Below are 56,367 nucleotides of genomic sequence, written 5' to 3' on the forward strand. Positions count from 1 at the left end.
TCGAGCCGAGTGACCTCACCACCCGGTTCGAGGCCCTCGACCCGTCCGTGGAACTGGCGCTGCGGCCGTTCCTCACCGCCGCGCAGCGGGCCGTCGAGCGTTCCGGGTGCGAGGTGGTCATCCGGGCGTACGACCCGGTCTCGCTGCCCGCGCTCTACCTGGTCAGCCGGTCGGCGGCGTTCAACGACCAGCTCGCCGCCAGCCGGGACCGGGCCGACGAGCTGTGGGGTGGGGTGCTCGACGCGCTCGCCGCCACCGCCCCACCGGACCGCCCGCAACTGGTGCTCAACCACCGCAACCCGCTGGTGCGGCGGGTCACGATGCTGGGCGACCCGGAGCTGGTCGGGCTCGCCGTCGAGGCGCTGTACGGGCAGGCGCTGCTGCTCGGGCACCATCCGATCCGCGCGGCCGACGCCGCGCTGCTGAACGATTCCTTCCTCGGCCTGCTCGGCCGGGCCGTGCCGGGACGGGAGCAGGAATGAGTGACGAGGACCTGTGGCGGGTGCTGCGGGGCATCGCCGACATGCCGTACGGGGCGGGGCAGATCGCCGCGCTGGAGCAGTTGTTGCGCCGGGTGGACGCCGCCGACGACCGGCACCTCGCCTTCGTCACCCGCATGCAGGCGACGACCGGGTACGTCTACGGGGGCGAGCCGGCGAAGTCGTTCGTGACGTTCTCCTGGTGCCTGTCCGAGTTCGACCGTGACCCGCAGCCTTACCACCAGCAGCACCTGCACCAGTTGCTGTGGCACTTCAAGTACATGGTGTCGGGTCTGCTGAAGTTCCCCGAGGTGCCACTGGACCGCACGTACGCCGTGCTCGACGACATGGAGCGGCGCTACCGGGCCGGCGGGCACAGCCTGCAGACCGTCCACAAGCACCGGTTCCGGGTCGCCGATCACGTGGGCGACGCCGAGGCTGCCGCGCACTGGTACCGGCTGTGGCAGACGACGCCCCGTGACGAACTGTCCGACTGTGCGGGGTGTGATCCGACGAGCCAGGTGGGCTACCTCGCCGACACCGGTCGGGACGCCGAGGCGGTGGCCCTCGCCGAGCCGGTGCTCGCCGGTCGGCTCACGTGCACCGAGCAGCCGCAGGCGATCCTCACGGCGCTTCTGCTGCCGTACCTGCGTACCGGTCGGGGTGAGTCGGCCCGCGACGCGCACCGTGAGGCGTACCGCAAACTGCGCGGCAGCCTCGCCGACCTGTGGGACATCGGCGACCACATCGAGTTCTGCACGCTCACCGGCAACGAGGCACGGGCGGTCGAGCTGGTCGAGCGGCACCTGGACTGGCTGGACCGAGCGCCGTCGCCGGCCGCCGCCATGCACTTCGCGGCGACCGCCGCCGCCGCGCTGCGCCAGGCCGGCGTGGCCACCGTGTACCGCCGGGCCGCCGAGGGCCGGCCGGCGGCCGAGGTGCCGGCGTCGGCGCTGGCCGACGAGCTGGCCGACCGGGCGACCGAGCTGGCCGCCCGTTTCGACGCCCGCAACGGCACCACCCACCAGTCGGGGTGGATCACCCGTCGGCTCGCCGTACGACCGAGTGGCGAGCACGTGCCGCTGTCCGCGAGCGTCCGTCGCCGTCCGGCCCGAACCGGTGGGGATACGCCGGTCGATGGGGCAGCGTCCGCGTCCGAACGGCCCGGCCGGGCACCGGTCGAGGTGTCCACCGTGGCTCTACCCGCCGACGCCGACGAGCTGCTGACCGTCGCCGAGGAGAGCTGGGGCCGGCACGACCGGGTCACCTTCCAGGCGGCGCTGGCCGCGTACGACGACCGGTTCGACGCCGCCGACCTGCCGCCGCGTACGGTCGCGCACCGACTCTCGCTGCGGGCGGCCGAGCGGGGCGACGAGGACGACGTCGAGGGTGCGGTCGAGCTGAACCGGGCGGCGTTGGACCTGTACCGCTCCGCGGGCGAGGAGCTGCCCGCCCAGGTGGTCGCGGGGCGGCTGGGCGTGCTGCTGACCCGCGCCGACGAGCACGCCGAGGAGGGGCTGACGCTGGTCCGGGAGGCTGCCGAGACCCTGGACCGGCTCGGCGACCCCCGGCAGCGCGCCGCCGGGTACGACCGGCTGGCGTTGGCGCTGCTGCACCGGCAACGCTGGGCGGACGCCCTGGCGGCCCTTTCCCGGATACCTGCCGACGCCGGTGGCGACGAGCACCTGGCGGCCCGGATCGCGCTGCATCAGGCACATCTGCTGGAGCAGTCCGACCGCATCGACGAGGCCCGCGCCGCCGCCGTCCAGGCCCGCCGGATGGCCTGTGAGCTGGGCGTCGACGAGCTGGTCACGGCCGCCTGCCTGGCCTGCGCCCGGACGGTCGACGATCCGGCGGAGGCGGTGGCCGCCTGCGACGAGGCGCTGCGGGTGGCACCGGTGGACGCGGAGCTGCCCGTCCGGGTCGCCCGCGCGCGGGCACTGCTCTCCGCCGGCCGGGCCGCCGACGCGGTGGACGACCTCGTCGAGGCGGTGACGCTCTGCGTGGAGCGGGGCGCCGAGGGGGACGCGTTCCTGCGCTGGGAGCTGGCGAACGCGTACCGGGTGGTGGGTCGGCTCGCCGAGGCGGCCGAGGTCGCCGAGGAGGCCGTGCTCGGCCTGGACCGCCTGGGCGCCCAGGCGGAGGCCGACCACTGCCGGCACCTGCTGGCCGGCGTGTACGCCGGGCTCGGCGAGATCGACCCCGCGTTGGCTCTGCTGGAGCAGTTGTCTGTCAACCTGGACGGCCCGGACAACCTGCCCATCCGGGCCCAGGTGCTGGAGGAGGCCGGCGGGATCCTGTACGACGCCGACCGGGACGCCGCGGCCGCCGAGCGGTTCGCCGCCGCCGCCACGGCGTACCGGCTCGCCGATCTGCCGCTGGACGAGCTGCGCGCCCGTCGCCGGGAGGCGTACGCCTGGTTCTGGTCCGACAACCTGCCGGAGGCGGTCCGTGTCGTCGAACTGGCGGACGGGCTGGCGGCGGCGTTGGCCGGGCAGCCGGAGCCACCGCCAGCGGTGACGTACGAGCTGGCGATGACGGCCGAGACCGGCGCGCGGGTGCTGACCGGGGAGGGCCGGGCGGACGAGGCGCTGGAACGGCTCGCCGGGGTGCCCGACCGGCTGCGGTCGATCGAGGCGTTCGGTGAGGCGGCCCAGATGGAGATCCTCGTCGGGGAGCTGCTGCTCCGACTGGACCGGCCGGTCGAGGCGGAGCCGCTGTTGCGTCGCGTACTCGGTGGGTTGCCGGCCGGATCGCGGCCGGTCCGCCAGACCGCGTGGTTGCTGGCCCGTGCGTTGGACCTGCTCGACCGGCCCGCCGAGGCAGCCGCCCTGCGACAGGAGCACGACCTCGACCCGGACGACTGACCGCTGCGGCGAACCGACCGGTATCCGTCGCCCCACCGCATCCAGCTCGCGGTCTACGCTTGCCCGGTGACGGTGGAGCAGCAGGCACGGGGGGCGGCGGGTACGGGCCGACGCCGGTCCCGCAAGGACGAGATCCTGGAGATCGCGGTCGGTCTGTTCGCCGCCCGCGGCTACCACGGCGTGTCGATGGACGACATCGGCGCGGCAGCCGGGGTGACCGGTCCGGCGCTCTATCACCACTTCGCCGGCAAGGAGGCGATGCTGGCCGCCGCGCTGATCCCGGTCAGCGAGGGGCTGCTGGCCGGCGGGCGGGAACGTGCCGCTGGGCACCCGGACGACCCGCGCGGCGTGCTGGAGTCCCTGATCGACTTCCACGTCGAGTTCGCGCTGGCCAACCCGGCCGTGATCGCGCTGCACCTGCACGAGCTGGACCGCCTGCCGGAGGAGCCGCGGCGACGGATCCGCCGGCTGCAACGGATGTACGTCGAGGAGTGGGTGACGGTGCTCACGGCGCTGCACCCGGGCATGCCCGACGGCGAGGCTCGGGTGCTCGCGCACGCCGCATTCGGCCTGATGAACTCGACTCCGTTCCTCGGCGGCGAGGTGGACCGGCGACGTCGGGCCGAGCTGTTGCGTGGAGCGACCCTGGCCGCGCTGCTCGCCTGAGCCGACTCGTCAGAAGTACGCCGGTCATGATTCCCTGACATCGTCCCAACATCCGGACGCCGGGAGGAAACATGATCGAGTCACTGCTGGTCGCCAATCGGGGCGAGATCGCCCGCCGGGTCATCCGGACCGCCAAGCGGCTCGGCATCCGCGCGATCGCGGTGTACTCGGAGGCGGATGCCGACCTGCCGTTCGTCACCGAGGCGGACGAGGCGGTCCTCATCGGCCCGCCGACCCCGGCGCAGAGCTACCGCAACGTCGAGGCGATCCTCGCAGCCGCGAAGTCGACCGGCGCGCAGGCCATCCACCCTGGCTACGGCTTCCTGTCGGAGAACGCGGAGTTCGCTCGTACCGTCGAAGCCAGTGGGCTGATCTGGGTCGGACCCGGCGCGGACGCGATCAGCGCGATGGGCGACAAGATCAATGCTCGGAACCTGATGGCGGCGGCCGGCGTGCCGGTCGCGCCCGGCACCACCGATCCGGCCGCCGACCTGGACGCGGCCGTGACGGCCGCCGCCGAGATCGGCTACCCGGTGATGGTCAAGGCCGCCGCCGGTGGCGGCGGCATGGGCATGGGCGTGGCCGTCGACGAGGCCGCGTTGTGCACCGAGTACGACAAGGTGCGCGCCTTCGCCGAGCGGATGTTCGGCGACGGATCGGTGCTGATCGAGCGGTACTTCCCCCGGGTGCGGCACGTCGAGGTGCAGATCCTCGGCCTGGCCGACGGTCGGGTGGTGGCGCTCGGCGAGCGGGAGTGCTCGGTGCAGCGGCGCAACCAGAAGCTCGTCGAGGAATCCCCGTCGCCGGCGGTCTCGCCGGAACTGCGAGCGCGCCTGCTGGCGGCGGCGGTACGGGCGGGCGAGGCGGTGGGCTACCGCAACGCGGGGACCGTCGAGTGCCTGCTCGATCCTTCGACGAACGAGTTCTTCTTCCTGGAGATGAATACGCGTCTTCAGGTGGAACACCCGGTGACCGAGTACGTCTACGGGATCGACCTAGTCGAGGAGCAGTTGCGGGTGGCGTCCGGGCTGGCGCCGACGTTCGATCCGGACGCGCTCGCGCCGAGCGGGCACGCCATCGAGATGCGGATCAACGCCGAGGACCCGAAGCGCTTCCTGCCCGGCCCCGGCGTGATCCGGACCTGGGTGGAGCCGACCGGCGAGGGGGTCCGGGTGGATTCCGGCTACACCGGGGGCAACACGGTCACGCCGTTCTACGACAGCCTGCTGGCCAAGCTGATCGTCACCGGCGCGACCCGCGACGAGGTGCTCGAACGCGCTCGCGGCGCGGTCGCGGCGTTCCAGATCGAGGGCCCGAAGAACAACGTCCCGTTCTTCGCCGAGCTGCTGGGCAACGAGGAGTTCCGCTCCGGCGCCTACGACACCGGAATCGTCCCCCGCATGCGCTGACCTGCTCCGATCCGAGCCTGTAGTTGATCAAGAGGTTTGCGTCATCGGTGGCCGGAATTTTGACGCAAACCTCTTGATCGACGCCGATGGGCGAGGGCTGGTCAGTGGAACCTGGGTAGGTTGTCGGTTCCGTGCCAGGGCTGGTCAGCCAGGCGGGGTAGCTCTCCTCGGCTCTGCCCGGGCAGGCCGGGGCCGCCGGTGTCCAGCCTCGGTGCACGATGGTTGCCCGGTACTGGGCCGCCGACCCGGAAGTGCCGGGCGTTGAGTGCCCCGGTGGACGGATCGCGCTGTCTCGGTAGGTTCTCCGACGTCGGGCCGGGACCGAGGTGTCGAGCCGTGATGGCGGTCCGTAGCTCGGTGACCTCCACCATGCAGGCCTTCAGCCGCTCGTTCAACTCGTCGATCTCCTGGCGCAGCGCCCGTGCGGTAGTCGGATCGTCGAGCGACCCGGTGCCAGCCGCGAACTCCGGCCGGTCTCCGGTCGGCGGCTTCTCACCGCGGGCCAGCTCGTACAGCTCGGCGAAGTACGCCAGCCGCTGCTGTTGGAACTCCTCCGGTACCGCGTGCTTCACCACCAGCATCACCGTCTGCCAGGGCGGCCCCTTGCTCTCGGCGGTGAAGTGCCGCGACAGCTTCTTGCGCAGCATGCGGGACTGCTTTCTGGCCCGGCTGGCCCGGTCGGGATCGGACGTCGGCGGGTGGATCCGGTCTGCCAGCCTCTGCCAGGTGTCGACCTGCCCGATCTCGGCCTCCACGGCTTCGCGGACCGCCAGCGTGTACGCCGCGACGTCGGGGTTGTGATAGCGCTGCGCGTATTGCGCTTCGAGCTTCGATCGTGAGACGAGTCGGCGTCTCCGGGTGCGTTCCTCTGCTTCGTTTGTCATCTCGTTCCTTTCACCCGGGTGGTCATCTCGGTCCTTGCAATGGGCTGGTCATGTAGGTCCTTCCAAGAGCTCACATGACTCGGACCAGTATTTGTACCGCCTCCGATCAACAGCGCGGGTCTTGCGGGCTGTGTCGCCAGTCAGATTCTGGCCGGGTCGCTGGCCGGGGCGGAGCCCTTGTCTCGGAGGCGTTCCGGCTTGGTCCTTGTTGGACTTCCGCTGCTCCGTCGGTCTGGCCGGGCTGGCCGGTCGAGAACCCGGTCAGAAGATCGTTCGGTCCGTCGGATCCCGTCGTTGTCGTAGTCGATGGGAGGCAACCCCATTGTTTGTTGATCGCGGGATCAGTCGTGGAAGTTCCACGGAATGACAATCCCGCGACAATTGTCAACCGATGCTGGAGAGGAAGGCAGATGAACGGCAATTCGGTTCGACCGCCGAACACTGGACGACGTATCGTCCGAACTCTGCGGAAGATGTCGCTCGGCACCGATGGTGCCGCAGTGATGGCCCTGCTCGTGGGTCGGGAGGACGCCGCCGCGTGCGCCGGCGCCCTCTCGACCGCACTCCGATGCGCTGCGGAGCTCTTGGAAGGACCGTCGCAGCGCTGACCACCGGAGGCGTCCAGACGGTGGGGTCGAGCCGATGGCTGGCCCCGCCGTCCCGCCGGCACCAACGTAGCCACCCGACCGCCCGCAGTTCCATGCCGCCGCCGGTGATGGCATCCTTCTGGCCTGATTCATCCGCCGAAGGGTGGTCCGGTGGTGGCTGGACGGCCCACCTCGGCGGAGAGCCATCGCACACCGTGTCCGTACCGTCCTCGACGCTGGCGGTTATCCGGGCCGATGTCGCTACCGTTGCCCCACCAGGGCAGACAGTGAGGTGACCCCATGGCGGAACTGCCAAACTCCGTGTCGATCCGTGAAGTCGGGCCCCGGGACGGGTTGCAGAACGAGGAGCCGATTCCCGCCAACGCGAAGGTGCGGCTGCTCGACGCGCTCTCCGCCACCGGCGTACGCCGGATCGAGGCGGTGTCGTTCGTGCACCCCAGGGCGATCCCGCAGATGGCCGACGCCGACGAGGTGTGGCGGCGGGCGGCGAAGGTCGACGGGGTGCGGTATTCGGCGCTGGTGCCGAACACCCGGGGCGCCCAGCGGGCCCTGGCGGCCGGCTTCACCGAGATCGAGGTGGTGGTGTCGGCCAGCGACACGCACAACCGCCGCAACGTCAACCGCTCGACGGACGAGTCGCTTGACGACATCGCCGAGCTGATCGACCTCCTGCACGGCGCGTCCGCGAGGGTCGAGGTGATCGTGGCGACCAGCTTCGGGTGCCCGTACGAGGGGGACGTCGACCCGCGTCGTGTCGCCGGCATCGTCGACCGGGTCGTCCACGACGGCGCGGACCGGGTGGCTTTCGGCGACACGACCGGCATGGGCACGCCGCGTCGGGTCCGTGAGCTGCTGACCGCGGTACGCGACCGCAACGCGCACGTGCCGGTGCTGCTGCACTTCCACAACACCCGGGGTACGGCGCTGGCCAACCTGCTGACCGCGCTGGAGCTGGGCGTGACCGAGTTCGACGCGAGCGTCGGCGGTCTGGGTGGCTGCCCGTACGCGCCGGGTGCGAGTGGCAATCTGGCGACGGAGGAGGCGGTGCACATGCTGCACGACATGGGCATCGACACCGGCATCGACCTGGACGCCCTGATCGAGGTGGCCGAGTTGGCCGAGGAGCTGCTCGGCAAGACGCTGCCGTCCGGGGTGTTGCGGGCCGGTCCGCGTACGCGACTGACGCCGATGCCGAGCTGAGGACACGCGGAAGGGGCCGGCGAGTTGCCGGCCCCTTCGTGGTGCGCGGGTTCGGTCAGCCCACCGTGGTGAGCGCCGACGGCCAGCTGTCGCGGAAGATGTCCGCGCTGCGGTCGGTCGCGCTGAACGTACCGGCGAAGAGGCTGCTCACCCGGTTCGCCTCGGCGGTGCTCGGGTACGGGTTGGTGCAGCTGGTGCCGGCGCTGCCGCCGGACATCAGGAGCGAGCAGTTGCCGTTGTAGTTGTCCGGCAGGCCGAGGATGTGCCCGATCTCGTGGGTCATGATCCGCAGCGGGCTGTACTGCGCCGCCTGCTGCGTGTCGATGTAGACCCGGCCGTTGCCGAGGCTGGTCCGCACGGCGTACGAGCCGCCGCCGGTGATCTGGTAGATCCGCAGGTTCGAGCCGCAGTTCGCGGAGAGCGTCAGGTTGACGGTGGCGTTGTTCCAGATCGAGGCGGCCTGGCTGGCGGTGCCGGCGTAGGCGCCTGCCTGGCTGGTGTTGTAGCAGATGGTCATCGCGGCGGACGCGGGCGCGGGGTTGGCGACCGTGACGCCGAGCGTGGCACCTGCCGTCGCGACCAACGCGACGGCGAGCCGACTGAGTCGTGAGGTCATCGCTGACTCCTATCCGAGAGGGGGTGTCAGGAGCCTATCCACAGAGATTAATAGATTTCAATATCTCGTTCGAACGAGCGTCGCTGCGGCATGGGTCGCCGGAGGGTGCGTGGATGCGATAGCCTAACGATCGTTCAGGTCAACACGGGCGAGGGAGTCGGCGTGACGCTCGACGGTGAGGCGCTGGAACAACTGCGCAAGCGGGCCCGGTCCGGCGGCGCGGACAAGTACCACGCGGCCAACGAGGCCAAGGGCAAGCTCTTCGCCCGCGAACGCGTCGCGCTCCTCGTCGACGAGGGCTCCTTCGTCGAGGACGGCCTCTACGCCAACGCGCTCGCCGACGGCCTGCCGGCCGACGGCGTGGTCACCGGCACCGCCACGATCGACGGCCGACAGGTCTGCCTGATGGCCAACGACTCCACCGTGAAGGCCGGCAGTTGGGGCGCCCGTACCGTCGAGAAGATCATCCGGATCATCGAGCGGGCCTACGGGGCCGGTGTCCCGATGGTCTACCTGGTCGACTCGGCCGGCGCCCGGATCACCGACCAGGTCGACCTCTTCCCCGGTCGCCGCGGGGCCGGCAAGATCTTCTGGAACCAGGTCCGCGCCTCCGGCTCGATTCCGCAGGTCTGCGCGCTGTTCGGCCCGAGCGCCGCCGGCGGGGCGTACATCCCGGCGTTCTGCGACGTGGTGGCGATGGTCGACGGCAACGCCAGCATGTATCTCGGCTCCGACCGGATGGTCGAGATGGTCACCGGAGAGAAGACCACCCTGGAGGCGATGGGCGGGGCCAAGGTGCACACCGCCGAGTCCGGCGTCGGGCACTTCCTCTGCAAGACCGAGGCCGACGCGCTCGACGTGGTGAAGACCTACCTGTCGTACCTGCCGGCGAACTGGACCCAGGCGCCGCCGGCCGCGCCGGCGGTCGCCGCACCCGCGAAGGCCGACCTGGCCGCGCTGGTGCCGGCCAGCGAGCGGCAGGCGTTCGACATGCGACGGTACGTCAAGGGCCTGCTCGACGAGGATTCCTTCTTCGAGATCCAGGCGCTCTGGGCCAAGGAGTTGACCATCGGTTTCGGCCGTCTCGACGGCCAGGTCGTCGGCGTGGTGGGCAACAACTCGATGTTCAAGGGCGGCGTGCTCTTCGTCGACTCGGCCGACAAGGCCACCCGGTTCGTGCAGCTCTGCGACGCGTTCAACGTGCCACTGCTCTTCCTCAGCGACGTTCCCGGCTTCATGGTCGGCAGCGCGGTGGAGAAGCAGGGCATCATCCGGCACGGCGCCAAGATGATCACCGCGATCTCCGAGGCGACCGTGCCGAAGATCTGCGTGGTCGTCCGCAAGGCGTACGGCGCGGGCCTCTACGCGATGGCCGGCCCCGGCTTCGAGCCGGACGCGACGATTGCGCTGCCCAGCGCCAAGATCGCGGTGATGGGTGCCGAGGCCGCCGTGAACGCCGTCTACGCCAACAAGATCGCGGCGATCGAGGACGCGGACGAGTGGGCCGCCTTCGTGGCCGCCAAACGGGCCGAGTACGAGCAGGACATCGACGTCGTCCGGCTCGCCAGCGAGCTGGTGGTGGACGCCATCGTCGAACCGCACGACCTGCGCGACGAGTTGGTCCGGCGGTTCGCGGCGGCCCGCACCAAGGACCGCACCTTCTCGCGGCGACGGCACGGCGTCACCCCGGTCTGACCCGCACAGCCACCCGTCTCGACGTCACGAGCGTCGAGGGCACCGTCCCCACCAGGAGGATGAGATGGACTTCCGGCTCACCGACGAACAAGCGGCGCTGCGGGAGAGCGTGCGGGACTTCGCCCGCGAGGTGGTCGCCCCGGTGATCGCCGAGCACTACGAGCGGCACACCTTCCCGTACGAGGTGATCCGGCAGATGGGCAAGATGGGCCTGTTCGGCCTGCCCTTCGACGAGGAGCACGGCGGGATGGGCGGCGACTACTTCGCGCTCTGCCTGGCCCTGGAGGAGTTGGCCCGGGTCGACTCCAGCGTGGCCATCACGCTGGAGGCGGCCGTCTCGCTCGGCGCGATGCCGATCTACCGCTTCGGCACCGAGGAGCAGAAGGCCACCTGGCTGCCCCGGCTGCTCAGCGGGGAGGCCCTGGCCGGCTTCGGCCTCACCGAGCCGGGCACCGGATCCGACGCTGGCGGCACCCAGACGCGGGCCGTGCTGGACGGCGACGAGTGGGTCATCAACGGTTCGAAGGCGTTCATCACCAACTCGGGCACCGACATCACGGCCATGGTGACCGTGACGGCGGTGACCGGCACCAACCCGGACGGCTCCAAGGAGTTGTCGACGATCATCGTGCCCACCGGTACGCCCGGATTCACCGTGGCTCCGGGTTACTCAAAGGTCGGTTGGACCGCCTCGGACACCCACGAGCTGACCTTCGACGACTGCCGGGTGCCGGCGGCCAACCTGCTCGGTGCGCGCGGACGGGGCTTCGCGCAGTTTCTGCGGATCCTCGACGAGGGCCGGATCGCCATCGCCGCGCTGGCTGTCGGCCTCGCCCAGGGCTGCGTCGACGAGTCGATCAAATACGCGAAGGAGCGGCACGCCTTCGGCCGGCCGATCGGCGACAACCAGGCCGTCCAGTTCAAGATCGCGGACATGGAGCTGAAGGCGCACACCGCCCGCCTGGCCTACTACGACGCCGCCGCCCGGATGCTGGCCGGCGAGCCGTTCAAGCGGCAGGCCGCCATCGCGAAGCTGCACGCGAGCACGATCGCGGTGGACAACGCCCGGGAGGCCACCCAGATCCACGGCGGCTACGGATTCATGAACGAGTACCCGGTCGCCCGGTTCTGGCGGGACTCCAAGATCCTGGAGATCGGCGAGGGCACCAGCGAGGTGCAACGCATGATCATCGCCCGCGATCTGGGCCTCTGACCCCACCCTCGGGCGATCCCGGGGGATCACCGACCGCTCCCGTCGATCGATCGTCCGGCTGTCGGATTATCGGCGAGCGGCCGTCGGCAGGACGACGTTCGACTGCCGATGGTCGGAGGCGAACCGTACTCTTCGTGCCCATGACTCCGGATCATGGGCGGTCGCGGAGCCCGGCCGCTCGTACCGGGCTGCCGGAGCTGCTCCGTGCGCACCGGCGCGCCGCCGGTCTGACCCAGGCGGAACTGGCGTCCCGCGCCCGAGTCGGTGTGCGGACGGTGCGGGATCTGGAGCGTGGCCGGTCGGTCCGGCCACAGCGCACCACCGTCGATCTGCTCGCCATGGCGTTGGGATTGACCGGGGCCGTGCGGGCGGCATTCCTGGCCACGGCCCGCGGTCCCGTCGGCGCAGAGCCGCCGTCGGATGTCGACTCGGGAACGGTCGGCGTCGCCTCGGCGCAAGCCACCCGAGCCGACGCGCCGGTCGCCCTTCCGCCGCCGGTCGCCCTGATCGGACGCGATCGCGATGTCACCGAGTTGGCCGCGATGCTGACCGAGGAACACGGACCACGGCTGATCAGCCTCGTCGGCCTGGCCGGTGTCGGCAAGACCGCGCTGGCGCTCGCCGTGGCCCACGCGGCGGCACGGGCGCATCCCGGCGGTGTGGCCGGCGTGCTGGTCGGCGAAGGCTCGGACGGGCCGGACGTCCTCGCGGCCTCGATGACCGTCCTCGGCGCCGCCCGGCTACCGGAACTGGTCGCCCGCCTCGCCGGCCGGCGGGCGCTGCTGGTCATGGACGCCGTCGAGCGCGCCCCTGGCCCGGTGGCCGAGACACTGCACCGGTTGGGCACCGTACTGCCGTCGCTGCGGGTGCTGGTCACCGGCCGGCATCCGGTCGGGCTACCCGGCGAACGGGTCTGGCCGGTCGCCCCACTCGAGGTGCCGCCGCCGGACGGTGAGCAATCCGGTCCCGCCACGCTCGTCTCGTGGCCAGCGGTCGCCCTGTTCATCGCACGGCTCGCCCAGGTCCGTCGGGAACCGCCCGGCCCCGACGAGCTACCGGCACTGGCCGCCCTGGTCCGCCGGCTGGGTGGCCTGCCGCTGGCCATCGAGCTGATGGCCGCCCGGGGCCGGCTGCTCGACCTCACCGAACTGCTCGACCGGTACGGCGACCGCGTGCTCGACCTGACCACCTCGGCCGAGGAGACCCGTGCCCGGTGGGACGGGCCGGAGTCGGCCGCCCGCCGTCCGTACGCCACCGATGCCACCCGGGCGTCGGTGGCGGTGACCCTGCGGGACGCGGTGGCGACCAGCTACCGCCTGCTCGCGCCGCACGAGCGCGACGCGCTGCGGCGACTCGCCATGTTCGGCAACCGGTGGTCGGTGGAGATGGCCGAGGAGATGCTCGCCGACGAGGCCGACCGGGACGGGACCGTCGCCATCGATCCGGTCCCGGTGCTGGACCGCCTGGTCGAGCTGGGCCTGCTGAGCGTTCGCGGCACCGGGCCGTTCCGGTTCCGCCTGCTCGACGCGGTCCGTGACTTCGCCGTGGAGCAGGCGGTCGGCGGCGGTGAGCTGACCTGCGTACGGCGTCGGCACGCGGAGGTGACCGCCCGCCTCGTGGCGCGGACCGCCGCCGACCTGGCCGGCCCACGGATGCTCGACGCGGTGCACCGGCTCGACCAGCTGAGCAGCGATATCAGCTCCGCGCTCGCCCACGCGGCCACCGATGACCCCCTGACCGCGCTCCGGCTCGCCGCCTGCCTCCCCCGCTGGTGGCGCTTCCGGGGCCGGGACGTCGCCGGGCGGCAGTGGCTGCGACGTCTGCTGGCCGACCCGCGAACCGCCGACGCGGACCCGATCCTGCGCGGCTGGGCCAGCCTCGGGATGGCACGGCTCGCGGCCGAACATGGCGCCGAGGCAGAGGAGTTGCCCACGGCACGCGCCGCGTTGGAGATCTTCCGACAGTCCGGCGACGTGACCGGCGAGTTGGAGGCGCGCGGGGTGCTCGGTGCTCTGCTGACCACCGTCGGCGGGCACGACGAGGCGCGGGAGCAGGCCGAGGCGGTGCTCCGGCTCGCCGCCCGCAACGGTCGTACGCGTGATCTGGCGGTGGCGCAGAACAGCCTTGCCTGGCACGAGATCCGCGTCGGTGACCTGGCGGCGGCCCGTCGACGGCTGGCCGCCGTGGACCGGCTCGCGGCCGAGGGGGGTGAGCAGCGGTTGCGCGTGCTGGCCTGGGCCAACCGGGCCGAGGTGTCCCGCCTGGAGGGTCGGTACGCCGATGCCGTCGACCAGGGGCGGCGTGCGGTGGCGGCGCTGTTCGAGCTGGGCGACCCGGGACATCGCCGTCGGGTGCTCGGCACGGTCGGTCTGGCGCTCGCTCAGGACGGTCGTGCGGCCGAGGCGACCGAGCTGCTCACCGAGCTGCGGGCCGGCGGCGCCGAGGCGACCCTCGCCGTGCCGGGGCGGCAGTGGATGGAGCGGGTCGGACTGCCGCGACCACGGTCGGACGACACCGTGTTGTCGTGGAGCGGACCGGAGGCGGGGATCTGCGCGCTGATCGAGGGGAACCTGGCGCTGCACCGGGGTGATCGGGAGTCGGCGGCCGAGTGGTTCGCGGCCGCCGCCGCGGCCGGTCACGATCGCCGGGACGTGGTGGAGGCGCTGGTGGGCCTCGCCGCGAGCACCGGAGATCCGACGGTCCTCGATCGTCTGGACCGGGTCTGCGAGGACACCGGGATCCGACTGCTGCCGCAGGAGTCCGGGCTGCTCTACGCGCTGATCGCCGCGCGGGGTGGAGCCACCGAACGGTGAGCGGGGGCCGGTCGGCGGACCCCCGGATGGAGAGTGGCGCGGGCGAAGAGCCCCCTTGGTGCTACCCCTCGCTGTTCGCCCGCGCCGTCACCCCCCGGTGATTCCCCGGTGGGCGAAAGCCTGCCACCGCTGCCGGGGAAGAAGGTGTTTTTCAAGAGGTTTGTCCGGTCTCTGGGGTGAGTTCTGCCGGTCTTTCTGCCGGTACCGCCCGGAAGCCCTTCTTGCGGGTCGACGGTCAGGTCGGGTCGCAATCGTCGGCCGTCTCCTGCTCGGTACTGCCGGCGGTCGCGCCAGGGTGGACCGCGTCCCGCACCCGCCGCAGGCCGTCGAGCAGTGCCGCCAGGGCCTCGGGTTCGAGCTGGCCGGTGAACCACTGTTCGATGATCCGCAGGTGCCCGGGCAGCGTCTGGTCGAGCCGCTGCATTCCGGACGCGGTGACCACCGCGTACGAGCTGCGGCGGTCGTTCGGGCATGCTCGACGGGTGAGCAGTCCGTCGCGCTCCATCCGGTCCACCACCCGGGTCACCCCGCTTGTGGACAGTGAGGTCTGTGCGGCGAGGTCGGTCATCCGTAGCTGGTTGCCGGGCGAGCGGGCCAGTCGGGTGATCACCTCGAACTCGACCTGGGAGAGGCCGTGTTCCTCGAGTTGGGCGGCGAACCGGGCGGAGAGCCCGGCGTGGGCCTCGTACAGGAGGCCAACCGCGGTGATCCGGGGGTCGTCGAACACGTTGGTCACTCGTTAACCCTACCAGTCCTTGACACGGGGAATGTTGTTGCGGTTATATTTGCTCAAGCAGTCGTTGGGCTACTAAACAATCCTCTGGAGGACACCAGCCATGACCAGCAGCATCGACGCGGTTACCCGCGACTGGGACGGTCTCACCATCCCGGCGGCCGGCACCTACGTGCTGGACGCGGCGCACAAGCGGGTCGGCTTCGTCGCCCGGCACATGATGGTGAGCAAGGTCCGCGGTGAGTTCAACGAGGCGACCGCCACCATCACCATCGCCGAGGACCCGCTGCAGTCCTCGGTCGTCGCGACCATCCAGGCTGCCAGCATCGACACCACCCAGGACGACCGGGACGCGCACCTGCGCAGCCCCGAGTTCCTCGACGCGGAGCAGTTCCCGACCCTGGAGTTCCGCAGCACCGGCGTCAAGTCCCGCAAGGGCAACGAGTTCGTGCTCGACGGTGAGCTGACCGTCAAGGGCGTCACCCGTCCGGTCGAGCTGGAGGTCGAGTTCGAGGGCGTGGGTCGCAGCCCGTTCGGCCAGGACATCTTCGGCTTCTCCGCGACCACCGAGATCGACCGCGAGGAGTTCGGCCTGACCTGGAACGTCGCCCTGGAGACCGGCGGCGTGCTGGTCGGCAAGAAGATCAAGATCGAGATCGAGGGCGAGGCCGTCCGCCAGGCCTGATCCCACGGATCACCCGTACCCCGGGCCCGCGCCGCACGTCGGCGCGGGCCCGGTGTCGTCCGTGCCGAGCGCGTGTGAATTGTCACGACTTGTTCTTGCCCCGGTGGGGTCCGGCGTGCCGGCGACGGGGTAGAGATGGCGCCACGAGCGAATCCACTCGGCCGCCGTCGGATCACCGTCGTCGGCCTCTGGCCCCGGCCAGGCGAGCGCTCTTACCGTTGATGGTTCACAATGCGCTTCCGGGACGGCAGAATCCCGACCGCGCCGGTTGTCGGGAGGACACATGGGCAGGGACGTCTCGCAGGGCGCCTTCACCCGGGAGGACCGCGTCCGCTACCGGCAGAAGGTCCGGCGGTGCCTCGACGTCTTCGCCCTGATGCTCGACGACTTCGGGTTCGACGCCGACCGGCCGATGACCGGCCTTGAGATCGAGCTGAACCTGGTCGACTCGGCGGCCGAGCCGGCGATGCGCAACGAGGAGATCCTCGCCGAGATCGCCGATCCGCTGTTCCAGACCGAGTTGGGGCAGTTCAACCTGGAGTTGAACGCGGAGCCCCGGCTGATCGAGGGCGCAGGGTTCGCCGACTACGAACACGACCTGCGCAGCAGCCTCTCCCGGGCCGACGAGCGCGCGGCCGGGTCCGACGCGAACATCGTCCTGGTCGGCATCCTGCCCACCCTCACCGAGGGGCACCTCGTCGAGGACAACCTCTCCACCAACGAGCGCTACCGGGTGCTCAACGACCAGATCGTCGGTGCCCGGGGCGAGGCCATCGAGCTCGACATCCGGGGCGTCGAGCAGTTGCGGACGCACACCGACTCGATCGCCCCCGAGGCGGCCTGCACGAGTCTCCAGTTCCACCTCCAGGTCGCGCCGGACAGCTTCGCCGACTACTGGAACGCGTCCCAGGCCATCGCCGGAGTGCAGGTGGCGGTCGGGGCGAACTCGCCCTTCCTCTACGGCCGCCAACTCTGGGCGGAGACCCGGATCGCCCTGTTCAAGCAGGCCACCGACACTCGTCCGGAGGAACTCAAGGCCCAGGGCGTACGCCCCCGGGTCTGGTTCGGCGAGCGGTGGATCACCTCGATCTTCGACTTGTTCGAGGAGAACGTCCGGTACTTCCCACCACTGCTGCCGATCTGCGAGGACGAGGACCCGGTGGAGGTGCTGCACGCCGGCGGGGTGCCCCAACTGAGCGAGCTGCGGCTGCACAACGGCACGGTCTACCGCTGGAACCGGCCGGTCTACGACATCATGAACGGCCGCCCGCACCTGCGGGTGGAGAACCGGGTGCTGCCCGCGGGTCCCACCGTGGTGGACATGCTGGCCAACGCGGCCTTCTACTTCGGACTGGTGCGTGGTCTGGCCGAGGCCGACCGACCGATCTGGAGTCAGCTCACCTTCTCCTCGGCCGAGGAGAACTTCCACTCGGCGGCCCGCCGTGGTCTGGACGCCGTGCTGCACTGGCCCGGGGTCGGTGACGTGCCGGTCACCAAGCTCGTACTCGATCAGTTGCTGCCCGTCGCCGCGACCGGACTGGACGGCTTCGGCGTCGCGCCGGCGCAACGGGACCGGCTGCTCGGCATCATCGAGCAGCGCTGCCGTACCGGTCGCAACGGCTCCGTCTGGCAGACCGAGGCGGTCTGGGCGGCCGAGCGCCACCTCGGCATGGACCGCCCGGCAGCCCTGCACCACATGGTCAAGCGCTACGCGGAACTCCAACGCACCAACGAACCAGTCCACACCTGGCCCGTCCCCTAACCCCCCACCCAACCGCCGGGCCGCACATACCGCCTCTTTGATCAAGAGGTTCGCGTCAGGAATTTGCCGTTGATGACGCAAACCTCTTGATCAACAGGTGGGTGGCGGTGGGGTCAGGTGGTGGTGCGGCGGGGTGGGCGGGCTCGGGGCGCGGTTGGGGCGTCGGTTGGGGCGTCGGTTGACGGTGCGGCGTCGGTCGGGAGCGCGGCGTCGGGGTTGGGGCGTGGGGCCGGGACGCGGGGTGCGGTGGTGGTCGCGTCGGTTGGCTGGTCCCCGCGCGGGCTTGTCGGTGCCGACGGCGTCCTGCCGCGTCGGGTCACCGCGCCGGCGGCGGCGTCGGTCACCGAGCGGGCGCGGCGTCCGGGCCGGGTGCCGTCCGCCACGCCCTCCCGGGTCGACGTCGTCCGTGCGGTCGGGTCGAGCCCAGCGGCCACGGTGGAATCCGTCGGAGCGGTCGACGTCGAGCCGGGCGAGCCGGGCGTAGGGACCGACGCCGGGTCGCGTTGTCCGGACGGATCGCGCGTCGTCGGGTCGGAGCCGTCTCCCGGTGTCAGCCCGGAGTGGGCCGTCGGACCCGCCGAGGCCGCGTCCGGACCGGCGGCCGGGGCGGTCGGTCGGCGGTCGGCGGTGCGTTGGTGACCGGCCCTCTCGGCAAGTCGGGCGACCAGTATCGAGCCGCCGACACCGGCGATCACCGCGTACGGGGCGATGAGCTGGGTCGAGAACTGTGCCGGGCCGGGGGCCGCCCACCTCGGCACGGTGGTCAGGTAGGCGAGCGCGACGAGCAGCGGGCCGGCCGCACCGGAGGCCGCCGCGCCCACCCGGTGTCCGCCCGGACGCGCGGCGCCGCGGGCGGCGAGGGCACCGATCAGAAGCGCGGGTACGAGCGCCAGCAGCGCGCCGGGCCAGTAGATCTGGCCGCCGATCCAGTACCGCCCGTGGTCCGGGTCGAGCTGCCAGGTGCCGAGCTGGGCGCCGGTCAGTCCGCGTCCGACGCGTACACCGTCGATGACCGAGACCACGGCGAGCAGCCACAGCCAGGCGGCCGTCGCGGTGATGTTCACCGCGACCGTGCGGGAGCGCAGCGCCCAGAGCGCGACGAGGACGCCGATCAGGATTCCCAGCGCCGCGTGCAGGGCCGCGACCCGCTGCGGCGCGCCGGTGTCGGCGCCCGCGGCGACCCGGGCCGGTACGGCGACCAGCAGTACGGTGACCAGTCCACCGAGCCCGGCGCCGAGCGCCAGGGACAGCCGGCGGAGCAGACCGGGGTGCTCGACGGGCGTCGGTTCGGCCCGATCGACGACCGGCCGATCCTGCGTCACGTCGGCGCCCTCGGCCCGGGTCGGTTGGCCCGACGTGAGCGCCGGCGACTGCGGCCGGTCAGCCTCGTCCGCCGGTGGAGTGCCGGTCGTCGGCGTGGGCCTGGGCGTGGGTGCCGCCCGCTGGTGCAGTCGCTGCGCGCAGACGGCTCCCAGCACAGTGGAGCTGGCGGCGAGCCAGGTGGCCCAGGCGAGGCCGTCGGCCCAGGCCGTGCCGTTGGCACCGGCCTCGGTGGGCGTCCAGGTGATGACGCCGAGCCCGTAGCCGAAGCCCAGTTGCGCGGCGCCCGCGCCGGCAGCGACCCCGACCGCCGTCGCGATCGATACTCCCCAGCCCCGTCTGGCCATGCCGGGCAGCGTAACGTCCCGTCGTCGGTGCGGCGAGTCGCAGCGACCCGCCGGTACGGACCGTCGGCGAAGCGTGGTGGGCGGCGAACGGTACGGTCGCCGGTGATGAGGCGGTGGACGGTATGACGGACGCGAACACGGGTCGGCAGGAATCCTCCGGCGGCCGGGACGGCGGTGACGGCCGCCGAGCTGGCGTGCTGCTCGGTGGCGGACTGGTCGCGGTGCTCCTCGCCGTGGTCGGCGCGACCGGCGGTTGGCTGCTGGCCGGCGAGGACGACGAGTCTCCGGCGACCCCGCAGGCGGTTGCCACCACGGCGGGTACGCCGACCGGGGAGGCCACCTCGTCTCGGCCGACCACCGGTCGGACCACCCCGTCCGCTCCCCGCACGACCGCCTCCGCGACAAAGGGGACCGGGCTGACCGTGCCCCCGGTGGTCGGGACCGACTTCCTCCAGGCGCGCGAGATGCTGCGCAAACAGCGGTTGGGTTGGCGGCTGGTCTTCGGCGGCGGCACCGGACGCACGGTGGCGAGCGCCTCGCCGGCGGTGGGCACCCCGGTGACCCGGGGCACCACGGTTCAACTGCAGATCGCCGGGCCACCGCCGGCCGCCGAAGTGCCGGACGTGGTCGGCGACGACTGCGCCAAGGCAGCGGACGAGTTGGTCGAAGAGGGGCTCTACCCGAGTTACCGCAGCGGGCGCAGTGGAAAGGTCAGTCGGCAGGAACCGGCCGAGGACGCTCCGGCCCGCTGGAACGACGAGGTCAGCATCTGGTGCGGCGCGGCGGCCCCACCGAGCCAGCCGACCGCGAATCCCACCCCCTGACCCGAGCTGTTTCTCGGCCGCCGCGGACGCGCTGGTTCGTGGCGTTCCGACCCGCCGGCGGCGCGCGGTTCGTGCCACCGATACCGGCCGATGTCGACCTGGGCGGTTAGGTTGACGTCGAGGGCCAGGGCGCCCGCCCGGTTCGGGAAGGGACGTGCGATGAGCGACGACCGCCAGGAGCCGCCCGCCGGGACACCGGACGACGACCGCACGCGCCCTCTGCCGCCCACCGGCGGCGACCGCCCGCAACCGACCGCGTCGCCCGACGAGACGATGCCCATCGGCCGGGCCGCGTCCGGCGGTGGCGCGTCGCCGGACGAGACGATGCCCATCGACCGGGCCGCGTCCGGCGGTGGCGCGTCGCCGGACGAGACGATGCCCATCGACCGGGCCGCGTCTGCGTCTGCGGCTGACCGGACGGCGCGGATGCCGGCGGAGCGGTCCACGCCACCGTCGTGGTCGGGGCGGGCCGAGGTGCGGGCGCCTCGACCGGCCGAGCCGGCCGCGGACTGGTACGCGGAGGAGCAGGGCGGCCGCCGGTGGTGGCTGCCGATCCTCTGGGGCGTACTCGCGTTGTTGTTCGCCGCTCTGCTCGGTGCGGCCCTGTGGGTGGTGTTGAGCGCGCGGGAGGACGACCCGGACGACCCGGCCACGCCGTCCGTCCCGCCGACCAGCGTCACCGCCGCGCCGAGCAGCAGTGCGCCGACGTCGGCGGCGCCCACCAGCGCGACGCCGAGCAGCCCGGCGGCCACCACCGAGGGGGCGCAGATACCGGTGCCGCCGCTGACCGGTCTCCCGCAGTCCACCGCCGAAGGACTGCTGGAGCGACTGGGCGTGAGCTACCGGGTGGTGTACCGCCCGTCCGAGCTGCCACCGGGCACGGTGGTGCGGACCGATCCGGAGGCCGGCACCCTGGTGCCGACCGACCGGGAGGTGCTGGTGGTGATCTCCCAGGACCGGCCGTCACCGAGCGGCAGCTCGACCAGCCCGAGCCCGACGGCGACGGCCACGCCGTGACCGGTCCTCACCACCTGCGTCGACGGGTGCCGACGAGGCCGAGGCCGGCGAGCGAGATGGTGAGGCCGAAGATCCCGGACCAGAAGAGCGACCGGCGTACATCGGTGCCGTGGTGGCCGCCCGACGTCGGCTCGGCCAGTTCCTGCTGGCCGTCGGCCTGACCGCCAGCGCCGGAACCGGTGGCCGGGCCGGTGGCGTCGGCCGCCCCGGCGTACCCGTCGGAGGTGTCGGCGCCGATCCAGCCGTACTCGTCGACGGGTGGATCGGAGCCGGCCACGGTGATCTCCGGCGCCGGTACCGGAACGGCCAGCCGGGTGGACGACGACGCCGGATCGTGGACCAGGACCACGACGATGGTCAGGGCCCCGAGGAGGGCGAGCAGTCCGAGAGCGTAGGTGATACTCCAGCGGTGGTGCCGCCGCACGGCGGGCTGATTGACCATGACCATCCCAGGCTCAGGGTCCTGGACGTGCGGGTGGAACGGTGCCGGGGTGGGCGTACCGATTCTATGGCGACGGCACGCCTACCCGCGGCGGATCGCGTTGGTCAGCCGACTCTGACCGGCGTACGGGTAACCGGTCGCCGGGTCCGTACGGTGTGCGGGCGGGGCACCGGTGCGGCCTGCACTTGTTGCAGCCCTTCCCGCTGTACGAAGATCGACCGGCGGTTGACGGCGTCGCCGGCGGCATTGAGCTCGTAGCCGTCGAGCCAGAGCCAACCGTCGTAGGTCGGCCAGTCGAGCACCCGGATCACCCGGAACATGATCGGCCTGAGGAACTGGACACTCGCCGCGCGAGTCACGTGCAGAACGTCACCGGAGCGGGGAAGCACATGGGCTCCTGGGGAGGGTAAGCCGGCGGGGATGCCGGCGGTGACTGGTCTGGGATGTCTCGGCCCGGTTGCGGGATCGCGCCTCGTGGACCGTCTGGTGCTGGTGGTGGTCGGGCCGTACCCGCTGGTGGCGTGCCGCCACCCGACCATCACCTGACTGCTGCCGGGAACCGCGCCCACCGCCGCAGTCAGCTGGCTTGCAGCGGTGGGGTCATTACCCCGGCGCAGGTCCGGGTGTCGCTGGCCGGGCCCGCGTTCCGTCCGGCTGCCCGGGGTCGGTGGGTTCACCACTCCCGGAGAGCGGACCGGAACGCTGAGTGATCCGAGCCATACGGACAGAGTGCATCAGCGACGTGCTTCATGCAAGTTGCACGTCGACTTTTGCCGATACGTGAGTTCGCCACGCAAAGCGACGCTTGAAGCGATCCGCGTGTGGGCGGCACACTGGGGGCCGGTTTCGCCCGTCGCGGCCGGCCGATGACCGGCACCACCCCTCGTCGCGAACGCTCGCCGGCCGACGGTCGCGCCCCCGGCAAGCGGCAACCAGTGGGCGCGTCGACCGGAGGTAGCCCGAGAGTGGGGTCGAGCAACCAGTGGCGAGGGCCAGAAGTGCCGAGGCCGCGCGATGAGTGAACGGCGCAGCCCGACGATCAGACGGCGACGGCTCGGCGCCGAGCTGCGCCGGCAGCGGGAGTCGGCCGGGATCACCATAGAAGTTGTGGCCGAGCAGTTGGAGTGCTCGGCGTCCAAGGTCTCCCGGATCGAGACGGGCCACACCACGGCCACCCCGCGCGACGTGCGGGACATGCTGCGGATCTACGGCGTCGTGGGCGCCGAGAGCGACGAACTCGTGCAGATCGCCCGGGAGGCCCGGCAGAAGGGCTGGTGGCACCCGTACAGCACGGTGCTGGTCGGGGCGTACGTCGGCCTGGAGGCGGCGGCCAGCTCCATCCGGGCGTACGAACAGCAGGTCGTCCCCGGCCTGTTGGAGACCGAGGAGTACGCCGGGGCGATGATCCGCGCCGCCCGGCCGGACTTCACCGCCGATCAGGTACATCAAAGGGTGCGTGTCCGTCTGGGCCGTCAGTCGTTGTTGACCCAGGACGATCCGGTCGATCTGTGGGTGGTGCTCGATGAGGCGGTGGTAAGTCGGCCGGTGGGCGGGGACGAGGTGATGCGCGGCCAACTCAGGCGGTTGGTCGAGGTGGCCGAGTTGCCGAACGTGACGCTTCAGATCCTCCCCTTCGAGGTGGGCGCGCACGCCGGCATGGACGGCACCTTCACGATTCTCAGCTTCCCTGAGCCCGGTGATCCGGATGTTGTGTACGCGGAGAACGCCACGGGTGGGCTTTTCCTCGAGAAGAGCGACGAACTGCAGAAGTACAGCTTCATCTTCGATCACATCCGCGCTGCGGCCATTCGTCCGGAGGAGTCCGTCGCACACATCGCAAAACTGGCAGAGGAGCCGAAATGGCGACCAAGAGGTTCCCCGTGGACCTGACGCAGGCGACGTGGTTCAAGAGCTCGAAGAGCGGGCCCAACTGCGACAACTGCGTGGAAGTGGCGTACGTGACCGGTGCGGTCGGCGTCCGGGATTCGAAGGACAAGGCCGGTCCGGCCCTGGTCTTCGCTCCCGGTGACTGGCGTGCCTTCGTTGCCGGAGCCAGGGGTGGTGTGTTGGGCTCGGCCTGACCGAGTGGTCGATGAACGTCCCCGTCCGGTCCTCGACCGGGCGGGGACGTTCCGTGTCCGCACTCCGCCGATCCGACCGCTGCCAGGTTCCGCCGGGATTCCCGTCGCCACAGCGGGCCCGCGTCGTTGAACCCGTCGGTACGGCCTGGTCGACGACCCGCCGCACCGACCCGCAACCGAGCGAGGCAGGCGAGACGGATGACGACGATCGGTTCAGAGAACCTCACCAACGGTCCGGCCAAGCCGGAGCGCTTCGGTGGTAAGTACCGCGGGGCGCGTCGAGACACCGTACTGACCGAGGTGGTCTCGACCGACCAGGAGTTGGACGGGCGGGAGATGTCGGACCCGGAGCCGATGGACCCGCCGCTCTCGCTGCCGTCACTGGACCCCAACCCGCTGGTCGAGCCGTCGTTTCCCCCGGACGGTTGGCCGATCGAGCCCACCGGTTCGCTGGCCGACCACCCGCTGCTGCGGGGCCTGCTGCTGGAGCTGCCGCCGAAGGGCAGCGTGCCGCCGCCCGGCTGGCTGGACCGCTGGTTCGAGGCGACCCGGGCGATCCTGGAACTCCTATACGTGCAGGGGGCCGGCCGCTCGCGCTGACCGCGTGGCGACGGCGGTGGGCTGCGCCCGCTCGATGAGCCGGCTGTGCCGCAGCGCGTGCCGTACCCCGATGGTCGCCACCGTCAGTGCGCCGACGGTGATCGCCGGGCCGGTGATCCCGGGCTCGGCGCCGAGGTCCGTGCCGGCTGCCGCGATCACCGCCGGAAGTGTCGCCAGGGCGGTCACCTGCAACGGAATGCCGACGAGCGGGTGGGCCGCAGCGGCACGCAGCCCGTGCGGGGCGGGTGTGCCGGGTGCGCTGTCGAACGCGCCGGCCCCGGCCCGCAACCGGCGGATTCGCCGTATGGAGCAGCCGGCCACCACGAGCGCCGGGCCGGTGGCGAGGGTGAGCCCGGCGGCGGCACGATCGATCGGGGCGGCGCCGGCGCTCGACAGGCCGCCGACGGCCACCGCCGCGATCAGCGCGAGGCCGACCAGCGCGAGCGTCAGCAGCCATCCGGTACGCCGACGGAGCGCACGCGCGTCGCGAAGCCGGGGCAGTCGGTCGGCCAGGACCCCGGCGGCCAGCCAGACGGCGGCGACCGGCAACAGGATGGTGAGCTGACTCTCCATGTCGGAGAGTCTTTCCCGTTCTTCCGCGCGGCGAATCCGGGCTGGACCCCCGTTGGCCCCGGAGGTCGAGCCCGTAGGGGCATCCCATCCAGGTGATGGACGTTTCGACATGTTCATCCGTCGGGCCGGCGGATCTACTCTCAGCGAGATCGGCGAGCGTCGATCGAAAGGCCGGTGGTCGCGTTTCGCCGCCGGTCGAAGGGAGGTAGGGAGATGGGTGTTCCACGCAGGTCCGTACTGGTCGGGGTGGCCACCGCGACCGTGCTGGCCGTCGGTGCCCCGGCTCTGGCCGCCGAGCCGGTGGGCGTCGTACGGGAGGCGGGCGGAGCCACCGCCGTGCCGGACAGCTACATCGTCGTCCTCAAGGACAGCACCGTTGCGCCCAGCCAGGTCGGCGACACCGCGCAACGGCTGACCGGCCGGCACGGTGGGAAGGTAGCCCGCACCTACGGCACCGCCCTGCGGGGCTTCGAGGTCACCGTCAGCGCGGCGGCAGCGGCACGGATCGCCGCCGACCCGGCTGTCGCGTACGTCGAGCAGAACCACACCGTGTCCATCTCCGGAACGCAGGCCAACCCGCCGTCCTGGGGCCTGGACCGCATCGACCAGCGCAACCTGCCGCTGGACAGCTCCTACACGTACCCGAACACGGCGAGCAACGTGCACGCCTACATCATCGACACCGGCATCCGCTTCTCCCACAACGACTTCGGCGGCCGGGCCACCTCCGGCTACGACGCCGTGGACGGCGGGTCGGCCGACGACTGCAACGGGCACGGCACGCACGTCGCCGGCACCGTGGGCGGCTCGACGTACGGCGTGGCCAAGGGTGTGCAGTTGGTCGGCGTACGCGTGCTGAACTGCTCCGGCAGCGGCACCAACGCCGGTGTGATCGCCGGCGTCGACTGGGTCACCCAGAACGCGATCAAGCCGGCCGTGGCGAACATGAGTCTCGGCGGCGGGGCGAACAGCTCGCTGGACACCGCCGTCCGCAACTCGATCGCCTCCGGTGTGACGTACGGCCTCGCGGCCGGCAACGACAACGGCGCGAACGCCTGCAACACCTCGCCGGCGCGTACCACGGAGGCGATCACGGTCGGCTCGACGACCAGCTCGGACGCCCGCTCGTCGTTCTCCAACATCGGCACCTGCCTGGACATCTTCGCTCCCGGCTCGTCGATCACCTCGGCCTGGTACACCAGCAACACCGCGACCAACACGATCAGCGGCACCTCGATGGCCACGCCGCACGTCGTCGGAGCGGCGGCCCTGGTGGCGAGCACCAACCCGAGCTGGACCCCGGCTCAGGTGCGCAACCAGCTGGTGTCCAACGCCACCCCGAACGTGATCAGCAATGTCGGCTCGGGCTCACCGAACCTGCTGCTCTACGTGGGCAGTGGCGGCACCACCCCGCCGCCCACCGGCTGCACCGGCACCAACGGCACCGACGTCTCGATCCCGGACGCCGGCGCGGCGGTGACCAGCTCGGTCACCATCTCCGGTTGTGGCCGCAACGCCTCCTCGGCCTCCACGGTGGCGGTGAACATCGTGCACACGTTCCGCGGTGACCTGGTGATCGACCTGCTCGCCCCGGACGGCAGCTCGTACCGACTGAAGAACAGCAGCACCTCGGACAGCGCCGACAACGTGAACGCCACGTACTCGGTCAACCTGTCCGGCGAGGCGGCGGACGGCACCTGGCGGCTCCAGGTGCGCGACACCTACTCGGCGGACACCGGCTACATCAACAGCTGGACCCTGACCGTCTGACCTGTTCCCCAGGGACGAGGCCCCATCCGGACGATCCCGGTGGGGCCTCGTGCCGTACCCGATTCGGGGGTCAGACCGCGAAGGTCGCCGGCCGCTCGGTCGCCGGGGCCGGCGGGCGGGCCTTCCACAGGCCGGTCTTCTGGCCGGCGAGCCGAGCCAGATACGCGGGGTTGAGGATCACGTAGCGACGCCACAGCCGCTTCGGCTCCAGCCCGAGCCGCCAGAACCACTCCAGGCCGGCGCGCTGCATCCACGGCGGAGGCTGGCGCAGCAGCCCGGCGTGGTAGTCGAACGCGGCGCCGACCGCCATCATCGGCATGTCCAGCAGCGGGCGCATGGCGTACGTGAATACCTCCTGGCGCGGGCAGCCGAGCCCGACCAGGACGAGCCGGGCGCCACTGGACCGGATCCGGTCGGCGATCTCGGCGTCCTCGCCCGGCTGGACCGCGCGGAACTTCGACGGCTCCACCCCGGCGATCTTCAGGGCCGGGAACATCCGCTCCAACGCCGGGATCAGCTTCGCCAGCGTCTCCTCGGTCGAGCCGTACAGGTAGACGGGCAGCCCCTCGTCGGCGAACCGGGAGAGCACGTGCAGCGTCAGCGTCGGCCCGTAGACCCGGTCGGTGAGCCCGGCGCCGTGCAGCAGGTTGAGCGCCCAGCGCACCGGCTGCCCGTCCGGGGTGACCACGTCGAAGGAGTTCAACCGGGCATTGTGCGCCGGATCGAGCACCCCGGTCATCACGCCGTGCACGGCCAGCGCCGTCAGCGCGAGAGGCCGTCGCTCGTGCGCCGCGGTCACCACCGCGTCGGTCGCCGAGGCGTAGTCGGTGGCGTCGACGAGGACGCCGAGCACGTTGCGCTTGGTCTGGGGAGTCATGGCTGCGGCACCCACTTGTCGACGTTCGCCTCGTAGATCTCCCGCAGGATCATCGGCACGTCGTACGTGATCTTCCAGTCCGGGTACTGCGCCTCGAACCGGGCCATGCTGCTCACGTACCACTGGTGGTCGCCGGTGCGGTTCTGCTCGACGTAGTTGATCCGCGCCTCGCGGCCGGTGATCTCCTGGGCGATCGCGAACGCCTCGATGTGGGAGGTGTTGGAGTGCCGGCCGCCACCGAGGTTGTAGACCTCGGCCGAGCGGGGCGCCCGGAAGAACGCCTCGAACGCGGTCAGCACGTCGTGCGAGTGGATCGCGTCGCGGACCATCTTGCCCTTGTAGCCGAACAGGTTGTACGTCCGACCCTCCATGACGCAGCGCATCAGGTACGCCAGGAACCCGTGCAGCTCAGCGGCCGAGTGGGCCGGGCCGGTCAGGGTGCCGCCCCGGAAACAGGCGGTCTTCATGTCGAAGTAGCGGCCGTACTCCTGCACCATCACGTCCGCGGCCACCTTCGAGGCGCCGAAGACCGAGTGCAGCGAGTGGTCGATCGACATCTCCTCGGTGATGCCCTCGTACCAGCGGTGGTCCTCGGGCAGCTCGTACCGGGTCTCCAGCTCGAGCAGCGGAAGGCTGTTGGGCCGGTCGCCGTAAACCTTGTTGGTCGAGCAGTGGATGAACGCCGCGTCGATCGCGTGCTGGCGGGTGTTCTCCAGCATGTTGAGAGTGCCGCCGGCGTTCACGTCGAAGTCCGTGTACGGCTCCTTGGCGGCCCAGTCGTGGCTGGGCTGGGCAGCGCTGTGGATCACCACGGCGATGTCCGAGCCGTACTTCTTGAACACCTGCTCCAGGCCGTCCCGGTCCCGGATGTCCACGGCGTGGTGGGTGTAGGCGTTACCGAGGTCGCGGCCGAGCCGCTCCAGGCTCCACGAGGTGGAGCCGTCCTCTCCGAAGAAGTACCGGCGCATGTCGTTGTCGATGCCGACGACGTCCAGACCGAGGCCGGCGAAGTGCCGGACCGCCTCGGAGCCGATCAGACCGCCCGACCCGGTCACCAACGCGACACTCACACGCCACTCCTGGTCCATCGGAGGCAGAAACCATCGGAGCATAGCGTGACGTCCGGCACGCCCCGATATGACGGAAGGGCCCCGCATCAAGCGGAGCCCTCGCCTTTTGGTGGGGATGGGGGGAGTTGAACCCCCACGCCCTTTCGGGCACACGGACCTGAACCGTGCGCGTCTGCCATTCCGCCACATCCCCGTGGCACGACCCGGGACACTGTAGCCGCCCCGAACCCGCTGTCTCCAGCAGGCCCCGGGAATACTACGCTGTCCCAGACGCTCGCCACGAGCGGTTACCGTTCGTGGCGGACGAAAGATTAGCACGGTGGTCCCGGTCCTTCCGAACGGGCCGGGAGCAGGCGGCCGAGCGGCGTGTGAGCTGCGCGCGCGCCGGCCGGATACCATCATGTCCTCGGGACCCGAGGAGGAGCCGGTGAGCGTGCTGCAACGCTTCGAGAAGCGTCTGGAAGGCCTGGTCGAAGGGGCTTTCGCCAAGGTCTTCAAAGGGGTGGTCCACCCCGTGGAGATCCTCAACGCCATGCAGCGGGAGGCCGAGGCGCACAAGGCGATCCTGGCCGGTGGGCGCACGTTGGTGCCCAACCGCTACGTGATCGATCTCTCGCCGTTCGACCACAGTCGTCTGGCGCCGTACGCCGCCGCGCTGGCCCAGGAGTTGGCCCAGTCGCAGGCGGAGTTCATCGGCGAGCAGGCCTGGACGGTCTACGGCGACGTGATCGTGGAGATCGAGCGGGGCGAGGGCCTGGACACGGGAATGTTCCGCGTCACCGCCGAGGTCTACACCGGTGGCGAGGTCGCCCCGGTGTCGGCGCCCGGCTACGACGCCGGTCCGCCCGCCTACCCCGCGTACGACCAGGGTGGCGGCTACGGCCCGCCGCCCGGGCACGGTGGCGGTCGCAACGTGCGGCTGGTCTCCGGTGACGGACGCACCTACCCCCTCCAGATGGGGTCGACGGTGATCGGTCGCGGCGACCAGGCGAACCTGCGCCTGCCCGACGTCGGGATCTCCCGGCGACACGCCCGACTGGATTTCGACGGCGGCCAGGTTGTGCTGACCGATCTGGGTTCCACCAACGGCACCATGGTCAACGGGCAGCGGGTCTCCGCCGTCGCGTTGAACCCCGGTGACATGGTCCAGCTCGGCACCACGACGCTGACCTTCCGCGTGGACGGCTGAGCCGCCTTGCCGGCACTGGTCATCACCGTTGCCCGGTTCGGGTTCCTGATCCTGCTGTGGATCTTCGTGTTCACGGTGGTCGGCGTGATCCGCCGAGATCTCTTCGCGGGAGCCCGATCCGGTCGCCTGGTGGCGGCACCGCGCGCGGTTGGCGCCTCGACGGGGCAGGCGGCCAAACCGGCGAAGGCGAAGCGGGGTAGGGCGGCCCACCAGCTGGTGGTCACCGCCGGTCAGTTGGCCGGCACCCGCATCACTCTCGGTGAAGCGCAGATCACCATCGGTCGGGCCGAGGACTCCACCCTGGTCATCACCGACGACTACGCCTCCGCGCGGCACGCGAGACTCCTGCCGCGCGAGGGTCAGTGGTTCGTCGAGGATCTCGGCTCGACTAACGGCACGTACCTGGATCGCGCTAAGGTCACCGGACCAACCCCCGTACCCCTCGGCGTGCCGATCCGGATCGGCCGCACTTCCCTCGAATTACGGCCATGACTCTGACCCTGCGCTATGCGGCCCACAGCGACCGCGGTCTGATCCGTGACGGCAATCAAGACTCCGTCTACGCCGGGCCGCGGCTACTCGCCGTTGCCGACGGCATGGGCGGCATGGCCGCCGGTGACGTCGCCAGCAACATCGTCATCGGTGCCATGGCGCCGCTCGACGAGGATGTCCCCGGGGACGCCCTCGTCGACGCGTTGCGTTCGGCCGTGGGCACCGCCAACCAACAGCTCCGCGACACGGTGGACGCCAACCCGCAGTTGGAGGGGATGGGCACCACACTGACGGCGACCCTCTTCTCCGGCAGCAAGCTGGGGATGGTCCACATCGGTGACTCGCGGGCCTATCTGCTGCGTAACGGTGAGTTCGCACAGATCACCAAGGACGACACGTACGTCCAGATGCTCGTCGACGAGGGCCGGATCAGCGCCGAGGAGGCCAGCAGCCACCCACAGCGGTCGCTGCTGACCCGCGCGCTGGACGGCCGGGACATCGACCCGGAGTACTCGGTGCGCCAGGTGCTCCCCGGTGACCGTTACCTGATCTGCAGCGACGGACTCTCGGGTGTGGTGAGCGCCGAGACCATCGGCGAGACCCTGCGCGAGTACACCGATCCGCAGCAGTGCGTCGAGCGGCTGGTGCAGCTCGCGCTGCGCGGCGGCGGCCCGGACAACATCACGGTGATCATCGCCGATGCCACCGACCACGACATCGTCGAGGCGACCCCGATCGTCGGCGGCGCCGCCGCCCGGGACCGGGGCATGGCCACCTCCGCCGACGACTCGACCCCGGCCGCCCGGGCCTCGGCGCTCTCCGCGCCGCGCCCCGCCGCGCCGGAGGAGCCCGCCGCCGCGGACGACGAGCCGGAACCGCGCAAGCGCCGGCCGGTACGCGCCACCGCCATGGCCGTGGCCCTTCTGGTGATCCTCGGCGGCGGACTCTTCGCCGGCTGGACGTACACCCAGCGCCAGTACTACGTGGGCGCCACCGAGGAGGGCCAGGTCGCGGTCTTCCGCGGCATCCAGGGGCAGATCGCCGGGATGGACCTGTCCACCGTGCACCGCACCAGCGGCACCCGGTTGGACGACCTCACCGTCGCCGCCCAGGACACGGTCAAGGTGGGCATCCGCGCCAAGAGCGAGCCGGACGCCGAGCGGCAGCTCGCGGAGCTGACCAGCGACACGCCGACCAACCCGAACCTGAAGCCGCTCTGCACGCCCGACACGGGCGCGTCGACCGGCTCGCCCACGCCCACTCCTTCCCCGACCCCGCCCGTGACGTCCCCGACGCCGGCCACCAGCCCCAGCGCGTCGGTGAACGGGGTCCTCAGCGCGAGCCCGACCACGGCGGTCACCGCCGGCGGGACCGATCCGACCACCGCACCCGACGCCACGCCCTCCGATTCGGCACCGCCGGCGCTCGACCCGGCCGGCTGCCGGTCTCCTGAGTGAGCGTCGACTGAGATCCCAAGGACTCCACCCGTGACCGTAGCGGCCACACCGGCATCCTCGCCCGCCACCACGGGCGGGGACTCCGGCGTACGCCTGGCCCGGTCCCGGCGCAACGCCGAGCTGTCCCTGCTGCTGTTGGCCATGGTGCTGGTGGCCGCGTACATGGCGACCGTCGAGGCGAACCTCCTGGACACGGTCACTCCGGATTTCTGGATGCCCGCCGCCGCGCTCGGGGCGGTCTTCCTCGGCCTGCACCTGGTCATCCGGTTCCTCGCCCCATTCGCCGATCCGGCTCTGCTGCCGGCGGTGGCTCTGCTCAACGGTCTCGGCGTGGGCTTCCTGCGCCGGATCGACCTGGGCGAGGCCGCGCCGGTGGACCGGGAGGACCTGGCCACGTTCGCCGGAATCGGCGGCCGGCAGCTCGCCTGGACGCTGGCCTCGGTGATCCTCGCCGCGGGCCTGCTCGCGATCATGCGCGACCACCGTTCGGTGTCCCGATACGCGTACACCCTGGGACTCGCCGGCATCGTGCTGGTGATGCTCCCGGCGGTGCTGCCGCGCAGCATGTCCGAGATCAACGGCGCCAAGCTGTGGATCCGCCTCGGCGGGTTCTCGATCCAGCCGGGTGAGTTCGCCAAGCTGGCGCTGCTGGTCTTCTTCGCGTACTACCTGGTGCGCAAGCGCGAGGTGCTCTCGCTGGCGAGCCGGCGGTTCCTCGGTATCGACTTCCCGCGCGGTCGGGACCTCGGTCCGGTGGTCGTGGTCTGGTTGATCAGCCTCCTGGTGCTGGTCTTCGAGAAGGACCTCGGCACCTCTCTGCTGTACTTCGGCATGTTCGTGGTGACCCTCTACATCGCCACCGAACGGGTCAGTTGGCTGCTGATCGGTCTGCTCCTCTTCTTCGGTGGCGCCTACCTCGCGTACGTCCTCGGTTCGACGGTCGGCGGCCCGTTCGCCAACTTCTACGTGCGCGCCGAGATCTGGCTGGACCCGTTCGCCGACCCGACCGACAAGGGTTATCAGCTCGTCCAGGGCCTGCTTGCCCTCGGCACGGGCGGGCTCTTCGGTGCGGGACCGGGCGGCGGTCAGCCGGACATCCTGCCCGAGGTGCAGAACGACTTCATCTTCGCCGGCATCGGTGAGGAGATCGGCCTCTTCGGTCTCTCCGCGCTGCTGGTGGTCTACCTGCTGATCGTGGAGCGGGGTCTGCGCGCCGCGTTGGCGGTCCGTGACTCGTTCGGCAAGCTGCTCGCCGGTGGTCTCGCCTTCACCCTGGGCCTCCAGGTCTTCGTGATCGTCGGCGGCATCAGCAAGCTGATCCCGTTGACCGGCCAGACCACGCCGTTCCTGTCCGCCGGTGGCTCGTCGCTGATGGCGAACTGGCTGCTCATCGCGGTCCTGCTGCGGGTCTCCGACGGGGCTCGGCGGCCGGTGACCGGTGGCGCCGGCAAGGCGGCCCGACCGGCGGGCGGTCCGCCCGAGCAGTTGCACGGTGCTCCCACGGAGGTGATCAAGCCGTGAACGCACCCCTGCGTCGTGTCGGTGTCGTCGTCATGGTCCTGTTCGGTCTGCTCTTCGCGAACCTGAACTGGATCCAGGCGTACAAGGCCGACGAGTACCGCACCAGTGACTACAACGGTCGGGTCCAGGTCGCCGACTACAAGCGCAAGCGCGGCAACATCGAGGCCGGCGGCACCGCATTGGCCACCAGCAAGGAGACCACCGGCAAGCTGAAGTTCCAGCGCACCTACCCGGGTGGTGCCAAGTACGCCCATGTGCTCGGCTACAAGCCGGTCAACCTGGCCGACACCGGCATCGAGCAGCTGGAGAACGACTTCCTGGCCGGCACCAGCGACCAGTTGATCGGCGACCGGTTCAAGGACATGTTCACCGGCGACGAGACCGCCGGCGGCAACGTGCTGCTCACGCTCTCGAAGCGGGCGCAGGACGTGGCGTACGACCAGATGCGCAACAACCAGGTGGATGCGAAGAGGGGCGCGGCGATCGCCATCGACCCGCGTACCGGTGCGGTGCAGGCCCTGGTGTCGATGCCCAGCTTCGACCCGAACCCGCTCGTCAGCCACGACACGACCGCGGCGGCTGCGGAGATCAACAAGCTGGAGCAGAACCCGGACGGTCCGCTGAAGAACCGCGCCCTCTCCGAGACGCTGCCCCCGGGCTCCACCTTCAAGATCGTGGTTGCCGCGGCGGCGTTGGAGAACGGCGTGACCAAGTCGACCCCGATCCCGGCCGGGTCCAGCTACACGCCGCCCACCTCGGGCAGCCCGATCCGTAACGCCGCCGCGTCGATCTGCCCCGAGCCGCAGGTCACCCTCCAGGAGGCGGTCACCGAATCCTGTAACACGGGCTTCGCGCAGCTCGGCGTGCGGCTCGGCGCGGACAAGGTCAAGGAGAAGGCCCGCCAGTTCGGCTTCGAGCAGGAGGACCTCACCGTCGGCCAGCTCGGCGAGGGCGGCCTGCGGACGGCGGCCAGCCGGACCGGCGACATGCAGAACCCGGACGGCAGCACCGACCCGGCCGCGCTCGCCCAGTCCTCGATCGGTCAGAACAACGTCCGGATGACCCCGTTGCAGGGCGCGATGATCGCCGGGGCGGTCGCCAACGGCGGCAGCCAGATGCGGCCGTACCTGGTCCGGCAGCTCCTCGCCCCGGACCGGACCACCAGCTACTACACCGCGAAGGCACGGGAGCTGCGCCAGCCCGTCGAGCCGCAGGTCGCCTCCGACCTGCGCGACATGATGGTCAGCGTCGTGCAGAAGGGCACCGGCCAGAAGGCGGCGATCAGCGGTTACACGGTGGGCGGCAAGACCGGTACGGCGCAGTCCGCGCCGGACCGCCCCGACCACGGCTGGTTCATCGGCTTCGCGCTGGACAAGAACGGCAACCCGGTCTCGGCGGTGTGTGTCGTCCTGGAGCAGGCCGGCAGCGGCGGCAGCGCCGAGGCGGCCCGGATCGGCGGCCAGATCATGCGGGCCGCCATCGCCGACCCCGGGGGCCGCTGACATGCTCAGCCCCGGCGTCCAGCTCGGCAACCGCTACCGTCTCGACGAGCGGATCGCCAGCGGCGGCATGGGCGACGTCTGGCGCGGCACCGACCAGGTGCTCGGCCGGACGGTCGCGGTGAAGAGCCTGCTCCCGGCATTGCTCGACGACCCGGACTTCGCCGAGCGGTTCCGGGGCGAGGCCCGGACGATGGCCACGATCAACCACCCCGGGGTCGTCGACGTCTACGACTTCGGCAACGATCAGCAGATCGCGTTCCTGGTCATGGAGTACGTCGAGGGCGACGCCCTGTCCTCCACGCTCAGCCGGGTCGGCCGGCTCACCCCGGCCCGCACCATGGCGCTCGTCGCGCAGGCCGCGGACGCGCTGCACGCCGCGCACGAGAAGGGCATCGTGCACCGCGACGTGAAGCCGGGCAACCTGCTGGTCCGGCCGAACGGCACGCTCGTGCTGACCGACTTCGGCATCGCCCGCTCGGACATCGTCGGCCAGCTCACCGCCGCCGGCTCGGTGCTCGGCACCGCCTCGTACATCTCGCCGGAGCAGGCCACCGGGCAGGTGGCCACCCCGGCGTCCGACGTGTACGCGCTCGGCGTGGTCGCCTACCAGTGCCTCGCCGGCCGGCGACCGTTCGAGGGGGACAACCCGCTCGACATCGCCATGCGGCACGTCCGGGAGACGCCGCGCCCACTTCCCAACGACATTCCGCCGCAGGTCCGGGCGGTCGTCGAGCGGGCGTTGGCGAAGGACCCGGCGGCCCGCTGGCCGAGTGCCGCCGCCCTCGCCTCGGTCGCCCGGCAGCTCAAGGCCGCGCTGTCCCAGCAGGCCCGGTCCGGTGGTCACTCCGCGCCGATCTCCGGGGCGCCGTCCTCGCCCGCCGCACCCGGCCGGGCCCAGGTGCCGCAGGGGCAGCAGTTCCGCCCGCCGAATGCGCCGCACCGGCAGCCGCCCGTCGGGCAGCGACCCACCGCGATCGCGCCCGCCCAACAACCTCGCCCCACCGCGGTCGCGCCGGCCGTACCGCACGCCCGGCCGCCGGTCGCCCAGGCCGGATATCCGCGCGGCGCCGCGGCGGTGCCGCCGGCACAGAACCGGCAGGAACACCCACCGGCGTACGCCCGGCAGGCCGGCCCGGCGTCCGAGCCCAGCCGGTCCCGGCCCGGGATGGTGCTCGTCGCCATCCTGCTGGCCTTACTGGTCCTGCTCTGCTCCGGCGTGATTTCCTACAAACTGCGGAAGGCGTCGCAGACGGGTACGTCCGGGGCGACGACTTCACAGACCGTGACGTCCGGCGCGCTGCGGCTCGACGGACGCGACGATGCGACCCGGACGTCGTACCGTCGTGAGGTACGACTCCGGCCGGGTTACGGCGGGACGACGACGAGCGAAGGACGACAGACGCGATGACAGCGCAGGCCCGCCTGCTCGGTGGCAGGTACCAGGTCGGCGAGCTGCTCGGCTACGGCGGCATGGCCGAGGTGCACCGCGGTCGCGACCTCCGGCTCGGTCGGGATGTCGCGATCAAGATGCTCCGTACCGACCTCGCCCGGGACGCGACGTTCCAGATGCGCTTCCGCCGGGAGGCGCAGAACGCGGCGTCGCTCAACCACCCGGCGATCGTGGCGGTCTACGACACCGGCGAGGAGACCGCCCCGACCGGCGAGACGCTGCCCTTCATCGTCATGGAGTTCGTCAACGGACGGACGTTGAAGGAGGTCCTCGGAGTCGAGGGCCGGTTGCAGCCCCGCCGTGCGCTGGAGATCTGCGCCGACATGTGCGCGGCGTTGGAGTTCAGCCACCGGCACGGGATCATCCACCGGGACATCAAGCCGGGCAACGTCATGCTCACCCAGACCGGTCAGGTCAAGGTGATGGACTTCGGTATCGCCCGGGCGCTGGCCAGCGGCGCGACGACCATGACGCAGACCAGCGCGGTCATCGGCACGGCCCAGTACCTGTCGCCCGAGCAGGCGCGCGGTGAGGCCGTGGACGCCCGCTCCGACGTGTACGCGGCCGGCTGCGTCCTCTTCGAGCTGGTCTGTGGTCACCCGCCGTTCGTCGGTGACAGCCCGGTCAGCGTCGCGTACCAGCACGTACGGGAGACTCCGCCGACCCCGAGCGACATCAACCCGGACGTCACTCCGGCGGTCGACGCGATCGTGCTCAAGGCGCTGTCGAAGAACCCGCTGAACCGTTACCAGAGTGCCGGCGAGATGCGCGCCGACCTGCTGCGCGCCGCCGCCGGCCGCCCGGTGCTGGCCACTCCGGTGCTGCGCGAGGCGGAGACGGTGGCGATGGCCCCGGCCGGCGGCGGTGCCGCCGGCTACCCGCCGGCCGCCACCGGGCAGCAGACCCGGCAGATCCCGGCGCGGGTCGGCGACCCACGTCAGCGCAAGGCGTCCTCCTGGTTGATCGCCCTGTTCAGCGCGGTCGGTGTGCTGGCGGTGATCGCCCTGGTCGCCGCGCTGCTCTGGAGTGAGCAGCAGGACAAGGACCTGAAGGCGGTGCCGACGCTCGCGGGCAAGACGCGCGACGCGGCGGTCACCGAGATCCGCAACGCGGGCTTCAACCCGGTGGTCGGCGATCCTGTCCTGGCCAACGACTGCACGAAGGGCACCGTCGCCAAGCAGGATCCCGCAGCGGGTGCCCGGCTGAAGTCGGCGAGCAACGTGACCGTCCAGATCTGTGACGGCAAGCCCGACGTCAAGATCCCTCCGGGTCTGGTCAACTCGCAGTTCGACAACGTGGCGCCCCAGCTCGAAGCGTTGGGGCTGACCGTGGAACAGAAACCGGTCGACAACCCCGCGCAGAAGGGCATCGTCGTCAAGGTCAGCCCGCCCTCGGGGTCCACCGTTGCCCAGGACAGCAAGGTGACCGTCGAGGTCTCACGCGGCAACGTCAGCAAGGTGCCCAACGTCGTCAACTCCACCAAGGACGACGCCGCGGCCGAGCTCCGCGCGGCGGGTTACGTGGTCAGCTTCCGCGAGGGCGACGAGGTGCCGGCTGCCGAGGCCGGCCGGGTTCAGAAGCAGAACCCGAAGGGCGGCACCGAGCTGGCCCAGGGCAAGACGGTGATCATCGAGGTCGGCATCCCGCAGGAGGTCGAGGAGACGCCCACTCCACCGGGGTCGCCGACGCCGACGCCGAGTGGCACGCCGACGCCGGGCGGCGGTGGCGGCACGGGTCAGCCGATCTTCCCGCCGTTCCGGGTGGACGGGGAGTAGCCGTCCGCATCCGGTTGCGGGGCCGGTGGGCACCCGTCGACGACCGCCCACCGGCGGGTCGCTGGCGACGGCGGCTGCGACACGTGGCGGTCCTGGGCGTGGTCGTGGTGGCGCTGAGCAGCGTCCCGTGGCTGTGGACGACGCTCGGCGCGCGCGGACACACCCACGACGAGGCGGGGGCGCCCACCGCCGACGTCGTGATCGTCCTCGGCACGGCGGCGGCAGCGGACGGACGGCAACCGGGTGACCGGCTCGCCGGCCGGCTGGAGACCGCCGCCGAGCTGGTGCGTACCGGGCGGGCGCGGGCGGTGTTGGTGTCCGGGGACGGGGGTGGCACCTCCGGCGACGAGCCGACCGTGATGACCGCGTACCTGACCGAGCGGCTCGGCGTCGACCCGGGTCGGGTGGCGGCGGACCCGTTCGGCCTGGACACGTACGACAGCTGCGTCCGCGCCCGGGACGTGTACGGCGTCGAGCGCGCGCTGATCGTGACGCAGTCCTACCACCTGTCCCGGGCGGTGACGCTCTGCCGGCACCTCGGCCTCGACGTCGACGGGGTGGCCGCCCGCTGCGACGGGTGTGGTTCCGTCATGCTCGCCGGTAAGGCGGTCCGGGACTACCTGGCGAGCGGCAAGGCGGCCTGGGACGTGTTCCGGGAGCGGCCACCCGCCGTCCGGTCACCCGCGAACCCGGCCGTGCGGGACGCCCTCAGGAGCTGACCGGGCGTCAGGAGGTGGCGAAGGCGGCGAGCCGCCGGGCGTCCACCTCGGCGGCCAGCGCCGGCGCGCGCTCCAGCGCCTCGGTGTGACCGCAGCTCGCGAGCCAGTTGGCGAGCATCAGGTGGCCGCCCTCGGTGAGCACCGACTCCGGGTGGAACTGCACACCCTCGATGGGCAGCGTCCGGTGCCGCATCGCCATCACCACTCCGGACCCGGTCCAGCCGGTGACCTCCAGCTCGTCCGGCAGCGTCTCGGGCAGGACGGCCAGCGAGTGGTAGCGGGTGGCGGTGAACGGGTCGGGCAGGCCGGCGAGCACGCCGACGGAGTCGTGGCGTACCTCGGAGGTCTTGCCGTGCAGCAGCTCGGGGGCCCGGGTGACGGTCGCTCCGAACGCCTCCCCGATGGCCTGGTGACCGAGGCAGACGCCGAAGATCGGCAGCTTGCCCGCGTACTCCCGGATGACGTCCAGGCAGATGCCCGCACGGTCCGGGCTGCCCGGACCGGGTGAGAGCAGCACGCCCGCCGCGCCCAGCCGGCCCACCTCGGCGACGTCGATCTCGTCGTTGCGGCGCACGTCGCAGTCCACGCCGAGCTGGCCCAGGTACTGCACCAGGTTGAAGACGAACGAGTCGTAGTTGTCGATCACCAGGACGCGCATCGTCACCTGCTCGTGGAGGACGGTTCGGGGTTGTTCCGTTCCGTGTCGTACGGCAGGTCGTGCTCGTCGCCGGTCGGCGTGTCGCCGGTCACCGCATCGCCGTCGCTCGGCTCGCCGGGAACGCCGGAGTCCTCCTGGGTGACCTGGACGTCGTCGAAGGGCAGCAGGGGCTCGGCCCACGGAAAGGCCACGTACCAGAGCAGGGCCACCGTGGCGGCCGCGAGCAGCACCGAACCGACGAGCTTGCCGGCCAGTCCGAACGGGAGCTTGCGCCAGATGAACGCGTACACCGGGTCAGCCTCCCAGCTCGGTCGGGCGACCCGCCGACTTGGGCTGGGTCCGGTCCAACTCCGCGTGGATGATCAGGCGCTGGTAGTTGTCCCACTTGGGGTTGCAGGTGGTCAGGGTGAGCATCCGCTTGGTTGCCTTCTTGTTCGGCTCGCCGGGCACGGGCGCCACGACCTCGACCTGCGTCGGCTTGACGATGCGGGTCTGTGCCACCCGGTAGACGTACCAGTCGGTCTTGCTCTCGACCACGATCGCGTCGCCGTCGTGCAACTCGTCCAGCCGCCAGAAGGTGGCCCGGTTCCGGTGGCCGGCGACGGAGAAGTTGCCGACCTGGCCGGGCAGCGCGCTGGTCGGGTAGTGGCCCGGCGCGTAGCGGATGTCGTCCTGGGTGACGCCCTCGACCACCACCCAGTTCTTGTCGAGCTTGGGGATGTAGAGGCCGGCGATCGGCTTGCCCCGCACCGGCGGGGACGGCTTGGCGGTCGGGGCCTTCGACGGGACGACCGTCGGGTCGTCGGTCGGGCCCCACTCCTGCGCGAGTTGGCTGCTGAGGTCGTTCTGGTGGGCGTCCACGACGGCCGACTTGCCCCACACCTCGTAGCCGGCGAAGAGGAGCACCACCAGGCCGAAGGTGATCAGGACTTCGCCGGTGGCCCTGATGCCGGTCCGGAGTCGGGAGGCGATGGATGGACGGGTCAGCTCCGAGTAGACGCTCTTGTAGCCCTCGCCGGTCTGGTGCGGCCGGAGTTGGACGACCCGCTCCCCCCGACGCGGCTTCGGCGGCTCGGCGGCGCTGTCGCCCTCGCCGGCCGGCTCCTCCGGCGCCGGCGTACGGGGAACCGCACCCATCAGCGCCGTCATGTCGATGGACGGGGGCCGGGGTGTCGGCCTGCCGGTCACGGTGGGGATGAGCGCGGTGGCGTTCGGGTCGGCGGTGCGGTCGGGTGTGGCCGGGGAGACGGGCGCGCCCGAGCCGCCGGTCGGGCGCGTGGCCCTGGGGGTGATCTTCGGAATGAACGCGGTCGGCGCGTCGCCGCCCGGCGACGAGGGGGCACCGGGGGCCGGGGAGGCGCTCGGTGGTGCGGGAGTGCTCGGGGACGCGGGCGTGCTCTGCGGCGCGGGCGTGCTCGGCGGCGCGGGCGTGCTCGGCGGCGGCGGCGGCGGGGCGGCGGCGGGGGGAGGATTCGACTCGGCCCGGGGTGCCGCCGTACCCGGCCAGCGCGGCGGCGCGGTCGGAGTCGCGCGGTCGGTGGAGCCCTGCGGGTCGGACCATCCGGCGCTCGGTGCCGCGGACGCGGCGGGCGGGCCCGTCGGCCGTGACCGGCTGGGCAGAACGGGATCGGGCCAGTTGCCGGTCGGCGTCCGCCCCGGGGTCGGGGCGGGTCGGGACGGCGACGACTCGGGTCGACCTCCGGTGGACGCGGCCTGGCCCGGCGAGGTTTCCACCCGGCCCGCAGGCGGCTCGGCGCGAACCGGCTCGGGTCGGTCGACCTTGGGCAGGAAGGCCGTCGGCTCGTCGGCTTGGTCCCGGTGTCGGCCGTCGCGGCGCTCGTCGGGGCCGGTCACCTGGGCACCGTCGCCGAGCGCAGGGCCGTCGAATCCTCGAAGGCCGGGACGGTCACCGTGGAGACGGACTCCTTGTAGCCGAGCTGGTAGTCGTCGACTGCGTCCTTGAACAACCGGACTCCCTCAGAGCTGGCGAGGGCCTGCTGGAGGGCAGCGGGATCGCCGATTGCTACGATCTTGAACGGTGGGGAGTACACCCGGCCATGAAGCAGCAGGGTGTTACCGACGCAGCGTACCGCGCTGGTTGCGAGCACGCGGACGTTCATGATTGACATGGCCTCCGCACCACCCGCCCAGAGCGCGTTGACCACCGCCTGCACGTCGCCCTGGTGCACGACCAGGTCGTCGTTGGTGGCGTCGGAGTGAGCCTCGTCGTTGTGCTGGGGCGCGTCGTTCAGCTCGACCGTGACGGCCGTGCCGGTGACGGGAGTGAACCCGGCCGCCGCGAGGCTGCGTTGGGCTCGGTTCTGCTGGGCCTTGATCGGGGCGTCCGAGTCGGCCAGCGTGTTGGTGCGTTGCTCGACCTCGTCGCGCAGGGTGGCGGCCCGGCGCTCGCTCACCGTGACCTGCTGCTGCCGCTCCTCGATGAGCTGGTTGAGCTGGGGCCGCCGATCTTCCCGGAGGGCGGTGCCACCGGCGGTGGTCGCGGTGGTGGTGAAGAGCAGTCCCGCCGCGGCGGCGATCAGGGGCACCCCGATCGACCAGCCCGGTCGCCGTTGGCGTGGCCGCCGGGGCAGCAGCCCGGCGACGGCCCGTCGGAGGACCTTCTGCCAGGAAGCGGCACCGGATGTGTACTCCACCGAGCGTTCCTTCCGAGTGTCAAGGACCGGTCCGTGACGACTGGGCCGCGATGCGAACAGTCCCGCCCTTTTCGGTCACTCCATGTACCTGCCTGACCCCATTCGTGGTCCAGGCGGCCGTTCGGGACTACGCTAGCTGTCGAACATTATTGGCCATGAACCGTCGCCTCCGCGTCCGGTTGTCAGGCCGGACGAGGTTGTCACCCCCTCTGGAGAGCGCCGTGCCCAAGTCTCAGGTCCGCAAGAAGAAGGTGTACACCCCGCCGACGGACGTCCGTCCGACGACGACGGCGGCGTCGCGCAAGCCTAGCCCGGTGTGGCTGCCGATCACCGCGGTCGCTCTGATCGTCGCGGGCATCGGCTGGCTTGTCGTCTACTACCTCTCCGAGCAGGAGTACCCGGTCGCCTCGTGGCAGTACTGGAACCTGGCGGTGGGCTTCGGCGCGATGGTCGCGTCGCTGGTGCTGCTCTCCCGCTGGCGCTGAGCCCGGTCGGGCCGCCGCCGCACCGCAGGATCCACCACCGGACCGCAGGATCTCCGTCACCCGCCATCCCCCTGCCCGGCACGACCGGGCCGGGCACCCTATGGTGTCCGCAGGCGGCGTGGCCTACTGCGAGATGACTCACGTTACTGCTGGGTAACCTTGCGCGTAGGCTGCACTGCATGACCGAGCGGAGTGATGTCATCGACCGGTCCGGTCGCAGGTGCGGCGGCGTGACGCTGTCCTACGCCTGTCCCGGCCCCGGTTGCTGAACCGCTCGACGAGCAGCAGACCGGGGAGGCCAACTCGATGGGCAGCGTCCAGATCGTCACCACGATCCTCGCGGCTGGCATCACCGCCGTGGCGGTGTGGCTGGCGGTGCGCGCGGTCATGAAGATGACGGCCGTCATCCGGCTGGGGCAACCCGCTCCGGAGCGGTTCGCCGACAAGGGCGCCCGCACCAGGAAGATGCTGGTGGAGACCGCCGGCCACACCCGGATGCTCAAATGGGGTGTGGTGGGTGCCGCCCACTGGTTCGTGATGGTCGGCTTCATCGTGCTGTCGCTGCTGGTGCTCGAGGCGTACTTCGAGGTCGTCACGCCGACCGGTGGTCTGCCGATCGTCGGGCACTGGACCGTCTTCGGGCTGGCCACCGAGATCATCACCGTGTTGGGGCTGGTCGGCATCCTGGTGCTGATGGCGATCCGGCTGCGGAACCGGCCGAACCGGCCCGGCGGTCGCTCCCGCTTCACCGGCTCGACCATGTGGCAGGGCTACTTCGTCGAGTGGATCGTGCTGCTGGTCCTGATCTTCGGCCTGGTGATCCGGGGCTTCAAGGTCGCCACCGACCACTTCGAGTACCCGGTCTGGGCGACCCCGGTCAGCCACGCGGTCGGCGCGATCCTTCCGGACTGGTCGGACGGCGCGAGCGTCGCCGCGCTCATCAAGATCGTCATCTCGATGACCTGGCTGATCGTCATCTCGCTGAACGTCACCATGGGCGTCGCCTGGCACCGCTTCCTGGCGTTCCCCAACATCTTCTTCAAGCGCGACCCGGAGAAGCCGGCCGGCTCCGGTCTTGGCCCGCTGCGTCCGATGACCAGCCAGGGCAAGCCGCTCGACTTCGAGGAGGCCGACCCGGAGAAGGACCAGTTCGGCGTCGCCCAGGTCGAGCAGTTCACCTGGAAGGGCCTGCTGGACTTCAGCACCTGCACGGAGTGCGGCCGCTGCCAGTCGCAGTGCCCCGCCTGGAACACCGGCAAGCCGCTGTCGCCGAAGCTGCTCGTGCTCAGCCTGCGCGACCACGCGTACGCGAAGGCGCCCTACCTGCTGGCCGGCGGCGGCAAGGACCTCACGGGCGAGGAGAAGGCCACCCAGGCGCAGCTCGCGCACCTGGACGTGCTGTCGCTCGCCGAGGGTGACAAGCCGCTGATCGGCACGGCCGAGGAGGGCGGGGTCATCGACCCGGACGTCCTCTGGTCCTGCACCACCTGCGGCGCCTGCGTCGAGCAGTGCCCGGTGGACATCGAGCACGTGGACCACATCGTCGACATGCGGCGCTACCAGGTGCTCATCGAATCGAGCTTCCCCTCCGAGGCCGGCGTGATGCTGCGCAACCTGGAGAACAAGGGCAACCCGTGGGGTGCGCCGCAGAACACCCGCGAGGACTGGACCAAGGGCCTCGACTTCGAGGTGCCCCGGGTCGGCGAGGTGGACGACTTCGAGTACCTGTTCTGGGTCGGCTGCGCCGGCGCGTTCGAGGACCGGGCCAAGAAGACCACCCGCGCGGTCGCCACCCTGCTCAACGAGGCCGGCGTGAGCTTCGCGATCCTCGGCGAAGGCGAGACGTGCTCCGGCGACCCGGCCCGCCGGATCGGCAACGAGTTCGTCTTTCAGATGCTCGCCCAGCAGAACGTCGAGACGCTCAACGAGGCGTTCGAGGGCCGCGAGAAGACCAAGCGCAGGATCGTCGCCACCTGCCCGCACTGCTTCAACACCCTGGGCAACGAGTACGGCCAGCTCGGCGGCGAGTTCGAGGTGGTACACCACACCCAACTGCTGGCCCACCTGGTCTCCACCGGCAAGCTGACCCCGGTGCAGCCGGTCGACGGCGGTGTCACCTACCACGACCCCTGCTACCTGGGCCGGCACAACCGGGTCTTCGCCGCCCCCCGCGAGGTGCTGGGCGACTCCATCCAGGGCGAGCTGACCGAGATGCCGCGCAACAGCGAGCGCTCCTTCTGCTGCGGTGCCGGCGGCGCCCGGATGTGGATGGAAGAGAAGATCGGCAAGCGGATCAACGTGGACCGGGTCGAGGAGGCCATGGCCACCGGGGCGAAGACGGTAGCCGTCGGCTGCCCGTTCTGCTCGACCATGCTCAACGACGGCGTCAACGGCAAGGGCGCCGGCGAGCAGGTCGAGGTCATCGACGTGGCGAGCGTCCTGCTGCGCTCGGTCAAGCCCGAGCAGCCGCGCGGCGACAAGGAGTCGACGCCGGTCGCGGGCTGAGGCGTACACCCCGGTTCCGAACATCGGTGGCGGCGGCCCGCAGGGGCCGTCGCCGCCGTGCAAGAATCTCGCCGAGGTGAGGGGACATCGACGGCCTGCTCTTGATGACGCTGCTGCCGCTGGTCGGGTTCGTTGCGCTGACCGCCGGCAACGCGTTCTTCGTCGCGGCCGAGTTCGCCCTGGTCACGGTCGACCGCGCGGAGATCGACCGGCGGGCCGCCGCCGGCGACGAGGCTGCCCGGACGGTACGCGCCGCGTTGCGCGAGCTGTCCTTCCAGCTCTCCGGGGCGCAGCTCGGCATCACCATCACCGCCCTGCTCACCGGCTACCTGGCCGAACCGGCGCTGGCCCGGATCTTCACCCCGCTGCTGCGTCCCGTGGCCGGGGAGAACACCGAGCGCTTCACCCCGTTCCTGGCGCTGGCCCTGGCGACGCTCCTGTCCATGCTCTTCGGTGAGCTGGTGCCCAAGAACGCGGCGCTGGCCCGGCCGATGCCCGCCGCGCTGGCCACCGCCGGGCCGATGCACACCTTCTCCCGGACGTTCGGCTGGTTGATCCGGGGCCTGAACGGTTCGGCGAACCGGCTGGTCCGTGCGCTCGGCGTGGAGCCGCAGGAGGAGTTGGCGAGCGCCCGCTCGCCGGAGGAACTGGGGCTGCTCGCCGCCATCTCGGCCCGCGCGGGCGCGCTGCCGCCGGACACGGCGATGCTGCTGCGTCGCACCATCCGGTTCGGCGACAAGCGGGCGGCCGAGGCCATGACCCCGCGCGTCGACGTGGTCGCGCTGCGGGCCACCGCCACGGTGGCCGAGCTGCTGGAGGAGTCCCGGCGGACGGGACGGACCCGCTTCCCCGTGTACGAGGAGACCCTCGACCTCGTCACCGGCGTGGCGGGCGTGCCGGACGCGCTGGGCGTGCCGCTGGCCGCGCGGGCGTCGACGGTGGTGGCAGCGGTGGCCCGTGAGCCGGTGTACGTGCCGGAGAGCCTGGACCTGGACGGCGTGCTGGCGGCGTTGAAGGCGGCCGGGGCCGACCTGGCGATCGTCGTCGACGAGTACGGCGGCACCGACGGCGTGGTGACGATCGAGGACCTCGTCGAGGAGTTGGTGGGCGAGATCGCCGACGAGTTCGACCCGGCCAGCGTGGACGACGTCGAGCCGTTCGAGCTGACCGTTCCGGGCGGCGAGCGCACGGTGTTGGTCGACGGGGTGCTGCGCTCCGACGAGTTGGTCGAGCAGACGGGCTTCCGGCTGCCCGAGGGGCCGTACGAGACGCTGGCCGGGTTCCTGCTGGCGCGGCTCGGGCACATTCCGCTGCCCGGCGAGACGGTCGACGCCGACGGCTGGGAGTTCACCGTGGTGGAGGTGGAGCGGCACCGGATCGAGCAGGTCCGGGTGCTGCGACCGGCGGAGCCGGACGCCGATGACTGAGCTGCTGGTGGCCGTGCTGCTGCTGCTCGGCAACGGCTTCTTCGTGGGTAGCGAGTTCGCGCTCATCGCGTCCCGTCGGACGATGATCGAGCCGTTGGCGGCCGGTTCGAAGCGAGCCCGCTGGGCGTTGTCGGCGATGAACCAGATCCCGCTGATGATCGCCGGCGCGCAGCTCGGCATCACGGTCTGTTCGCTGGGCCTCGGCGCGATCGCCGAGCCGGCGTTGGCCCATCTGCTCGAGTCGCCGTTCCACGCCGTCGGTCTGCCCGAGCGGGCGGTGCACCCGGTGGCGTTCGTGCTCGCGCTCGGTGTCGTCGTCTTCCTGCACACCGTGGTCGGCGAGATGGTGCCCAAGAACATCACGCTGGCCGGTCCGGAGGTCTCCGCGCTCTGGCTGGGCCCGGCCATGCTGGCGTTCTGCGTGGCCACCAAGCCGCTGCTGCTGGCGATGAAGTGGGCGGCCCGCCGGGTGCTGGCCCTGTGGCGGATCGAGGCGACGGAGGCCGTGAAGACGGTGTTCACGGCCGAGGAGCTGGCGGGCCTGGTGTCGCAGGCGCGTACGGAGGGGCTGCTCGACGCCGAGGAGCACGCCCGCATCACCGGCGCTCTGGCCCTGCACACCCGTACGGCGGCGGACGCCCTGCAACCGTGGTCGACGGTGACGACGGTCGCCGAGGACGTCTCACCGGCGTCGCTGGAGGTGTTGGCGACCCGTACCGGCCGGTCCCGGTTTCCGGTGGTGCAGCGGTCCACCCGGCGGGTGCTGGGTTTCGTGCACGTCAAGGACGTGCTCGGGTACGCCGGGCAGGGTCGCCGCGCGCCTGTGCCGGAGGCGGTGTACCGGCCGTTGGCGGTGGTCCCGCCGGACCGCACGCTCGCCGACCTGCTGCTGGCCATGCGCCGGGAACGGCGGCACATGGTGCTGGTCAGCGACGGACGCCGACCTCTCGGTGTGGTGACGCTCGATGATGTATTGACCGCAATCGTTGGTTAATTGACCAACACCCTTGGTGTGCAAGTGGTTGCGCGACAGTGACGGTGACACGGCTCGCCTTGAATTCGGTCCGGCGCTTCCCTAATGTGGTGCACCGACCGCTGTGGGTCGTCTGCCTCGGCCCTTCCCTCACGCGAGGCGCCCGGCGGTCGGTTGCAAAGGAGTCGGTGCCGGTGGCAACCATGCCCCTTCATCGTCACGCACCAGGGTCGCCCGTTCGACCGCGTGGTCTGCGCAGGGTCGCACGTCGCCTGATCGTGCTGGTCGCCGCCGCCGCGGTCGGTGCCGGCATGATCGCCGTGCCGGCGCAGGCCGAGCCGACGGTCGACGAGATCGAGGCGCAGATCGACAAGAAGTGGGAGGAGTTGGAGCCCACGATCGAGAAGTACAACAAGGTGCGGGCGCAACTCGCCGTCAACCGCAAGAAGTCGTCCGAACTTCAGAAGAAGATCGAGCCGCTGGCCCTGCAGAGCGAGCTGGCACTCAACCGGGTCGGCGACCTCGCTTCCCGTTACTACATGTCGGGCCCCTCGCAGGAGATCGGCGCGCTGCTCGTCAGCGCCAAGCCGGACACGCTCACCGAGCAGCTCACCCTCCTCGACCGGCTCGCCTCTCAGGAGCGCAAGCAGGTCGAGGGTGTGCTCGCCGTCCGGGCCAAGTACGACGGCGAGAAGCAGAAGCTGGACGCCCTGATCGCCACCCAGACCAAGCAGCAGAACGAGCTGGCGTCCAAGAAGAAGCAGATCGACGCCGAGATCAAGAAGCTCGAAGCGTCGATGCCCAAGACCACGGTCAAGACCGCCGGTTGCCCGACCATCAACGGTGTGGTCTCCGCGGCGGCGCAGAAGGCGATCCGGACCGCGTGCCAGCAGGTCGGCGATCCGTACGTCTGGGGCGCCACCGGCCCGAACGCGTTCGACTGCTCGGGCCTGACCCAGTACGCCTACAAGTCGGCCGGGATCTACCTCACCCACCACACGGGTGATCAGTGGAACGAGGGCAAGGCCGTCTCGCGCGCCGACGCCCGTGCCGGTGACCTGGTCTTCTTCTACTCCGGGCTGAGCCATGTGGGGCTCTATCTGGGTAACAACCAGATGGTGCACGCGCCACGCGCCGGTAAACCGGTGCAGGTGTCCAGCATCAACACCATGCCGGTCGCCGGGTTCCGCCGACCTGGCTGATCCGCACCACGCACGACGACGGCCCCCGGTCACCTCGACCGGGGGCCGTCGTGGTTCCTCAGCGGGGTGCGCCCACCGGTGACGGCAGGAGCTGCACGTCGGCGAGGTCGACGTACATGACGCGGTGGCCGAACTGGATCTGCGCGTACCGGTTCTTGCCCCGGATCACCGTCCAGTCGCCGGGCGAGGAGCCGTCGAACGTGCTGGCCCGGTAGTACTCGCCGGGCAGCACCGCGCCGACGGCGTACCGCTGGCCGGCGGCGAGGGTGTACTGCAACGGTGAGATGGCCTGGTAGGGCACGCCGGCCGGGTAGGCCGCCTGCTCCGGGTACGCCCGCCCGTAGACGGGGATCGTGGCCCGGCCGGGTTTCGGGGTGACCACCATGCCGACGGTCCAGGTGGCCGTCGGCGCGGACGCCGGGTTGTGGAACCACGCCCGCTGCCCGAGGTACCAGATGGCCGTCCAGTCGCCCTGTCGACCGGCCAGCGCGTACGTCTGGCCGGCGGACGCGCGGGCCCCGTGGTCCGACACGTCCATCGTGTTCGGGGTGCCGTCGGGGCGCAGCGCGATGTCGTTGACCAGCGGCGCGTCCGGAGCCGGTGCGGTGCGTAGCACCACCGACGAGGATCCGCGTGGCGCGCACGGCGTCCCCGGGGTGACGCATCCGGTGAACGCCGGCTGGTTGGTCGCGTAGTCGGGGTCGATCCGGACCAGCCCGGTGGCCGGGGTGCCGGTGTCCAGCCGGGGGGCGTGCAGCAGGTCGAAGTAGTGCGTCCAGTCCCAGTAGGGTCCCGGGTCCCAGTGCATCCCGCGGACTGTCGACGCGGTCGTGCCGGGCACGTTGTCGTGGCCGATGATGTGCTGGCGGTCCAGCGGGATGCCCAGCCGCAGCGCGAGGTGCCGCACGAGCTTCGCCGAGGTCCGGTACATCGCCTCCGTGTACCAGGTGCCCTGCGCGGCGAAGCCCTCGTGTTCCAGCCCGATCGCCTTGGCGTTGACGTACCAGTTGCCGGCGTGCCAGGCGACGTCCTTGGTCTTGACGTGCTGGGCGATCTGTCCGTCCACCGACCGCAGCGAGTAGTGCCAGCTCACGTAGGTCGGGTCCTGGACGAGTTGCAGGGTGGTCGCCCAACTCGCCTCGGTGTCGTGGATGACGATGTACTCGATCTTCTGCCGGGCGGGCCGGTCGGACAGGTCGTGGTTGCCGTAGTCGCCGTCGCCGAACGCCGCGTAGGGTGCCGGGATCCACTCGCAGGACACGGTGCTCGGGCACTCCAACCCGTCCGGGCGGGCGAGCCGCCGCAGTCCCAGTCGGTCCAGCCAGGCCCGCTCGGGTCGTACCGCCCGGGCCGGCAGCGTGACCCGCTGACCGTCGTCGGTCACCCGCGTCTCGCCGGCGCCGATCGTGGTGAAGACCTCGTCGGCGAAGGCCGCGGCCGCATCGGCGCTGTCCGCGCCGGCATAGCGGGCCACCGCGCCGTACCAGGTGGCCGGGTCGGTGCCGGCTCCGACCGGGGCGCCGACCTCCCGTTGGTACGCGGCCAACAGCGCCGCCCCACCCCGGAGGTTCGTCGTCGGGTCGGTGCGCAGCGCCTCGGCGGTGGCACCGGTGAGCGCGGCGGCGGCGTCCACGGTCTGCAGCGCGGCGCTGGGCGGCGCGTCCCCGGTGGCGGGCGTCGGTGCGAGAGCACGACGGGACTCGTCGCCGCGCGGATCCTCTCCCGGGGCGTCGTGGTGACCGCGCCCGGGTAGGGCGGCCACCTGCCGGGCATCGGTCAGGTGCATCGGGCCGTAGCCGCCGCTGGTGCTCGGCGTGCCGGCGTTGCTGTCCCAGCGGGACTCCAGGTAGGAGACGCCGAGCAGTACGTCGATGGGTACGCCGTACTCGGTCGAGGCGGCGGCGTACTGCTGCTGGCGGTCGGCGGTGGGGGCCGCGGTGGCCGGGCCGGCGGGCAGCGGTACGGCCGCCGTGGCGGTGACGAGCGCGACGGCGAGCAGGGTCGGACGTTTCATCGAACCCCCTACATGTGAACTGGTGTCGGTGCGGTCACCCTCGTCCTGCCCGGGAGTCCGCGTCAATACCTTTCCATGTTTCGAAACGTACAGAAGGAAATCTTCACATCCGCTCGATGGCCCGCTGCAATCAGTACGGAGTGTCACGGCCGCACGGGTTGCGGATCGGTAACGGCCGTCTCTACTCTGGTCATTCGTCGGCCCGGTAGCAGGTCTGCCCACCCCGGGCGGTAACGGACCGACACCGCCGAGTCGCTCACGAGCGAGCCGGGGACCCAGGTTCCTCGGGGTGAATCCGCAGTTCCTGCGGTAGGGCGCCCACTTCCCGCCCGAACCCGTCAGCTAACCCGGTAGGCGGTCAGGAAGAAGGAGTACGGAACCCGGTGGCCCTTGAAGCCCCGCGGCCGTCGTCCGGACGGTCGGCTCCGGCCGACCCGACATCGACCGTGCCGCGTACACGCTGGTCCCGCTTCACCACCGCTCTCGCCGCCCTGGTCGGCGTCGCCGTCGTCCTGACGGGCAGCGCCACGGTGGCCCACGCCGATCCGTCCGTCGCCGAGATCGAACGCCAGATCGACGAGGACTGGAACAAGCTCGAACCGATCATCGAGCGGCACAACGCCACCCAGGCCGACCTGGCCCTCAAGCGCAAGCAGGCCGACGCGCTCGCCGCCCGCATCGGGCCGCTGGAGCGCCAGGTCGACGCCGCGATGGACAAGGTCAGCGCGCTGGCCGTCCGCGCGTACATGGGTGAGAACCTGTCGACCGTCAACACGATGCTCGGCAGCCGGTCGCCCAGCGAGATGGTCGGTCAGCTCGAAATGCTCGACCGCTTCGCCCACAACCAGCAGGAGGACGTCCGCCAGGTCGCCGACCTGCGCAACGAGCTGGCCCGGCAGAAGGCGCCGCTGGACGAGATGGTCGTCCAGCTGACCCGTACCGAGGCCCAGTTGGCGGCGAAGAAGAAGCAGATCAACGAGGAGATCGACCGGCTGCAGAAGCTGCGCCTCAAGGTGTACGGCAGCGGCGGCGGCGGTCCGCTGCGTCCCGCGCCCTGCCCGGCCAGCTACCCGGGTGGCGGCGCCGGCATCGCGGTCAAGTTCGCCTGCGCCCAGATCGGCAAGCCGTACGTGTGGGGCGCCGAGGGTCCGGAGTCGTACGACTGCTCCGGGCTGATGCTGGCCGCCTGGGCGAAGGCCGGTGTGTCGCTGCCGCACAACGCCGCTGCGCAGAGCCGGGTGACCAAGAACGTCAGCAAGGGCGACCTGCGCCCCGGTGACCTGGTCTTCTACTACAGCGACATCCACCACGTCGGCATGTACGTCGGCAACGGCTGGGTGGTGCACGCCTCCCAGGCCGGTGTGCCCGTCAAGATGAAGAGGGTCGACGACGGGCCCATCCACAGCTACGGCCGCCCCGGCTGACCGGAGCGGGACGCAGTCAGGCCCGTCGCGATCCGCTCGCGGCGGGCCTGCGTCGTCTCCTAACGGGTCGGCCAGGCGCGCCAGTTCTGCCAGGAACGACTCGGCGTCGGCCCCCGCTGACCCTGGTAACGCGACCCGTAGACCACCGAGCCGTACGGGTGCTCGGCCGGCGACGAGAGCCGAAAGATGCAGAGCTGACCGATCTTCATGCCCGGCCAGAGGGTGATCGGCAGGTTCGCCACGTTGGACAGCTCCAGCGTGACGTGCCCGGAGAAGCCCGGATCGATGAACCCGGCGGTGGAGTGGGTGAGCAGGCCGAGGCGACCCAGTGAGCTCTTCCCCTCCAGTCGGCCGGCGAGCTGGTCGCCGAGCGAGATCACCTCCAGCGTCGAGGCGAGCACGAACTCTCCCGGGTGCAGCACGAACGGCTCGCCGTCGGGCACCTCGACCACCGAGGTCAGGTCGTCCTGCTGCATGGCCGGATCGATGTGGGTGTAGAGATGGTTGTTGAAGACCCGGAACAGCCGGTCGAGTCGTACGTCGATGCTGGAGGGTTGGACCAGGGTGGGCTCGAACGGCTCCAGGCCCAGCGTGCCGGCCTTGATCTCGGAGACCAGGTCACGGTCGGAGAGCAGCATCGGACCACCATAGCGAGGTGGGCGGTGACCAGCGTGTCGAGGTCGCTCCTCGTACATTTGTTCGATAGAATGCTCGCATGGCTTCCTGGTCCGATTTCGCCGCCGACGAGCCCCACCTCGCCGACGGCATCCGCGTTCTCCTGCAGCAGTACGGGCCGGGCTTCGGCTATCTGGCCACGGTCCGTGCCGACGGTGGGCCCCGGGTGCATCCGGTCTCCCCGGTCATCACCGACGAGGGTCTCTTCTGCTTCATCATCGACTCGCCGAAGCGCCGGGACCTCGAACGGGACGGCCGATACGCGCTGCACTCGTTCCCTCCGGAGGAGAGCGACGACGAGGCGTACGTGGCGGGCCACGCCTGGCCGGTCACCGATCCGGTCCGGGTCGCCCGGCTGGCACAGAGCGCCCGGGCCGAGCCGAGGGCCGACTGGCGGCTGTTCGAGTTCACCGTCGACGTGGCGATGCTGACCCGTCGCGACCAGCACGGCCTGGGCATCGCCGTGGGGCGCCCGGCCGTTCAGGTCTGGCTCGATCCGCAGACCCCGCCCGCGGCGGCCGCGCCATCCCCCGTACCGCAGACGCGCCCGACCCGTCGCAGCCGCGACGTCCAGTGCACGGCCGCCTGACCACGGCCCTGGGGGCAGATACGCCGGTGCCGGCTCCGTCGACGACGGAGCCGGCACCTGGTGTACGCGGGGAGAGCTAGGCCGCGCGGTACGCGTTCCACGCGGTCAGCATGCGGCTCGCCTGCCCGGTGGTGAACTGGTACATGCACGAGTCGTAGGTGTAGTCCATGAAGTTGGTGATCGGGTCCAGGCCGGCCGCCGAGCAGGTGTTCCGGCCGGTCGGGCACTCGTACGCGGGCGACGCCTCGGCCGGGGTGTCGCTGACGCCGTCACCCGAGCCGCCGCAGCCACCCTGGAAGGTGTGGTAGAGGTTCAGCCAGTGGCCGACCTCGTGGGTGCCGGTGTCGCCCTGGTTGTAGTTGGTGGCGGTGCCGCCCGGCAGCGACTCGCCGAGAACGACGACGCCGTCGGTGCTGCTGAGCTTCCGCTGCGGGAAGGTCGCCCAGCCCAGCAGGTCGTCGCTCAGTTCGCCGAGGTAGATGTTGAGCGTGTTCTTGCCGCCGACCCGCAGTGCGGACTTCATCGACCGCTCCGCCGACGAGCCGTAGACGATCGGGTACCAGGACGGGTTCGTCACCCGGTTGATCGAGTCGAGTCGGAAGGCGAACGCGGTGGCCGCGCCGCCGGTCCCGCCCGCGTAGGCCTGGTTCAGCACGCTGATCTGCGAGGTGATCATCGAGTCGGGGATGTTGCCGCCGGCCCGGGTGCTGTTCTCCTGGATCACGTGCACCACCACCGGAATGGTGACGGTGGCGGCCAGCGTCGTGGCACCCGCGCCGGCCCGGTAGTTGGCGCGCTCACGCAACGCCGCCGCGAGGTCGGCGTCCCGCTCACGGACCTGCTTGGCGGTCAGCTCGTTGGGCTCGTGGAGGGCGGGGGCACCGGGCTTCGCCCGGGCGTTGGCGTGACTGTCGGCCGGCTCCGCGCAGGTGCCACCCGGTGCCGCGGAGAAGGCCGAAGCGGCCGGAACGACGCCCACCGCAGCGGTGCTGAGCAGCAGCGCGAGGGTCGTCGACGCGACGCCGGCGACACGCCGGGTCAGCAGGTTGGGACGGAGTCCCATGGGCCCACCTCTTTCTGGCGGCGCGGCAGGGGGTATGTCACGCCGTGGCTGGGAACGTGTGGCAGACGTTACAACTCATCGACGCATTTGAGAACGACCATATGTTGCCGTCTGGAAACTTCTTCGGGGGTGAACGGGGGCGGTCGGCGCGTGGGGGTGGCTGGGTGCATGGCTGCGACGACTCGGGTACAGTGGTGCCGCCTGCGGGTGTAGTTCAATGGCAGAACATCAGCTTCCCAAGCTGACAGTGCGGGTTCGATTCCCGTCACCCGCTCCACGATCGAAGGCCCTGGTCGGGACAATCGTCCCGCCAGGGCCTTCGTGGATCAAGGGCCTTCTGCGTCCGTTATGAGCTGCGGTGCTTCGCCCACTCGCCGGTCCACGCCGCGAGATCGTGCACCCATCCGTCTGTGCTCTGTCCGGCCTTGACCTCCCACTTCGCGGCGTTCAGCGCAGCGAAGTCGTCGAGGGTGTCGCGCCCGACCGAGGTCCAGGCGGGGAACTGCGCCAACCACTTCTCGGCCTGGGCGGGGCTGTGACCACTGCCGATCAGCCACTGCACGAGCAGAGCCAGCTCAACCCACGCAGCGGCCTCGGTCGTCCATGCCCAGTCGACGACGCGTATCCCTGCCGGAGTGAGGATGAGGTTGGTCGGGTTGATGTCGGAGTGAACGAGCATCCGGCCTTCCATCTCGGGCAACGCGAATCCGAGTCGTCCGGCCGGGGTGAACCAGGTCCCGGGCGGGGCCGGGGTGCCCTGGAGCGCTTTCAGGGTCACCCGGAGCAGGTCCAGATCTGGACTTCCGGGAGACAGGTCGGGGTGAGGGCCGTCAAGCTCTCGCTGTGCGGAGATGCGTTCCCCGCGCCGGTTGTGCTCGGTGCGCCCGGGTGGCTGCCGGTTGGCCAGGACGGCGGCCAGCGGGAATCTAGGCGCCGCTGTTCGACGTCGCGGGCTCGACGATCGGCTTGCGGAACGGTCCCCATGCCACGAACCGGTCGAACAGGGCTCGCGGGCTCGGCCCGTCGTGCGGGTTGAGGTGGTAGAGGTCGCGCATCGCCTCGTACAGCAGCCCAGCCAGGTAGATCGACAGGCTCGGCATCTTGCTCTCGTACTCGGCTTTGAGCATGAGTCGTGCCGTCGCACACGGCCACGGCTGACCGTCGGCGCGGCACGCCCAGTGCGGTCGTAGCGGCGTGTGCGGCAGGGCTTGGCCGTGCCGGCGCGGACGGTCCGCGACCGGCCCTCGCTCGGGGACGGAAACCTGCCCGGAGATCATTCCCGACCCCCGTTTGCCCGGAACTCCTGAGCCCGGGTCAGGCGACCCACCCGGCCGACCTCGTCAATCCGGAACGCCTCGGTATGCGCCGTGACCCAGGCCGGAAGTCGCGGGGCAGAACGAGGTGCAGGCACCTTCGGGACAGGGTTTCTGCGCCACAACGAGAAACGCACGGTGCCTCCTTCGCGCTGTCGTCTTGGGAAGGGGGCCGCCCCGTAAGTGCTCGCCGGACAGGGCGGCCCCGGTACGAACACGTCCGCCGGGTTCGGGTCCCTGCCGGCCGTGCCGTCTGATTCCAGCCTGCGATGACAGGACTACGCTGGGAAGTAGGTCGATGCTTTCAGCGGCTTTCAGCAGGGGGACCCGTGGAAGATCTAGGCGGGCAGTTGCGTCAAGCTCGCACCGAGGCCGGCGTTTCGCTCGCCTCGGTGGCGGCGCGGTCGTGCTACTCGGCTTCGCATTTGAGCAACGTCGAGGCAGGACGACGGACCGCTACGCCTGACATCGTTCTCGCCTACGCGCGGGCACTCGGGGAGGGTGACGTGAACCGTCGACAGGTGCTCGGGCTCGCGGCGGGTGCCGTCGGCCCCGTAGTAGCCGGTGAGCTGATCCGGGCCGGCTTCAGCGCAGCCCTTGATGGGCGAGGGGCCGAGGAGGACTGGCGCGAGCGAGTCGACCAATACGGGCGGGACTACATGGCCGTAGGCGCGGCGGCACTTCAGGCGCGGCTCGCGAGCGACCTCGTGATTCTTCAGCAGCACCTCG

50 protein-coding genes, 2 tRNA genes and 1 riboswitch (2 of these 53 only partly in view) are annotated in these 56,367 nt (G+C 71.1%); of the genes, 33 read left to right on the forward strand and 19 right to left on the reverse strand.

What is annotated here, in order from left to right; all coding sequences use genetic code 11:
• From ACIA3K_RS23055 to ACIA3K_RS23070, 4 genes are all read left to right on the forward strand, one after another.
• Positions 1–482 carry the end of an HSP90 family protein gene (locus tag ACIA3K_RS23055; protein ID WP_396803588.1) on the forward strand. 1,312 nt of this gene lie to the left of the window's left edge, so the window shows 482 of its 1,794 coding nt (coding positions 1,313–1,794); the start codon falls outside the window, past its left edge; the stop codon is at positions 480–482.
• The gene (locus tag ACIA3K_RS23060) at positions 479–3,346 is read left to right on the forward strand and encodes a hypothetical protein (RefSeq protein ID WP_396803590.1); all 2,868 of its coding nucleotides are present in this window, start codon (positions 479–481) and stop codon (positions 3,344–3,346) included. The genes ACIA3K_RS23055 and ACIA3K_RS23060 overlap by 4 nt, the downstream gene beginning before the upstream one ends.
• A 66-nt stretch (positions 3,347–3,412) precedes the next feature.
• Positions 3,413–4,012 (forward strand): TetR/AcrR family transcriptional regulator, encoded by a 600-nt coding sequence (locus tag ACIA3K_RS23065; RefSeq protein WP_355048539.1) that lies wholly within the window; start codon positions 3,413–3,415, stop codon positions 4,010–4,012.
• Positions 4,013–4,083: 71 nt separating this feature from the next.
• Positions 4,084–5,421 (forward strand): acetyl/propionyl/methylcrotonyl-CoA carboxylase subunit alpha, encoded by a 1,338-nt coding sequence (locus tag ACIA3K_RS23070; protein ID WP_396803592.1) that lies wholly within the window; start codon positions 4,084–4,086, stop codon positions 5,419–5,421.
• Between the two features lie 101 nt (positions 5,422–5,522).
• Here ACIA3K_RS23070 and ACIA3K_RS23075 read toward each other — a convergent pair whose 3' ends face one another.
• Positions 5,523–6,305: a hypothetical protein gene (locus ACIA3K_RS23075; protein ID WP_396803593.1), complete on the reverse strand. Its 783-nt coding sequence runs from the start codon at positions 6,303–6,305 to the stop codon at positions 5,523–5,525.
• 887 nt (positions 6,306–7,192) lie between these two features.
• Between ACIA3K_RS23075 and ACIA3K_RS23080 the strand changes: the two genes are divergently transcribed.
• On the forward strand, positions 7,193–8,113 hold the full coding sequence (locus tag ACIA3K_RS23080; RefSeq protein WP_396803594.1) for a hydroxymethylglutaryl-CoA lyase: 921 nt from the start codon (positions 7,193–7,195) through the stop codon (positions 8,111–8,113).
• 55 nt (positions 8,114–8,168) lie between these two features.
• On the opposite strand, the gene ACIA3K_RS23085 is transcribed toward ACIA3K_RS23080, so the two are convergent.
• Positions 8,169–8,729, reverse strand: coding sequence for a snapalysin family zinc-dependent metalloprotease (locus tag ACIA3K_RS23085; protein ID WP_396803596.1), 561 nt, complete (start codon positions 8,727–8,729; stop codon positions 8,169–8,171).
• 162 nt (positions 8,730–8,891) lie between these two features.
• Here ACIA3K_RS23085 and ACIA3K_RS23090 point away from each other — a divergent pair, with 162 nt between their 5' ends.
• From ACIA3K_RS23090 to ACIA3K_RS23100, 3 genes are all read left to right on the forward strand, one after another.
• The gene (locus tag ACIA3K_RS23090) at positions 8,892–10,424 is read left to right on the forward strand and encodes an acyl-CoA carboxylase subunit beta (RefSeq protein ID WP_396803597.1); all 1,533 of its coding nucleotides are present in this window, start codon (positions 8,892–8,894) and stop codon (positions 10,422–10,424) included.
• A gap of 64 nt (positions 10,425–10,488) precedes the next feature.
• Positions 10,489–11,637 carry an acyl-CoA dehydrogenase family protein gene (locus tag ACIA3K_RS23095; protein WP_396803599.1) on the forward strand — a complete coding sequence of 383 codons (1,149 nt, stop codon included), beginning with the start codon at positions 10,489–10,491 and terminating at the stop codon, positions 11,635–11,637.
• A 140-nt stretch (positions 11,638–11,777) separates the two neighbouring features.
• The gene (locus ACIA3K_RS23100; RefSeq protein WP_396803601.1) at positions 11,778–14,450 is read left to right on the forward strand and encodes an ATP-binding protein; all 2,673 of its coding nucleotides are present in this window, start codon (positions 11,778–11,780) and stop codon (positions 14,448–14,450) included.
• Positions 14,451–14,685: 235 nt separating this feature from the next.
• On the opposite strand, the gene ACIA3K_RS23105 is transcribed toward ACIA3K_RS23100, so the two are convergent.
• Positions 14,686–15,186 (reverse strand): MarR family winged helix-turn-helix transcriptional regulator, encoded by a 501-nt coding sequence (locus ACIA3K_RS23105; RefSeq protein WP_396803603.1) that lies wholly within the window; start codon positions 15,184–15,186, stop codon positions 14,686–14,688.
• Positions 15,187–15,286: 100 nt separating this feature from the next.
• Between ACIA3K_RS23105 and ACIA3K_RS23110 the strand changes: the two genes are divergently transcribed.
• Positions 15,287–15,868, forward strand: a complete 582-nt coding sequence (locus ACIA3K_RS23110; protein WP_396803604.1) for a YceI family protein — start codon at positions 15,287–15,289, stop codon at positions 15,866–15,868.
• A 283-nt stretch (positions 15,869–16,151) separates the two neighbouring features.
• Positions 16,152–17,630, forward strand: coding sequence for a glutamate--cysteine ligase (locus ACIA3K_RS23115; protein WP_396803606.1), 1,479 nt, complete (start codon positions 16,152–16,154; stop codon positions 17,628–17,630).
• 113 nt (positions 17,631–17,743) lie between these two features.
• Here the strand turns inward: ACIA3K_RS23115 and ACIA3K_RS23120 are convergent, their stop codons facing one another.
• Entirely contained in the window at positions 17,744–19,297 is a 1,554-nt protein-coding gene (locus ACIA3K_RS23120) for a hypothetical protein (RefSeq protein ID WP_396803608.1), read from the reverse strand.
• Positions 19,298–19,419: 122 nt separating this feature from the next.
• Here ACIA3K_RS23120 and ACIA3K_RS23125 point away from each other — a divergent pair, with 122 nt between their 5' ends.
• Both ACIA3K_RS23125 and ACIA3K_RS23130 read left to right on the forward strand, forming a co-directional pair.
• Positions 19,420–20,121: a PASTA domain-containing protein gene (locus ACIA3K_RS23125; protein ID WP_396803610.1), complete on the forward strand. Its 702-nt coding sequence runs from the start codon at positions 19,420–19,422 to the stop codon at positions 20,119–20,121.
• Between the two features lie 159 nt (positions 20,122–20,280).
• Positions 20,281–21,138, forward strand: a complete 858-nt coding sequence (locus ACIA3K_RS23130; protein WP_396803612.1) for a PASTA domain-containing protein — start codon at positions 20,281–20,283, stop codon at positions 21,136–21,138.
• A gap of 7 nt (positions 21,139–21,145) precedes the next feature.
• Here ACIA3K_RS23130 and ACIA3K_RS23135 read toward each other — a convergent pair whose 3' ends face one another.
• Together ACIA3K_RS23135 and ACIA3K_RS23140 are read right to left on the reverse strand one after the other, a co-directional pair.
• Positions 21,146–21,586 (reverse strand): hypothetical protein, encoded by a 441-nt coding sequence (locus tag ACIA3K_RS23135; protein ID WP_396803614.1) that lies wholly within the window; start codon positions 21,584–21,586, stop codon positions 21,146–21,148.
• 98 nt (positions 21,587–21,684) lie between these two features.
• Entirely contained in the window at positions 21,685–21,969 is a 285-nt protein-coding gene (locus ACIA3K_RS23140; protein WP_355048524.1) for a hypothetical protein, read from the reverse strand.
• A gap of 625 nt (positions 21,970–22,594) precedes the next feature.
• Here ACIA3K_RS23140 and ACIA3K_RS23145 point away from each other — a divergent pair.
• From ACIA3K_RS23145 to ACIA3K_RS23155, 3 genes are all read left to right on the forward strand, one after another.
• The gene (locus ACIA3K_RS23145) at positions 22,595–23,470 is read left to right on the forward strand and encodes a helix-turn-helix transcriptional regulator (RefSeq protein WP_234584497.1); all 876 of its coding nucleotides are present in this window, start codon (positions 22,595–22,597) and stop codon (positions 23,468–23,470) included.
• On the forward strand, positions 23,440–23,661 hold the full coding sequence (locus ACIA3K_RS23150; protein WP_355048523.1) for a DUF397 domain-containing protein: 222 nt from the start codon (positions 23,440–23,442) through the stop codon (positions 23,659–23,661). Before ACIA3K_RS23145 ends, ACIA3K_RS23150 begins: the two co-directional genes overlap by 31 nt.
• Positions 23,662–23,859: 198 nt before the next feature.
• Positions 23,860–24,261 (forward strand): hypothetical protein, encoded by a 402-nt coding sequence (locus tag ACIA3K_RS23155; RefSeq protein WP_396803617.1) that lies wholly within the window; start codon positions 23,860–23,862, stop codon positions 24,259–24,261.
• On the opposite strand, the gene ACIA3K_RS23160 is transcribed toward ACIA3K_RS23155, so the two are convergent.
• Positions 24,229–24,834 carry a hypothetical protein gene (locus ACIA3K_RS23160; protein WP_396803619.1) on the reverse strand — a complete coding sequence of 202 codons (606 nt, stop codon included), beginning with the start codon at positions 24,832–24,834 and terminating at the stop codon, positions 24,229–24,231. The two genes, ACIA3K_RS23155 and ACIA3K_RS23160, sit on opposite strands and share 33 nt — an antisense overlap.
• A gap of 213 nt (positions 24,835–25,047) precedes the next feature.
• Between ACIA3K_RS23160 and ACIA3K_RS23165 the strand changes: the two genes are divergently transcribed.
• Positions 25,048–26,604, forward strand: coding sequence for a S8 family peptidase (locus ACIA3K_RS23165; RefSeq protein WP_396803621.1), 1,557 nt, complete (start codon positions 25,048–25,050; stop codon positions 26,602–26,604).
• A 70-nt stretch (positions 26,605–26,674) separates the two neighbouring features.
• Here ACIA3K_RS23165 and ACIA3K_RS23170 read toward each other — a convergent pair whose 3' ends face one another.
• The 3 genes from ACIA3K_RS23170 to ACIA3K_RS23180 all read right to left on the reverse strand — a co-directional run bounded on the left by ACIA3K_RS23170 (position 26,675) and on the right by ACIA3K_RS23180 (position 28,744).
• Entirely contained in the window at positions 26,675–27,481 is an 807-nt protein-coding gene (locus ACIA3K_RS23170; protein ID WP_355048519.1) for a WecB/TagA/CpsF family glycosyltransferase, read from the reverse strand.
• The gene (locus tag ACIA3K_RS23175; RefSeq protein ID WP_396803623.1) at positions 27,478–28,593 is read right to left on the reverse strand and encodes an NAD-dependent epimerase/dehydratase family protein; all 1,116 of its coding nucleotides are present in this window, start codon (positions 28,591–28,593) and stop codon (positions 27,478–27,480) included. The genes ACIA3K_RS23170 and ACIA3K_RS23175 overlap by 4 nt, the downstream gene beginning before the upstream one ends.
• A 65-nt stretch (positions 28,594–28,658) precedes the next feature.
• A tRNA-Leu gene (locus ACIA3K_RS23180) sits at positions 28,659–28,744 on the reverse strand.
• A gap of 207 nt (positions 28,745–28,951) precedes the next feature.
• On the opposite strand from ACIA3K_RS23180, the gene ACIA3K_RS23185 reads away from it, so the two are divergent.
• From ACIA3K_RS23185 to ACIA3K_RS23220, 8 genes are all read left to right on the forward strand, one after another.
• Positions 28,952–29,740 carry a DUF3662 and FHA domain-containing protein gene (locus tag ACIA3K_RS23185; RefSeq protein ID WP_007454122.1) on the forward strand — a complete coding sequence of 263 codons (789 nt, stop codon included), beginning with the start codon at positions 28,952–28,954 and terminating at the stop codon, positions 29,738–29,740.
• A 6-nt stretch (positions 29,741–29,746) separates the two neighbouring features.
• A complete protein-coding gene (locus ACIA3K_RS23190) occupies positions 29,747–30,232 on the forward strand; it encodes an FHA domain-containing protein (RefSeq protein ID WP_355048517.1) in 486 nt (161 codons plus the stop codon).
• Positions 30,229–31,689, forward strand: coding sequence for a PP2C family protein-serine/threonine phosphatase (locus ACIA3K_RS23195; RefSeq protein ID WP_396803625.1), 1,461 nt, complete (start codon positions 30,229–30,231; stop codon positions 31,687–31,689). The genes ACIA3K_RS23190 and ACIA3K_RS23195 overlap by 4 nt, the downstream gene beginning before the upstream one ends.
• A 30-nt stretch (positions 31,690–31,719) precedes the next feature.
• The gene (locus tag ACIA3K_RS23200) at positions 31,720–33,210 is read left to right on the forward strand and encodes an FtsW/RodA/SpoVE family cell cycle protein (protein ID WP_396803627.1); all 1,491 of its coding nucleotides are present in this window, start codon (positions 31,720–31,722) and stop codon (positions 33,208–33,210) included.
• On the forward strand, positions 33,207–34,712 hold the full coding sequence (locus tag ACIA3K_RS23205) for a penicillin-binding transpeptidase domain-containing protein (protein ID WP_355048514.1): 1,506 nt from the start codon (positions 33,207–33,209) through the stop codon (positions 34,710–34,712). The genes ACIA3K_RS23200 and ACIA3K_RS23205 overlap by 4 nt, the downstream gene beginning before the upstream one ends.
• Position 34,713: 1 nt before the next feature.
• A complete protein-coding gene (locus ACIA3K_RS23210) occupies positions 34,714–36,120 on the forward strand; it encodes a protein kinase (RefSeq protein WP_396803629.1) in 1,407 nt (468 codons plus the stop codon).
• Positions 36,117–37,937, forward strand: coding sequence for a Stk1 family PASTA domain-containing Ser/Thr kinase (gene pknB, locus ACIA3K_RS23215; protein WP_396803631.1), 1,821 nt, complete (start codon positions 36,117–36,119; stop codon positions 37,935–37,937). Before ACIA3K_RS23210 ends, pknB begins: the two co-directional genes overlap by 4 nt.
• 83 nt (positions 37,938–38,020) lie before the next feature.
• Complete coding sequence (locus ACIA3K_RS23220; protein WP_396803633.1) at positions 38,021–38,656, forward strand: vancomycin high temperature exclusion protein; 636 nt, start codon at positions 38,021–38,023, stop codon at positions 38,654–38,656.
• 7 nt (positions 38,657–38,663) lie between these two features.
• Here ACIA3K_RS23220 and ACIA3K_RS23225 read toward each other — a convergent pair whose 3' ends face one another.
• From ACIA3K_RS23225 to ACIA3K_RS23240, 4 genes are read right to left on the reverse strand one after another with little or no spacing between them, the layout of a single operon-like run.
• Positions 38,664–39,314 carry an aminodeoxychorismate/anthranilate synthase component II gene (locus ACIA3K_RS23225; protein ID WP_396803635.1) on the reverse strand — a complete coding sequence of 217 codons (651 nt, stop codon included), beginning with the start codon at positions 39,312–39,314 and terminating at the stop codon, positions 38,664–38,666.
• A gap of 2 nt (positions 39,315–39,316) precedes the next feature.
• Positions 39,317–39,604: a hypothetical protein gene (locus tag ACIA3K_RS23230; protein WP_396803637.1), complete on the reverse strand. Its 288-nt coding sequence runs from the start codon at positions 39,602–39,604 to the stop codon at positions 39,317–39,319.
• A gap of 4 nt (positions 39,605–39,608) precedes the next feature.
• A complete protein-coding gene (locus tag ACIA3K_RS23235) occupies positions 39,609–41,168 on the reverse strand; it encodes a class E sortase (protein WP_396803639.1) in 1,560 nt (519 codons plus the stop codon).
• Entirely contained in the window at positions 41,165–41,968 is an 804-nt protein-coding gene (locus tag ACIA3K_RS23240) for a DUF881 domain-containing protein (RefSeq protein WP_396803641.1), read from the reverse strand. The genes ACIA3K_RS23235 and ACIA3K_RS23240 overlap by 4 nt, the downstream gene beginning before the upstream one ends.
• A 221-nt stretch (positions 41,969–42,189) precedes the next feature.
• On the opposite strand from ACIA3K_RS23240, the gene ACIA3K_RS23245 reads away from it, so the two are divergent.
• The 5 genes from ACIA3K_RS23245 (at position 42,190) to ACIA3K_RS23265 (ending at position 48,560) form a co-directional block, all read left to right on the forward strand.
• Entirely contained in the window at positions 42,190–42,453 is a 264-nt protein-coding gene (locus tag ACIA3K_RS23245) for a cell division protein CrgA (RefSeq protein WP_007454145.1), read from the forward strand.
• 306 nt (positions 42,454–42,759) lie between these two features.
• The gene (locus tag ACIA3K_RS23250) at positions 42,760–44,958 is read left to right on the forward strand and encodes a (Fe-S)-binding protein (protein WP_396803643.1); all 2,199 of its coding nucleotides are present in this window, start codon (positions 42,760–42,762) and stop codon (positions 44,956–44,958) included.
• A gap of 104 nt (positions 44,959–45,062) precedes the next feature.
• Positions 45,063–46,385 (forward strand): hemolysin family protein, encoded by a 1,323-nt coding sequence (locus ACIA3K_RS23255; protein ID WP_396803645.1) that lies wholly within the window; start codon positions 45,063–45,065, stop codon positions 46,383–46,385.
• On the forward strand, positions 46,378–47,379 hold the full coding sequence (locus ACIA3K_RS23260) for a hemolysin family protein (RefSeq protein WP_396803647.1): 1,002 nt from the start codon (positions 46,378–46,380) through the stop codon (positions 47,377–47,379). Before ACIA3K_RS23255 ends, ACIA3K_RS23260 begins: the two co-directional genes overlap by 8 nt.
• Before the next feature lie 167 nt (positions 47,380–47,546).
• Positions 47,547–48,560 (forward strand): NlpC/P60 family protein, encoded by a 1,014-nt coding sequence (locus ACIA3K_RS23265; protein WP_396803649.1) that lies wholly within the window; start codon positions 47,547–47,549, stop codon positions 48,558–48,560.
• Positions 48,561–48,618: 58 nt separating this feature from the next.
• Here ACIA3K_RS23265 and ACIA3K_RS23270 read toward each other — a convergent pair whose 3' ends face one another.
• The gene (locus ACIA3K_RS23270) at positions 48,619–50,574 is read right to left on the reverse strand and encodes an N-acetylmuramoyl-L-alanine amidase (protein ID WP_396803651.1); all 1,956 of its coding nucleotides are present in this window, start codon (positions 50,572–50,574) and stop codon (positions 48,619–48,621) included.
• A 235-nt stretch (positions 50,575–50,809) separates the two neighbouring features.
• Positions 50,810–50,945, forward strand: a riboswitch (cyclic di-AMP (ydaO/yuaA leader).
• 75 nt (positions 50,946–51,020) lie between these two features.
• Between ACIA3K_RS23270 and ACIA3K_RS23275 the strand changes: the two genes are divergently transcribed.
• Positions 51,021–51,998: an NlpC/P60 family protein gene (locus ACIA3K_RS23275; RefSeq protein ID WP_396803653.1), complete on the forward strand. Its 978-nt coding sequence runs from the start codon at positions 51,021–51,023 to the stop codon at positions 51,996–51,998.
• A gap of 59 nt (positions 51,999–52,057) precedes the next feature.
• Here the strand turns inward: ACIA3K_RS23275 and dcd are convergent, their stop codons facing one another.
• Positions 52,058–52,636: a dCTP deaminase gene (gene dcd / locus ACIA3K_RS23280; RefSeq protein ID WP_266247661.1), complete on the reverse strand. Its 579-nt coding sequence runs from the start codon at positions 52,634–52,636 to the stop codon at positions 52,058–52,060.
• Positions 52,637–52,713: 77 nt separating this feature from the next.
• Here dcd and ACIA3K_RS23285 point away from each other — a divergent pair, with 77 nt between their 5' ends.
• Positions 52,714–53,262: a pyridoxamine 5'-phosphate oxidase family protein gene (locus tag ACIA3K_RS23285; protein ID WP_396803655.1), complete on the forward strand. Its 549-nt coding sequence runs from the start codon at positions 52,714–52,716 to the stop codon at positions 53,260–53,262.
• Between the two features lie 76 nt (positions 53,263–53,338).
• Here ACIA3K_RS23285 and ACIA3K_RS23290 read toward each other — a convergent pair whose 3' ends face one another.
• Positions 53,339–54,325: a zinc metalloprotease gene (locus tag ACIA3K_RS23290; RefSeq protein ID WP_396803657.1), complete on the reverse strand. Its 987-nt coding sequence runs from the start codon at positions 54,323–54,325 to the stop codon at positions 53,339–53,341.
• 203 nt (positions 54,326–54,528) lie between these two features.
• Here ACIA3K_RS23290 and ACIA3K_RS23295 point away from each other — a divergent pair.
• Positions 54,529–54,602 (forward strand) — tRNA-Gly (locus tag ACIA3K_RS23295).
• A 69-nt stretch (positions 54,603–54,671) separates the two neighbouring features.
• On the opposite strand, the gene ACIA3K_RS23300 is transcribed toward ACIA3K_RS23295, so the two are convergent.
• Both ACIA3K_RS23300 and ACIA3K_RS23305 read right to left on the reverse strand, forming a co-directional pair.
• The gene (locus tag ACIA3K_RS23300; protein WP_396803659.1) at positions 54,672–55,103 is read right to left on the reverse strand and encodes a hypothetical protein; all 432 of its coding nucleotides are present in this window, start codon (positions 55,101–55,103) and stop codon (positions 54,672–54,674) included.
• Between the two features lie 148 nt (positions 55,104–55,251).
• Positions 55,252–55,602: a hypothetical protein gene (locus ACIA3K_RS23305; RefSeq protein WP_396803661.1), complete on the reverse strand. Its 351-nt coding sequence runs from the start codon at positions 55,600–55,602 to the stop codon at positions 55,252–55,254.
• Between the two features lie 365 nt (positions 55,603–55,967).
• On the opposite strand from ACIA3K_RS23305, the gene ACIA3K_RS23310 reads away from it, so the two are divergent.
• Positions 55,968–56,367, forward strand: the start of a protein-coding gene (locus ACIA3K_RS23310) for a helix-turn-helix domain-containing protein (RefSeq protein ID WP_396803663.1). 713 nt of this gene lie beyond the right edge of the window; only the first 400 of its 1,113 coding nucleotides appear in the window; its start codon is at positions 55,968–55,970; its stop codon lies off the right edge, out of view.

It is taken from the genome of Micromonospora sp. NPDC051543, assembly GCF_044454415.1.
In the GTDB taxonomy this organism is placed as follows: Bacteria; Actinomycetota; Actinomycetes; order Mycobacteriales; family Micromonosporaceae; genus Micromonospora.

Bases quoted from the DNA above. Each gene is read 5' to 3' on its own strand.
- ACIA3K_RS23060 (WP_396803590.1), top strand. From the start codon at position 479: ATGAGTGACGAGGACCTGTGGCGGGTGCTGCGGGGCATCGCCGACATG.
- ACIA3K_RS23070 (WP_396803592.1), top strand. From the start codon at position 4,084: ATGATCGAGTCACTGCTGGTCGCCAATCGGGGCGAGATCGCCCGCCGG.
- ACIA3K_RS23075 (WP_396803593.1), bottom strand. From the start codon at position 6,305: ATGACAAACGAAGCAGAGGAACGCACCCGGAGACGCCGACTCGTCTCA.
- ACIA3K_RS23080 (WP_396803594.1), top strand. From the start codon at position 7,193: ATGGCGGAACTGCCAAACTCCGTGTCGATCCGTGAAGTCGGGCCCCGG.
- ACIA3K_RS23085 (WP_396803596.1), bottom strand. From the start codon at position 8,729: ATGACCTCACGACTCAGTCGGCTCGCCGTCGCGTTGGTCGCGACGGCA.
- ACIA3K_RS23095 (WP_396803599.1), top strand. From the start codon at position 10,489: ATGGACTTCCGGCTCACCGACGAACAAGCGGCGCTGCGGGAGAGCGTG.
- ACIA3K_RS23100 (WP_396803601.1), top strand. From the start codon at position 11,778: ATGACTCCGGATCATGGGCGGTCGCGGAGCCCGGCCGCTCGTACCGGG.
- ACIA3K_RS23110 (WP_396803604.1), top strand. From the start codon at position 15,287: ATGACCAGCAGCATCGACGCGGTTACCCGCGACTGGGACGGTCTCACC.
- ACIA3K_RS23115 (WP_396803606.1), top strand. From the start codon at position 16,152: ATGGGCAGGGACGTCTCGCAGGGCGCCTTCACCCGGGAGGACCGCGTC.
- ACIA3K_RS23120 (WP_396803608.1), bottom strand. From the start codon at position 19,297: ATGGCCAGACGGGGCTGGGGAGTATCGATCGCGACGGCGGTCGGGGTC.
- ACIA3K_RS23125 (WP_396803610.1), top strand. From the start codon at position 19,420: ATGACGGACGCGAACACGGGTCGGCAGGAATCCTCCGGCGGCCGGGAC.
- ACIA3K_RS23130 (WP_396803612.1), top strand. From the start codon at position 20,281: ATGAGCGACGACCGCCAGGAGCCGCCCGCCGGGACACCGGACGACGAC.
- ACIA3K_RS23135 (WP_396803614.1), bottom strand. From the start codon at position 21,586: ATGGTCATGGTCAATCAGCCCGCCGTGCGGCGGCACCACCGCTGGAGT.
- ACIA3K_RS23145 (WP_234584497.1), top strand. From the start codon at position 22,595: ATGAGTGAACGGCGCAGCCCGACGATCAGACGGCGACGGCTCGGCGCC.
- ACIA3K_RS23150 (WP_355048523.1), top strand. From the start codon at position 23,440: ATGGCGACCAAGAGGTTCCCCGTGGACCTGACGCAGGCGACGTGGTTC.
- ACIA3K_RS23155 (WP_396803617.1), top strand. From the start codon at position 23,860: ATGACGACGATCGGTTCAGAGAACCTCACCAACGGTCCGGCCAAGCCG.
- ACIA3K_RS23160 (WP_396803619.1), bottom strand. From the start codon at position 24,834: ATGGAGAGTCAGCTCACCATCCTGTTGCCGGTCGCCGCCGTCTGGCTG.
- ACIA3K_RS23165 (WP_396803621.1), top strand. From the start codon at position 25,048: ATGGGTGTTCCACGCAGGTCCGTACTGGTCGGGGTGGCCACCGCGACC.
- ACIA3K_RS23170 (WP_355048519.1), bottom strand. From the start codon at position 27,481: ATGACTCCCCAGACCAAGCGCAACGTGCTCGGCGTCCTCGTCGACGCC.
- ACIA3K_RS23175 (WP_396803623.1), bottom strand. From the start codon at position 28,593: ATGCTCCGATGGTTTCTGCCTCCGATGGACCAGGAGTGGCGTGTGAGT.
- ACIA3K_RS23185 (WP_007454122.1), top strand. From the start codon at position 28,952: ATGTCCTCGGGACCCGAGGAGGAGCCGGTGAGCGTGCTGCAACGCTTC.
- ACIA3K_RS23195 (WP_396803625.1), top strand. From the start codon at position 30,229: ATGACTCTGACCCTGCGCTATGCGGCCCACAGCGACCGCGGTCTGATC.
- ACIA3K_RS23210 (WP_396803629.1), top strand. From the start codon at position 34,714: ATGCTCAGCCCCGGCGTCCAGCTCGGCAACCGCTACCGTCTCGACGAG.
- pknB (WP_396803631.1), top strand. From the start codon at position 36,117: ATGACAGCGCAGGCCCGCCTGCTCGGTGGCAGGTACCAGGTCGGCGAG.
- ACIA3K_RS23225 (WP_396803635.1), bottom strand. From the start codon at position 39,314: ATGCGCGTCCTGGTGATCGACAACTACGACTCGTTCGTCTTCAACCTG.
- ACIA3K_RS23250 (WP_396803643.1), top strand. From the start codon at position 42,760: ATGGGCAGCGTCCAGATCGTCACCACGATCCTCGCGGCTGGCATCACC.
- ACIA3K_RS23255 (WP_396803645.1), top strand. From the start codon at position 45,063: ATGACGCTGCTGCCGCTGGTCGGGTTCGTTGCGCTGACCGCCGGCAAC.
- ACIA3K_RS23260 (WP_396803647.1), top strand. From the start codon at position 46,378: ATGACTGAGCTGCTGGTGGCCGTGCTGCTGCTGCTCGGCAACGGCTTC.
- ACIA3K_RS23270 (WP_396803651.1), bottom strand. From the start codon at position 50,574: ATGAAACGTCCGACCCTGCTCGCCGTCGCGCTCGTCACCGCCACGGCG.
- dcd (WP_266247661.1), bottom strand. From the start codon at position 52,636: ATGCTGCTCTCCGACCGTGACCTGGTCTCCGAGATCAAGGCCGGCACG.
- ACIA3K_RS23285 (WP_396803655.1), top strand. From the start codon at position 52,714: ATGGCTTCCTGGTCCGATTTCGCCGCCGACGAGCCCCACCTCGCCGAC.
- ACIA3K_RS23290 (WP_396803657.1), bottom strand. From the start codon at position 54,325: ATGGGACTCCGTCCCAACCTGCTGACCCGGCGTGTCGCCGGCGTCGCG.
- ACIA3K_RS23305 (WP_396803661.1), bottom strand. From the start codon at position 55,602: ATGATCTCCGGGCAGGTTTCCGTCCCCGAGCGAGGGCCGGTCGCGGAC.